The following is a 47,099-nucleotide window of genomic DNA, read 5'->3' as shown; positions in this document are numbered from 1 at the left end:
AGAACCCCTGTCTGCTAACGCAGACAGGGGTTTTGTCGTTTCAGGGCTCCCAAAACTCAGGCCGCTTTGCGAGCCTTGCTGATGCGCCGGGCCTGCCACTTGCGCCACCAGATGTAGACGCCAGTCCCTGACAGCCCCGCAATCACAACCCCCAATACCGCGATGATCACTTGCCCGGTGAAGCCGATGATCCGTCCGCCATGTATCGGTAGTTGCAAGCGGTAAAACCGTTCCCCCAGTGTCCCTTGTCCGGCAATTTCCTGACCTAATAATCGCCCGTCAGTACCGTGAAAAAACAACCAGGACTTGCCATGCGCTTCAGTGTCGTGATGCCCGAGTCCTGCGCCGTAGAAGTTGTACTCAAAGCTGTAATACAACTCCCCGATCGCCGCTGTCAGTCCTAGCCTCTTCCCCTCGACCAATGCCCTTTCGTACGCCTGTTGATAACTCAACTGTGTCACCCCCAACTCAGATGGAGGCATTCGCCCTCGAGCCTCATAAACGCTCGGCTCGATCGGTGAAAGCAGCGACACCGCCGGTTTGAAGACCTGACTGGGCAAGTTCATCGCGACACTGCTGACCGCAATCGGTAGCAACAACAACCACAGCCACAATCCACCGGCCCGATGCAGATCGAAGTTGAGTCGATAAACGTGGCCGCCCTTGATCTTCCAGGCCGCCGACCACTTTTTCCAGAACGGCTTGCCACGAGGAAACGTCAGCCACAGCGCGATGAAACAATCGATCACCCAGGCGCTGGCAACCAGCCCCATCAACCACAAGCCCCAGTTTCCGGGCAGCGTCAAGTTGTAATGAAACTCAAGAATGAACGGAATGAAGTTCTCCCGGGAAAAGCAGCACTCGCCCCAGTAACGTTGCCCTTTCTGCTCGGCACTCACCGGGTCCAGGTAGAACACCTGATTGCGCTCATCAAACGGTTTGCCCGTCGCCGGATCCTTACGTGGAACAGCTGCCAATAGCGCGGTATGCCCCAACTCGTCCGGATACTCCATGTACCAGACCTGCAGCTTCGGATGCGTGGTCTGCACAGCGTCGACCAACGCCCCGGGAGGCAATCTTTGCCCCTCAGATGAGGCCGCGTAGAACTTCGGATTCAGCCACTCATCCAGCTCATGATTAAACGCCAGAATGCTCCCGGTGATCCCGGCCAGCAGTAAAAATACCGCTGTTGCCAGCCCGATATAGCGATGCAACAACACCAACAATGCGCGCATGAGAATTTCCCCACAGAAGCGACAAAGCCAGCCCCTGAAAACAGGGGCTGGCCTTTTTATGCACAAGGCAAAGGTTTAGAACTGGTAGCTGACCGTGGCGGCGACGTTGCGCTCTTCGCCCATGTAGCAGAAGTTCAGACTCGCGCAGGAGGCTACGTAGGATTCATTGGTCAGGTTGTTCGCGTTCAGGCGCACGTCGACGCCCTTCAAGCCGACCTTGCCCAGGTCATAACCGATAGATGCGTCGAACAAGGTGTAGGCAGGTACCTTCAGCGTGTTTTCCGCATCCGCCCAGCTGTAACCGACATAACGCACACCACCGCCCAGGCGCAGGCCGTCGAGTGCGGCACTGTCGAATTTGTAGTCAGCCCACAACGACGCCATGTGCCGCGGTGCCTGAGTCGGCGAGTTGCCTTTGTTCTCGATCACATCGGTCGGCGTGCTCAAGGTGCTGACCATCGACTTCGAGTACTCGATATCGGTGAAGGTGTAGCTGCCGAGTACTTTCAGGTTGTCGGTCAACTGCATGTGCGCTTCCAGTTCCAGCCCTTGCGAACGGACAGCGCCTACCGCGCGGTAGAAGTTTTCCTGCGGCAGTTTGGTCGCCAGGTTTTCTTGATCAATGCGGAACAGCGAGGCGGTGAACAGGTTGTCGGTGCCCGGCGGCTGGTACTTCAGGCCGACTTCCCACTGTGTGCCATCGGTCGGAGGCAGAGGATTGCCAGCGCTGTCGGCATACGAGTTCGGGTTAAACGACTCGGAGTAGCTGATGTACGGCGCCAGGCCGTTATCGAACAGATACAACGCGCCAGCACGGCCGGTCAGTTTGGTGCGACGGTCATTGATTTCAGTACCGACCGGACGGCCCGCTTCGGCGATACGGTTCTCATCCGACGTCTCGACCCAGTCCTGACGCAGGCCCACCGAGAACCGCCACTGGTTCATCTCGATCAGGTCTTGCAGGTAGACCCCGGTCTGCTCCAGGCGCCGCAGGTAACTGGTGTCGCCGTACATATCGATCGCCGAGTTGCCATAGACCGGGTTGAACGCGTTGATCGGGGCCAGGCCGCCACTGGTCCAGTCGACCACGGTTTTGCGCCGTTGATAGTCGGCGCCCATCAACACGGTGTGCTTGGTGGCACCGGTGAAGAATTCGGCCTGCAGCATGTTGTCGACGATGAACGCATGCAGACGTTCATCGCCGCCGGTGTAGTAGCGGTTCAGTTCGTTGCTGGTTGGCGTCGTCCAGCCGTAGGCGTAGACCTGATCCATGTTGACCTTGGAGTCGAGGTAACGGAAATTCTGCCGCGCCGTGAAGACATCGTTGAAGCGATGTTCGAACTGATAGCCGAACGATTGCTGATCCCGCGAGTAGCCATCAATCCTCGGCTCACCCTCGAAGAAGTGCGGCGAGATGCGATTGCCGTTGCGCTGATGAATCGTCCCGTCCGCCGGCACGCCGCCGTGGTAGCCGCCATCCGGATCGTGCTGCAGATACGCCTGCAGTGTCAGCGAGGTGTCTTCAGTGAAATCGATACTCAGGGTCGGGGCGAGGGCGAAGCGTTTTTCCTTGTTGTGGTCGAATTGTGTGTCGGACCGATCCGTCAAACCGGTCAGACGATAGGCAATGCGCTTGTCGTCATCGACCGGACCGCTGAAGTCAAAACCGACCCCGCGCTGACCTTGGGTACCGACCGTGGCCTGAACCTGATGATAGGCCTCGTACAACGGCTTTTTGCTGGTCAGCGCCACCAGGCCACCGGGCGAACTGCGGCCATACAAGACCGACGACGGCCCTTTGAGAATATCCACGCGCTCGAGGAAATACGGATCGACCTGCATGGTGCTGTAGGTCCCGCTGTCGCCCATCGACTTGAGGCCGTCGAGGTAGATATTATCCACCGAGCCATCGTTGAAGCCGCGCATCGCCACATAGTCGTAGCGATGGGTCGCCCCGTAAGGGTTGGTCAGCACGCCGGGGGTATAACGCATCGCCTGGGAGACGGTCTGCGAGCCTTGATCGTCCATTTGCTCGCGGGTGACCACGGAAACGCTTTGCGAAGTTTCCAGCAACGCGGTACTGGTCTTGGTGGCGATCTGGCTGTGGGTGGCGTTATAGCCTTCCATGCTGCCGAGTGCGTTGCCGAGGGCGAAACCTTTGATATCGGTGGTTGGCAGTGCCAGCGCATCGGTTTCACTGACAGGACGCAGGACGTAGCTGCTGCCGTCCTGGCTGACTGCTTCCAGGCCCGAACCGCTAAGCAAATGGCTCAACGCCTGATCAGTTGAATATTCGCCCTGTACGCCCGGAGACTGTTGTCCCTGCGTTTGCTGCGGAGTCATCGCCAGGGTAATGCCGGCCTGACGGGCAAACTGGTTCAGCGCTTCGCCCAGCGGGCCGGCGCCGATGCTGTAGCGATGACTGCTCGCTTCACTGGCAGGGGCGGCGACGCTCAGGCCGGGCAGCGCACCGGCACCCAGAACGGTGGACAGCAGGGCGGCGCGAACGGCGTGGCGCAGCAGGCCCGATTCGGCAGTGAAATTCAGCGGTTTCTTACAGGTGAGGCGGACAGTCATTGTCGGTTTCCGTGGCAAGTCGCAAAGGCTGAGTTGAAGTGCTTACTGACCAAGCCGGACTTGTCGCGAAAACCCGCCAAAATAATTTCAGGCCACCGCCTCGAGTGTGACCCACCATCGGGTGCGATAACGCAGTTGCACCGGCAGGGTCTGCGGCAGGATGGCCAGCAGCTTGTCGGTGTCCTCCAGGCGGAACACTCCGGAGAGGCGCAAGTCCGCCACCTGTGGCGCGCACGTCACAAAGCCCTGACGATAACGCCCGACTTCATTGAGGAAATCGCCCAGGCGCATATTGCGGGTCACAATCAAACCATCGGCCCACGCGCCCACGTCCATATCCAGTGGCGCTGCCGGGCGCACCTGATGATGATCGATCAGATAGGTCTGCCCCGCGAGTGCCTCGACGGAGGTTGCGCCGCTGCGGATGACGACGCTCCCGGAGCTGACGGTGAGCCGTGTGCAATCGCTGTCCTGACGCAGGATGAAGCGGGCTTTTATCGGCTCATAAATACCATGACGACTTTGCACGCGAAGTGGCCGGTTGAACGTCGCGCCTTCATCGTTACCGCCGCATGTGACGATGATTTCGCCGCGAGTGAGTTTGATCAGCCGCTGCTGCGCGGTGTAGTCCAGATCCACTGAGCTGGCAGTGTTCAGCTCGATCCGCGTGCCGTCGGGCAACTGGAACCCGCGACGCTCGCCGGTCGCCGTAGCGTAATCAGCGCGCCACTGCTGCCAGACGGAGGTGTCCTTGGCCAGCCACGCCGCGGAGCCCATCAGCACCGCGCCAGACAGCAGCTTCAAGGTCTGTCGCCGTCCGAGTCCTTGCGCACTGTTTTCCAGTGTGTTCAGCGCCACGTGCGCGCCGGGCACTGCGCGCAGGTTATGGCTCAATTCCGCCTGCAGCGACTGCACGCGCTGCCAGGCCAGTTCATGTTCATGATGTTCGGCGCGCCACGCGTCGCACTGATGACTCAGGCGCGCATTGCCATGGTTGTTACGCAGCCGCAGCAACCAGTGGATGGCTTGCTTGACCACCTGTTGCTGCGGCTCGGCGCGGCGCGCGACTGAGTTGTTATCCACAGGCATCAACTTGCGTACCGCAACACGTAGCAGTGATACAGCGCATCGGCGACGTAACGTTCGACTGAACGCAGTGACAAGCCCATCTGCGCGGCGATCTGCTTGTGGGTCAAACCTTCGCACTGCGCCAGCAGAAACGCCTGACGCACTTTCGGTCGCAAGCCTTCAAGCATGCGCGCGATGCTCTCTAGCAACTCGATTACCAGCGCGCGGGTTTCGGCGCTTGGGGTTTCGGCTTCGGGCAAATGGGCGATGGTTTCGAGATAGGCGCGTTCGATTTCTTCACGACGCCAATGATCGATCACCAGGCCACGGGCGATGGTGCGTAAAAATGCGCGAGGCGCCTTGAGTTCCAGGCGTTCGCTGCGCTGCAACAGGCGGACGAAGGTGTCCTGGGCCAGATCTGCGGCATCCGCGGCATTGCCCAGCCGCGCCCGCAGCCAGGCGTTGAGCCAGCCGTGATGACTCCTGTAAAGCGCCTGCACTGCAAACTCAGGTGAGGACATGAACGCGACAGCCCGAACGTCACAAATGATAATTAGTCGCATTTTTATCGGGGGCTGCGAATTTTGCAACCTCTGCTCGGAGATCCAGCAAAAAAACTTCGTGGCGAACGCTCTGGCACGCCGTTCGGCGGGAATCTGACAGAAATGCAGGCCATTTCCCACGCAGCCCTAAGATTTCCGTGAATGGTGCCGACAGACTGGTGAGACATGCGTGCACCAAAGTAGAGCGGCCGTCAGAACGCCGCCTGCGCTGTACATGGAATGTTGCATCCCGGAACGCATCCCCACTTTTGCATAAGAAGTCCCATGAAATGAATCTCAAGTTCAGCCATAAAATCCTGTTGGCCGCCTCGGGCGTCGTGGTCCTGGCTTTCGCTTTGTTCACCCTCTACAACGACTATCTGCAGCGCAACACCATTCGCCAGAACCTCCAGTCGTCTGTGCAGCAGGCCGGCGATCTGACCGCCAGCAGCGTGCAGAACTGGATGAGCGGGCGAATTCTGGTGCTGGAAAACCTCGCGCAGAACGTTGCCCATCAGGGCAAGGACGCCGACTTCCCGGGGCTGGTCGATCAACCGGCCTTCACCTCGAACTTCCAGTTCACCTACGTCGGTCAGGCCAACGGAGTGTTCACCCAGCGCCCTGACGCGAAGATGCCCGACGGCTACGACCCGCGTCAGCGCCCTTGGTACAAGCAGGCCGTGGTCGCCGACAAAACCATGTTGACCCCGCCATACATGGCGGCGGTCGGTGGTCTGGTCGTGACCATCGCCATGCCGGTGAAAAAGAATGGCGAACTGCTGGGTGTGGTCGGCGGTGACCTGAGCCTGGAAACCCTGGTGAAGATCATCAACTCGGTGGACTTCGGTGGCCTCGGCCACGCATTCCTGGTCAGCGGTGACGGCCAAGTGATCGTCAGCCCGGACAAAGACCAGGTGATGAAGAACCTCAAGGACATCTACCCGAACGCCGGCGTGCGCATCGAGAAGGGCAACCAGAACGTGGTGCTCAGCGGCCAGGAACGCATCCTGTCGTTCACCCCGGTCAGCGGTTTGCCGAATGCCGACTGGTACATCGGGCTGTCGATCGATCGTGACAAGGCCTACGCCGCCCTCAGCCAGTTCCGTACTTCGGCGCTGATCGCGATGTTCGTCGCGGTCGCGGCGATTGCGCTGCTGCTGAGCCTGCTGATCAACGTCCTGATGCGTCCGCTGACCACCATGGGCCGCGCGATGCAGGACATCGCTCAAGGCGAAGGCGACCTGACCCGGCGTCTGGTCGTGGCAGGCAAGGATGAGTTCGCCGAACTGGGCAGCGCGTTCAACCAGTTCGTCGAGCGCATTCACGCGTCGATTTCCGAAGTGTCCTCGGCTACCCGTCATGTGCACGACCTGTCGCAACGGGTAATGGCCTCGTCCAACGCCTCGATCATCGGTTCCGACGAACAAAGCGCGCGCACCAACAGTGTGGCCGCCGCGATCAACCAGTTGGGCGCCGCCACTCAGGAAATCGCCCGCAACGCCGCCGACGCTTCGCAGCACGCCAGCGGCGCGAGCGAGCAGGCCGATGACGGTCGTCAGGTGGTCGAGCAGACCATTCAGGCGATGACCGAGCTGTCGCAGAAGATCAGCCTGTCATGCACCCAGATCGAAACCCTGAATGCCAGCACCGACAACATCGGCCACATCCTCGATGTGATCAAAGGCATCTCGCAGCAGACCAACCTGCTGGCACTCAACGCGGCGATTGAAGCGGCCCGTGCCGGTGAAGCCGGGCGCGGTTTTGCGGTGGTGGCGGACGAAGTGCGTAACCTCGCCCATCGCACCCAGGAATCGGCGGAAGAGATCCACAAGATGATCACCTCCTTGCAGGTCGGTTCGCGTGAAGCGGTGACCACCATGAACGCCAGTCAGGCGTCCAGCGAAGAGAGCGTGGAAGTGGCCAATCAGGCCGGTCTGCGCCTGGTCAGCGTGACCCAGCGCATCGGTGAAATCGACGGCATGAACCAGTCGGTGGCCGCTGCAACCGAAGAGCAGACGGCGGTGGTGGAAACCCTCAACGTCGACGTCAACCAGATCAACCTGCTGAACCAGCAGAGCGTCGCCAACCTCAATGAAACGTTGAAGGATTGTGATGCGTTGTCGCAGCAGGCGAATCGGTTGAAGCAGTTGGTCGATAGCTTCAAGATCTGATTTTCAGATTCGAGACCGCGTTATCGTTGATCGCGAGCAGGCTCACTCCTACAGGGGAACGCATTCCAACTGTAGGAGTGAGCCTGCTCGCGATTGCGGCAGATCAGTCACTGCCAAACCGAAGCCTTAGACAAACAGCTTCAGCACATTCCCCATCGCATCATCGGCGAACCCCTGCACGAAATCCTTGAACCCCGGCAGCACCTCCTCCCCACCTGAAGCCGGCTCGGCAATGATCGTCCAGGTCGCCCGCGACTTGCCCGCCCCCAAAGATTCCACGTTCATCGCCGCCCACAAATTCGCCACGCCCAGCGTGTTGTAGATCGTGGTCCAGGTCATGGCGCGCGCCTGCTCATCGCGTGAGTTGAGTTGTTCGACCACCACGTTGCCGTCCTTGAAGAATTTCTTGCGCAGCGAAGACACGCCGTCGCCGGTCATGTCGATGTGCGACAGCGCCGGAATGAATCGGTCGAAGCCTGCGAAATTGCCGACCACCGCCCAGACCTGCGCCGCGTCCGCCGGCACTTCCACCGACGACACAACGTGGCAGCCGTGCGGGTTTTTGATCAGGGTGTCGGGTTGCAGATTGCTCATGGTGTTGCTCCTTTTTTGGATGAATCAGATGAAGTTGATCTGTTTCAGGTAATCGCAGCCGCGACGCAGCAGCGCCGGGGATTTTTCCGGGTAGTGCGCGCCCATCTGTTGCACGCCGGCTTCAGCGTTGGCGTGGCCGATCAGGGAGATGTCGCCGATGTCTTCCTCGAAGCCGTTGAGGTAGAAACCGAGCACGCCGAACAGCGCGTTGTCGGCATCGACCCGGCCCAGTTGCTGCTGCCAGTCGGCGACGCTGACCAGCGAAAACTCGCTGCCGGTTTCGCGGAACGAAGCGACGTAGGCATCCCAACTCAGCGGTTCGGGGTTGTGCAGGTTGAACACCGCTCTTTCGGTCGAATAACGGCTGGCGTGGAAGGCGATGAAACGCGCTAGAAAGTCCACCGGCATCAGGTCGAAATTCAGCGCAAAGGCCGGCACCTGACCGAGCTGGATCGAGCCCTTGAGCATCAGCATCAAACGGTTTTTGTGCGGCTGGCAGACGCCGCTCAGGCTGTTGAAACTGATGTTGCCGGGGCGATACAGGTTGACCCACACCCCCCGCTCGCGCGCCCGTTCAAGGATGCGTTCGCCGACCCACTTCGACAGGTTGTAGCCGTTGCGGATGTAGATCGGCGGGGTCGGCGCGGCAGGCAATTCGAGTACTCGGCCTTCGCCATCGACGGTGCTTGAAGCGGACAGCGTCGAGACAAAGTTGAAGACCTTTTTGCTGCGTCCTTCACACAGGCGCAGCAGCTCGAAAATCGGCTCGACGTTATCCGCTGCCAGCGACTCGTAATCGAGCACGTGGTTGACGTTGGCGGCGTTGTGCACCAGTGCGCCGAACTCGCGATCGAGGCGCTGATAATCGTCGTCGGTCAGGCCCAGTTGCGGGCGGGTGAGGTCTGCCGAATAGATCCGCACCCGACTCAGATCCAGGTGCTCGAGGCGGTTCTCACGCAGCGCCTGAGCAAACCGCTGCGCCGCGGTTTGCCCGCCGCCGTCACGCACCAGACACGCCACCTCGCTGGCGCCCCAACCGAGCAGCGCTTCGACGATGTGCACGCCGACAAAGCTGTTGGCGCCGGTGACAATCACCTTGTGCACATCGCCCAGGCGACTGATCGGCAGCGGCTCGATGTTCAGCGGGCGTTCGGCGTCGGCCATGGCCTGGGCGCTGAGCACCGCGCTGTCATCGGTACCGCGCACCAGCGTCGCGAGTTTGATGATGGTCGGTAATTCGATGAAGCGGTTGATCGAGATGCTGCGCCCGAACTCCTCACGCAAGCGCAGCAACATCCGCGACAGCAGAATCGAATGCCCACCGAGATTGAAGAAACTTTCGTCGGTGGAAATATCGCTGCTCGGCAACTCCAGCAGTTCCGCCCAGATCTCCAGCAGCAACGCTTCGTCAGCGTTTGCCGGCAGGCATTTCGGGCCGCTGTCCTGCACGCTCACCGGCAGCTCCAGCAACGCCTTGCGGTCGACCTTGCCGTTGCTGGCGAACGGCATCTGCGCCAGTTCAGTCCACGCCACCGGTTGCATGTAGTCCGGCAGAAACTGCTGGGCATGCGCCTTCAACAGATCGCGGGCAGCGTCCGACTGCGGCTGCGCAAGGAACGCCAGAATCCGCCGCTGATGGTCGATCACCACCGCCACCTGGCGGTACAACTGGCTCTCGCGCAGGCAGCGCTCGATCTCTTCCGGCTCGACCCGGAAACCGCGAATCTTCACCTGATTGTCGCGTCGTCCGCACAGCTCGATGCCATGTTCGCCCCACTTGGCCATGTCGCCGCTGCGGTAGGCGCGCAAGGTCTCACCGTGCGGCAGTTGCAGGGTCAGATAGCGCTCGGCGGTCTGCTGCGCATTGTTCAGATAGCCGAGGCAAACGCCGGGGCCGACGATGAACAATTCGCCGACGGTGTTATCCGGCACCGGTTGCAGATCGTCATCGAGAATCAGCACCTGACTGTTGGCAATCGGTGCGCCAAGAGTGCGGTTGCTGTCACCCGGTTTGAGCTGGCGAGCGGTAATCAGTACCGTCGCTTCGGTGGGGCCGTAGAGGTTGTGCAGCTTGCCCTGACGGGTCAGTTGCTCGATGACGAAGGGCTCGCAGACGTCGCCGCCGGTCATCACTTCGACGCCATGCAAATGCTCCAGCGGCAGGATGCTCAACAGCGCCGGCGGCAGGAACGCGTGGGTCAGTTGCCGGCGGCGGATCAACGCCACCAACTGCAGCGGATCGCGGCGTTGAGTGTCATCGGGCACCACCAGTTCGGCGCCTTCGAGCAGCGTCGGAAAGATATCGATCAGCGATGAGTCGAAGCTCAGTGAAGAGAACTGCAACACCCGGCTTTCGGCGCGCAATTGCACGTAATCGGCGTACCACGCGGTAAAGTGCGCGAGGTTCGCCTGGCTCAGCAGTACACCCTTCGGATGCCCGGTGGTGCCGGAGGTGTAGAGCGCCATGCACGGTGCTTCAAGCGTCGGCCGTTGACGCATCAACGGTTGGCTGAGATCGGCGTCGGCACTGTCGATATGACTGACATCCAACCCGGGCATCGACTCACCGAGCGGATGCTCGCCGTCGTGCAGCAACAACACCGCGCCGGCGTTTTGCAGGATGTATTGCTGGCGCTGCAACGGATGGCTCGGCTCGAGCGGCAGATACACTGCGCCACTGCCCAGCACCGCCAGAATCGAGGCGAACAGCGCCGGGCTTTTCGGCTGGCAGATACCCACGATCCACGGCTGCGGATGCTGCTCTAGCAGTGGCTGCAGACGTTGCTGGATCGCACGGCTGTGCGCGTGCAACTGGCGGTAGCTGAGCGAGTGCTCGGCCAGGTGCAGCGCCGGTCGCTCGGCGTGTTCGATCAGGCTGCGTTGCAGGCGTTCGATCAACGGCGTCTGCGCCTGTTGCAACAATGCCGGATGCGTCGTGGCGTTGAGGCGATGGACGTAAGCCAGACTGTCGAGAAACGACAGGTCCTCCACCTGTTCAAAGTCCGGCGCCGTGGCCGGCAATGCCTGCTGAAAATACTCGGCATCGCGGGAGAAACGGCTGACCAGCAGCGCGACTTCGTCTACCACCTGCGTCAGCAATCGCTGGCGCAGTGCCTGACCATTGCCGGACGGCTCATCGCCAATCGGCACACGGCTGATCAGTGACGAGCCGAGGAAGCACAGCAGGTCGAGCGTCGGTAAACCGCCAAGGCGCTGCGCAGCGATACCCAGGCGCAGATGCAGGTGCGGGATGGCGCAGAAATCGCCGGCGCCGATGAAGCCATCGTCGATGATCAGATCTACTGGCGATTGCGCCGCGCCGCTGCGCCGTAAGGAGTGACCGTGTTGTTCGAGTTCCTGCGCCAGGTCGGTCATGGCCTGGCTGGCGCCAATCAATAAAATGTCGAGACGTCTCATGTCGGCCTCCTCATCAAACCAGATAGTCACGCAGGGCGTGCTGCACGCACGGCGTGTCGAGCAGCGAGCTGTTGTGGAAAAAGCGCACGATGTTGCCCACCAGCGGATGGTGGCGATTGATCGGGAAGGCCAGCCCGGCCATTTCGTCCTTGAGCGAGCGGCGCACTGCCTCGCTGACCGGCAAGGCGTCGATCAGGCGCAGATCGAAGGACTTCTGGATGTCGTTGGTCAGGTAATGGCCGATGAACACCGGCAGGATCTGCGCGATGGTTTCCCGGTCCGCGTCATTGGCGGTGTGCCAATAGATGCGCACCATGCGCGCCCAGAAACTGGAGTGCCGGCCCTCGTCGAGCAGGTGATCGGCCATCAGCCCTTTGATCGACGGCTTGACCGTGTCGTCCCGGGCGAATGCGGCGACGTCACCAGTCACGGTGTTCTCGGCGATGGCCACGCAGATCAGTTCCACCGCGCTGCGCAGGTGTTCGGGCGCCAGTGCCACAGCGGCAGGAATTGCCCGGCTCAATTCGATTTCAGTGGGCAGTTCGATCGGCTCGATGCCGGTCATGGCTACGGTCTGCTGCATGAAGTCCATCGCCACCAGCGCGTGGTAATCCTCGTCCACCACCACGGTCATGGCGTCGTAGCGACAGGCGAACGGGAACGGCACGGCGAAGCGATTCTTGGCGATGGCGCGGGCGGTCTGGTCGACGATTTCGGTTTCGAAAATCACCACGTCGTTGATGAACTTGTACAGCGTCTGCACCAACGCAAAATCACGCTGCTGCGGGCACTCGCGCAGGAAGGTTTCGCTGAGCACCAGGGGCTGGCGGCTCAGCGGATAGATCAGGCGTTCATCGTCTTCCAGAACACGCCGTGGCCGGGTGCGGATGGTGGCGCGGGTTTCCCAGGCGTCGGCGAAGGATTGATAGTCGGCGGCGTTCATTGGGCCACCTCCGCCAAAGGTTCACGCATGCTCAGACGCAGGCCGTCCCACAGGGCGATGCGGCTTTCCACGGCCGCGATGGCGCTGGCGTAGACCTCGGCTTCACGCTGCGGATCGCCATCGACCAGGCGCTCGAGCAGTTGCTCTGCCGCCGGGCCGTGATCTTCGGAGTCGACCTCGATGTGGCGCTCCAGGTAATAGCGAAAGGTGGGTGCCTGTTCGATGCCGATCCCCCAGTCATCGAGGATGCGCTGGAACATCGTCGGGATTACGCTTTCGCGGCCATGCAGGAACGCGGCGGCGACACTGTGGCCCGGTGCGTGCAGCGCGGTGTGCAGCGTCTCGCGCACAAATTTCGCCGCTGCCGGATCAACCTCAACGCTTTGCAGGGCGACGTCGTAACTCACGCCTTCCTGTTGCAGCGCGACAAACCGTTCGACCGCCGTGGTGCTCGCACCGACTTCGCGCATCGCGTCCAGGTACAGCTCGAAATGGCTGTAATGGCCGTGGGCGGGACGATCATCCGACTCTTCGCCGAGCACGATCTCGTTGATCAGCCGCGCAGCATGCGGATCGCGTGGCGGTAACCATGGCAGCCGCGTACAGGTCAGTTCCTGCTGCAGGCGCTTGGTCAACGACATGAAATCCCACACGGCGAAGACGTGGGATTCCATGAACCGGCGCAGTACCGATAACGAATCGATCTCGGTAAAGATCGGGTGAACGCTCAATTGCGCTTTTTTCAGGGCGAGTTGTTCTTTAGTTGGCATCATGGCGAACCTCGGTGTTATTGGAATAGAGGGAGTTGCTCGTTCAGTGCATCAACACGGACTTGATAAGTTTGAAATGTTTTCTATTGGCGAGCGCGGGCCTCATTCGGATTAATGAAAGTTTGCAAAGTGCATGAAAGGCTCTCGGCCATGCGTTGGTGACTATTTGCCAAGGCTATTGGCTGACTGCAGAGCTGCGCCGTGTTTGCGGGGTTAACCCTGCTCGGCGAGGAAAAGCTAATACATCGTCAAATAACTTAACAAGTTTATTTTTAATTATTTTTAGTTGTGTGTTTTTCAAGTATGAGTCGGCCCGGTAAAACTTTTTGTTTAAGTTTTACTTGGGCGTAGTTGCTCCTTTCGGAAAATAATAGCCAAAATTGAAGACAAGAGTGAATGCCTCACTCAAAGCAACTTTAAGAAGCGGAAATTGAATGTGATGTATAGGAATGAAAGTGGGCCGGAAACGGCGCCGTAACTTCCTTTTATCCCGTGGCAAGGCTCCTTCCGTAGGTTCCTGGTGCGGGGACTGCGCCGGCGGTGCGGCGCGTCGCCCGTTCTTCATGGGGTGGCCGTTAAAGAGTGCGGGTAAATTGGCTGGACGGCTATGACCGATTCGTCCGCGCCGAGCCGCAATGGCGGGCTTGCGAGCGCTGGGAGGTTAGAGCGAACACGCGGATCCGCCACCAGGTTTGCGGAGGATCGGGGAGAGGATTTGTAAGCGGGTTATTCGCCGGTCAGGCGGGAAGGCCTGAGACCGGCGTGAAGGGTGTCAGCGCACGGCCTTGCGGTTTTGTCCGGCGGGACTGGCGAGGAAGCGGGTGATGACCTCGACGCCACGGTTGAGGTGATGTGTGAGCAACTTCACCGACAGCTCGACATCGCGCTCGATCACGGCCTGGAGCATGGCGCGGTGATCTTCCTGGGAGAGTTTGCCCAGGCCCATGGCTTCGAGGTTGAAACGCAGGAAGCGCTCCTCCTCGTTGAGGCCGTCTTCGACCAGCCGCAGCAGACGCTTATTCGGTGCCTTGCTGTACAGGGCCATGTGGAACAGACGGTTGAGCCGACCGATTTCGCTGTAGTCGTGCTGGGTTTCGAGTTCTTCGATATAGCCGGCGGCGTGCGCATGATCGGCGCTGGTCAGCAACGGGATCGACTGGCGCATGGCCTCGGATTCGAGGAGGATCCGCAACTCGTAGGTTTCGGTGGCGTCGCCCTGGATCAGCGGCGCTACAACGGCGCCCTTGTGGGTGGTGACGCTCAGCAGTTCCTGCGCTTCGAGCTGGCGCAGAGCCTCGCGCACCGGCATGCGGCTGACCCCGAACAGGTCGGCCAGATCCTGCTGGCGCAGGGCGGTGCCGCACGGCAAGCGACCGTCAAGGATCGCCGAGCGCAGGGTTTCTTCGATGATCGAGCGGGCAAGGTGTGCGGGAATCGGCCCATCGACTTTGATGCTGTGCAGCGGTTTGGGCTTCTGTGTCACAACTACTCACCCTGAATGACGACGGAATTTGGATCCAAAGACACTAGTGATTGCTCTACAGGTTGTCAAACCATGTAAAGGATTGCTGTCCTGAATGAAGTTTAGCGCGATGGCGATGATCTCATGGTGCCATTGTTTTTTGCCGGGCTAAGCTTCACCATCAAACGCTTTCCTTCCTGCCCCCTGGAAACCTGCTGTGGCGGTACGTTTCGCGATCCCCCGGACTCTGCGCTGGCTAGGCTGCGCACTGTTGCTGGCCGGCGTCATGCTGGGCGGCCTGCATGCCGATTGGGATTTTTCCGCGATCAGCCGCAAGGCTACGGCGCTCTACGGCCCGTTGGGTGCCGGGCAGCAGCGGATCGATGCCTGGCAAAACCTGCTGGCCACGCAGAAACAGGTCAGCGAGATGGAAAAGCTGAAAGTGGTGAACCTGTTTTTCAACAAACAGGTGCGTTATGTAGAAGATATCGATCTGTGGGGGCAGGTCGATTATTGGGAGACGCCCATCGAAGCGTTGTGGAAAGGCGCCGGCGACTGCGAAGACTACGCGATCGCCAAGTATTTCAGCCTGCGCCATCTCGGGGTCTCCAGTGACAAGCTGCGCATCACCTACGTCAAGGCACTGCGCCAGAATCGCGCACACATGGTGCTGACTTACTACGCCACCCCCGATGCCATGCCGCTGGTGCTCGACAGCCTGATCGATCCGATTCAGCCTGCGTCCCAGCGAACCGACTTGCTGCCGGTCTACTCTTTCAATGCTGAAGGTCTGTACCTGCCGGGAGCCAAGGGCAACAAAAAGGTCGGTGACACCAAACGCCTGTCGCGCTGGCAGGATGTGCTGAAGAAAATGCAGGCCGAAGGTTTCCCGGTCGAAACGACTAACTAGGAGCACGCGCTCAGATGTCTTTGTTCAAACAGCTGTTGATCGCTATCTGTCTGTTCCTGGTGGTCGCCTTCACCGGCAGCTTCATGGTCAGTCTGGAGAGCTCGCGCACCCAGTACGTCAACCAGCTGCGCTCACATGCCCAGGACGCCGCCACGGCGCTGGCGTTGTCGCTGACGCCGAATATCGACGACCCGGCGATGGTCGAGCTGCTGGTCAGCTCGATTTTCGACAGCGGCTATTACGCGAGCATCCGCGTGGTCGATCTCAAGACCGACCAGACCATTGTCGAGCGCAGCGGGATTCCGGCGGTGAGCAATGTGCCTGACTGGTTCGTCAAACTGATCGGCCTGGAACCGGCCGGTGGCGACGCGCTGGTCAGCCGTGGCTGGGAGCAGGCGGCGCGGGTCGAGGTGGTCAGTCACCCGATGTTTGCCGTGGCCAAGCTGTGGCAGAGCGCGTTGGGCAGCCTCGGCTGGCTGCTGCTGTGCGGCGCGGTCAGTGCAGTGCTCGGCGCGTTGCTGCTGCGCCGGCAATTGCGCCCGCTGGATTACATGGTCAAGCAGTCCCACGCCATCGCCCGCCGCGAATTCCTCAGCCTGCCGGAGTTGCCGCGTACCCCGGAACTGCGGCGCGTGGTGCAGGCGATGAACCAGATGGTCGAGAAGCTCAAGGCGTTGTTCCAGGAGCAGGCCGAGCGCAGCGAAAAACTGCGTGCCGAGTCTTATCAGGACAACCTCACGGGGCTGGCCAACCGGCGCTATTTCGAGATGCAGCTGCATAACCGCGTGAGCAACCCGGAGCAGGCCAGTTCCGGTTATCTGCTGCTGTTGCGGGTCAAGGATCTGGCCGGGCTCAATCAGCGTCTGGGCGGTCAGCGCACCGATGAATTGTTGAAAGCTGTCGGCGAGCAACTGTCCCGCGAGTGCGCCAAATATCCGGAAACCCAGAACCTCGTCACCCGTATTCGCGGTGGTGAATTCGCCGTGCTGGCGCCGGGACTGGTGCGCGAAGAAGCGCTGCAACTGGCGCAGAACCTCGACAGCGCGCTGAGCAGCCTGCACGCCACTGGCGCAACCGATGTGCCGGCCGTGGCTTCCATTGGCCTCGCCCCGTTTGCCCACGGCGATTCACCGCAAGCAGTACTGACCCTGGGCGATCAGGCGCTGGCGCAGGCCGAGGGGCAGGGCGAGCAGAACTGGGCGTGCATCGATCAGAGCCTGGTGGCGGACGTCGGTGACGATCACCACGCCTGGCATCGCTTGCTCGATCAGGCGCTGAATCAGCAGCGTTTCGAACTGTATTTCCAACCGGTGGTGGCCGCTCAGGACACGCAATTGGTGCTGCATTACAAAGTGCTTTCGCGCTTGCTGGATGAACAGGGCCAGACCATCCCGGCCGGGCGTTTCCTGCCGTGGCTCGAGCGTTTTGGCTGGACCGCGCGACTGGACCGTCTGATGCTCGAGCGCGTGCTGGAGCAGATGAAAGGGCATGAGGATTCGTTGGCGCTGAACCTCTCTTCGGCAACCCTGGCCGATCCACAAGCGCTGAACAAAGTGTTCGAGATTCTGCGCGCACACTCCGACCTCGGCGAGCGCCTGACGCTGGAGATCGGCGAGGAGCAATTGCCGGAGCAAGCGGTGCTGGAGCAGTTGACCCGGCGCCTGCGTGAACTCGGTTTCTCCCTGAGCCTGCAGCGCTTTGGTGGACGCTTCAGCATGATCGGCAACCTGGCGCGGCTGGGGCTGGCGTACCTGAAGATCGATGGCAGTTACATCCGCGCCATCGATCAGGAGAGCGACAAGCGCCTGTTCATCGAAGCGATCCAGCGTGCGGCGCACAGCATCGATCTACCGTTGATTGCCGAGCGGGTGGAGACCGAGGGCGAGTTGTCGGTGATTCGCGAGATGGGCTTGTATGGGGTGCAGGGGCAGTTGTTTGGTGAGCCCACGCCCTGGAAGTAACCTGTTCGTTATTCGTTGTCGGTAAATCAGCCTGCGCGAGCAAGCCCGCTCCCACATTGGAATGCATTTCAAATGTGGGAGCGGGCTTGCTCGCGAAGGGGTCAGTCCGGTCACTGAAGATCGCGGATCAGATCAGCCCGGTCTCTTCGTCGTCGATCAAGTGGCTCAACCCGCCCAGCGCTTCCCGCGCCTGGGTGCGGTCCATCAGCTTGGCCTGCGCCGCCGGCGGCAGATCGGTAACGCGGATCACGCCTTTCTGGGTCAGCACCTGAATCAGGTCGTCGAGTACCCGAATCATTTCCAGGTCGCTCTGCTTGAGCTGTTTCAGGCTGGTTTCCACCACTTCATTGGCGAACCAGGCCTGGATTTCATGGCTGTCGGCCGGCAGCGTTTCCGTGGCCTCGGCGTAGGCCGCGGCTTCCACGCGAATCAACAGACCTTGCGCATCGCGTTGCACGTAAAACATTGAGCATCCCTCAGAAAGATCCAGCGTCATGCTGTCAGCAGCATAGGCCAACTGCGCGCGAGTATGCGGGGTGGCGACGAAATCGTCACCGCCGAGTTAGCCGCAAACGTGACGGCCGCCCCAAGGGGCGGCCGTTTTGTTCACGCATCAGCTGTTGTTGTGGTCGACCTTGATGGTCGGATCGCTGCCGGCAATCAGGTTGTGAATGTTGGCGCTCGACCAGTTGTTGCCTTCCAGTTTGATCGTCACGTCCGGCGTGGCGGCTGCCGCGTCGCCGGAGTTGAACTTGCCCGCCGAGCTGACTTGCAGCGACGACGTGCCATCAACCGTGGTGATCTTCAGAAAGTTGTCGATGGTGCTGCCGGTTTCACCCTGCAACAGATCGCGCAGGTCGATGCGGTCACCTTCGTTGGCGTTGAAGTCCTTGATCACGTCATTGCCGGTGTCGCCTGCTTTCCAGACGAAGGTGTCGGCACCGGAACCACCGATCAGGATGTCGTTGCCCTGGCCGCCGATCAGCGTGTCATTGCCGGTGCCGCCGAGCAGGATGTCATTGCCCTTGCCGCCGTCGAGCAGGTCGTTGCCGCCCGAGCCGAACAGGATGTCATTGCCTGCGCCACCCAGCAGCGTGTCGTTGCCGTCATGCGCACCGGACACATCGAACGCCTGATAGTGCTCGGTGATGTACTGGTGCACGTTGCTGGTGGTGACTTTGCTGACATCCACACCGGTTTGCTGTGCGACGTACGCCTGCATCGCCTGATAACCCTCGCCGGCAATGCCGTTGAAGCTCACCAGGTCGCCGAACAGGATGTCGTTGCCGTCGCCACCGCTGACGGTGTCGTTGCCCGGCATCGTCGCTTCGGTGTGGCCGATGATCGAGTTGGCCAGATCCTTCGGATCGATGTTGGTCTGCGGCGAGTGATCCGAGTCGTACGGTTTCAGATCGTTGAGGCTGACACCGCTGTTGATACCGATGGCTTCGACGTTCGACAGGCCGCTGAGCAAGGCGAAGCTGCTGTTGGCGTTATCGGTGGTGGCCGAGCTGGTGCTGCTGCCGCTGCCCGCCAGGTTCGACAACTCATAGGTGCCATCACCCTGAGCGTGAACGGTACCCAGGCTGCTCCAGTTCCAGCTGCCGTTTTTATACGTTTGCAGAACAGCAGCACCGGCGGCACTGATGCTCAGGTAATGCGTGCTGTCGATGTAAGTGCTGAAGGTATCGCCCAGCTTGTAGTTGCTGGTCGTCACAACACTGTCGAACTTCACGCTGCCGTACAGCGTCGGGTTGGTCTGCTCGCCGCTCTGGTAGTAGGTCGGCTGGCCGTCGGTGATGAAGTACGTGAGGTTCTTCGCCCCGGTGTTGGCCACAGCTTCCGCGCTCTGGAAGAAGTTGGCCGTGGTCTTGAACACGTCCTCGTAGTTGGTGCCGCCGCCGGACGCCATCGAGTCGAGCACGGCTTTGAGCTTGGTCAGCGCGTTCGGGTCGTTGAGGTTCACCGACACCGACTTGTTGACCTGGGTATCGAAGTCCGCCAGGAAGATGTTCACCGTGCCCGAGTTGCTGCCGCCCAGGCTCTGCTTGAGGGTGTTGAACACCGAGGTCAGCGAGTCCTTGGCCGCGTTGATCGACGAGGTGCTCATGCTGCCCGAGCTGTCGACCATGAACGCGATGTTGTAGTTGGTGCCCGGCACCACGGTCAGACCACCGATGTCGGCGACCATGATGTCGTTGCCATCGGTACCGTTGAAGGTGTCGTCGCCAGAGGTACCAACCACCGCGTTGTAAACCGCCGGCACCACGGTGACCGGAATCGTCGCGGTGCTGCTGGCCGAACCGCCGACCATTTCAGTGGAGGTCGAGGTCACGGTCAGGTTGAACTGGCCGTTGTAGTAGGTCGGCGGGGTTACGGTCAGGCTGCCCAGGTTCCAGCCGGTGACGTTGGCTTCGCCGTTGCTCGCGGTGACTGTGAAGGTGTGACCGTTGCCGTCGGAGAGAACCGAGCCGACCGGCGCGCCACTGATCTTCACGCTCAGGGTTTCCGAGCCGTCGGTGTCGGTCAGCGCGGTGTTGATCGCCGACAGTTTCACCGTGGTGCCTTCGGCGCCAGTGTTGAGCTTGTAGCCGTCGTAATAGCCTTCGCCGTTGGTGCCGTGCAGGTCGGAGACGGTCACACCGGAATTCACCAGATCCTGCACCCCGGTGTAGATCGGCACGCCGGCGCTGCTCAGGTCGATTGGCGTGCTGCCGTTGACCGACAGGTTCACGTCATAGCTGCCCGGGCCGCTCTGGTTGTGGTGGTAGATGTCCAGGGTGTAGTAGCCGCTGGTGGTCGGGGTGAACGAACCGCTGATCGCACCGCCCGCGCCCCAGGTACCCGACGCCACGCTCTTGCCGCCAATGGTGATCAGCAGGCTGTCGTCAGCCACACCGCTGAAACTGTAGGTCTTGCCGGCTTCCAGATAGATCAGGCCCGAGGTCTTCGACGCGGTACCGGCGGTCACGCTGCCGTCGGACTGCACGTTATTCACGTTGGTGCTGGAGTTCGGGGTGCCGGCGCCGTCGATCACGTTTTTCAACGTGGTCGAGTCAGCGCCGTTGCCGCTGGTGCCCAGGCCCGACAGGCCGGTCCAGACTTCCTTGACCAGCCCGGTGGACTTCACGCTGTTGTCGGCCACGCTCACGGTCGGCGCATCCGCCACCGGCGTGATGTCGATCTTCACGGTGCCGGTGTTGCCCAGCAGTTGCCCGTCGGTTGGCTGGAACTTGATCTGTGCGTAGTCGGCCTGGTTGTTGCCCATACCGGTGCCGCCGTAACCGTTGACGCCCGACTCGTTGGCATCCGGCATGAAGCGCAGCTTGCCGGCGTCAATGTCGGCCTTGCTGAAGGTCTGGTTGTTGGCGACGTCTTTCCAGGTCGAACCGTCCAGGTACTGCAGTTTGCCTTCGCCCGGCAGCTGGGTGATTTTGATGCCCAGGCTGCTGGCCGGGCTGTCGACGTCAGTCACACCGAAGGTCGACCAGCCGAGGATCAGCGGGGTGTCTTCGGTGCCGGTGACGTTGACCGGAGCCGCAACTGGCGCATCGTTGACCGCCACCACGTTGACCGTGGTGGTCGCGGTGTTGGAGTAGTTGCCGCCATCGGTCACGGTCACGGTGATGATCCGCGGCACGGTGCTCGGGTCTTCACTGCTGTTGGTGAAGGTGATGTTTTTGATCGCCTGCATGTAGTCGGCCAGCGTCGCGTTGCCCGACAGGGTCAGGGTCACGGTGCCGTTGGTGCTGTTGGCATTGATGGTGATGCCGTTGACGCTGTTGCCCAGGTTCAGCGCATCGCCGTCCTGACGGTTGGTCAGGACGATGGTCGCGCCGGTCAGCATCGTGCTGTCCGGGTCGGTGATCGTCAGGTCGGTATCGGCAATCGACACGCCGGCGCCCGGGGTGTTTTCGGTGAACGTCACCTTGTAGTCGGCACCGGTGGCGCCGCTGGAGTTGTTGGCATCCAGGTCGATGACCGGTGGCGCATCGTTATCGATGATCGAGGTGCTGACGCTGCCGTTGGTGCTACTGACGGCGAGGTTCTCGAAGTTGCCGCCAGTGGCCGAGTCGATCTTGACCACGAAGTTCTCGGTGCCTTCGGTGATCTTGTCATCGATGGTCGCGACGTTGAACTGCGCGCTGCTGGCGCCCGCCGGAATCTTCACGGTGTACACGCCAGTGAAGTCCGAACCGTCGGCAGCGGTGCCGCTGTAGACGATCTTCAGGGTCACGTCGGTTTGCGCCGGGTGCGTCAGGCTGACGGTGTAGCTGGCGGTCTGGCCTTCGGTCACCGAGGTGCTGCCGGTGATGCTGACGGTGGTGGTGTCGATGGTATCGGCGACGTTGGTCACGGCCGGTGTCGTGCTCGGTACCAGGTTCTCGAAGTTGCCACCGCTGGCGTTGGTGATGGTCGCCTGCACGCTGCCGGCGTCTTTGTAGACGTCGTCAGCCGGAGCCGGAACGGTCACGGTGCCAGTGGTTTTGCCGGCGTCGATGGTGATCACCGAGCCGTTGCTCAGGGTCACGGTTACCGGGGAACCGGCAGCGTTGCTCAGGGTTGCGGTGTAGGTGATCTGGCCGCCCTCGTTCACCGCCGGGGTCGCGCTCAGCGACAGGCTGGTGGTGTCGACGGTGTCGGTCACGGTGGTGCTGACCGGGGTTTTGTCGGCTACGAGGTTTTCGTAGTTGCCGCCGCTGACGTTGGTGATCGCATTGGTCAACGGTGCGTGGCCGGTCAACACGTCGTTCGGCGCAGTGGTGGTCACGGTGCCGGTGGTTTTGCCGATGTCGATGGTGATCGTCTGGCCGTTGGACAGGCTTACGGTCACTGGCGAACCGGTTACCGGAGCGCCGACAGTGGCGGTGTAGGTGACAGTGCCACCCTCGGCCACGGTGCCAGTGGCGGTGAGTTTCACGCCAGTGGTGTCGATGGTGTCGGTGACGCTGGTTACGGCTGGCGTGGTGCTTGGCACCAGGTTTTCGAAGCTGCCACCTGTCGCCGACTTGATGGTCGCCTGCACGGTGCCGGCGTCTTTGTAGACGTCGTCCGCTGGAGCCGGAACGGTCACGGTGCCGGTGGTTTTACCGGCGTCGATGGTGATCACGGCGCCGTTGCTCAACGTTACGGTCACTGGCGAACCCGCGGCGTTGGTCAGGGTTGCGGTGTAAACGATCGAGCCACCTTCGGCCACGGTGCCGGTCGCGGTCAGCGACAGGTTGGTGGTGTCGACGGTGTCGGTCACGGTGGTGCTGACCGGAGTCTTGTCGGCAACCAGATTCTCGTAGTTGCCGCCGCTCACGTTGGTGATTGCGTTGGTCAACGGCGCGTGACCGGTCAGCGCATCGTTCGGTGCGGTGGTGGTTACGGTGCCGGTGGTTTTTCCGATGTCGATGGTGATGGTCTGGCCGTTGGACAGAGTCACCACGACTGGCGAACCAGTGACTGGCGCACCGACGGTGGCGGTGTAGACGACGTTGCCGCCTTCAGCCGCTGTACCGGTGGCAGACAACTTCACGGTAGTGGTGTCGATGGTATCGGTGACGCTGGTCACGGCCGGTACGGTGCTTGGTACCAGGTTTTCGAAGTTGCCGCCGCTGGCATTGGTGATGGTTGCCTGCACGGTGCCGGCGTCTTTGTAGACGTCATCAGCCGGGGCAGGAACGGTCACGGTGCCAGTGGTTTTACCGGCGTCGATGGTGATCACTGCGCCGTTGCTCAGGGTCACGGTCACTGGCGAACCAGCGGCGTTGGTCAGGGTGGCGGTGTAAATGATCGAACCGCCCTCGGCGACCGTATTAGTGGCGCTCAGGGACAGGTTGGTGGTGTCGACAGTGTCGGTCACGGTGGTGCTGACCGGAGTCTTGTCGGCAACCAGATTCTCGTAGTTGCCGCCGCTCACGTTGCTGATCGAGTTGGTCAACGGCGCGTGACCGGTCAGCGCATCGTTCGGTGCGATGCTGGTCACGGTGCCGGTGGTTTTGCCGATGTCGATGGTGATGGTCTGACCGTTGGCCAGGGTCACGACGACAGGCGAGCCGGTAACTGGCGCACCAACGGTAGCGGTGTAAGTGACGGTGCCACCTTCGGCCACGGTGCCCGTGGCGGTGAGTTTCACGCCCGTGGTGTCGATGGTGTCGGTGACGCTGGTCACTGCTGGCGTGGTGCTTGGTACCAGGTTCTCGAAGCTGCCACCGGTCGCGGTTTTGATCGTTGCCTGAACAGTGCCGGCGTCTTTGTAGACGTCGTCGGCCGGGGCAGGGACGGTGACGGTACCGGTGGTTTTACCGGCGTCGATGGTGATGACTGCACCGTTGCTCAGCGTCACGGTCACTGGCGAACCAGCGGCGTTGGTCAGCGTTGCGGTGTAAACAATCGAGCCACCCTCGGCCACGGTGCCGGTCGCGCTCAGCGACAGGTTGGTGGTGTCGACAGTGTCGGTAACGGTTGTGCTGACCGGCGTTTTGTCGGCGACCAGGTTTTCGTAGTTACCGCCGCTCACATTGGTGATCGCGTTGGTCAACGGCGCATGACCGGTCAGCGCATCGTTCGGTGCGGTGGTGGTTACGGTGCCGGTGGTTTTACCCACTTCGATAGTGATGTTCTGACCGTTGGCCAGTGTCACAACGACAGGCGAACCGGTCACAGGCGCACCGACAGTGGCGGTGTAAGTGACGGTGCCACCTTCCGCAGCAGAATCGGTCGCGGTCAGCTTGACCGTGGTGGTATCAATGGTGTCGGTGACGTTGGTGACTGCAGGAGCAGTGCTCGGTACCAGGTTCTCGAAGTTGCCACCGGTAGCAGTCGAAATGGTCGCTTCGACTTTGCCAGCGTCCTTGTACACGTCATCGGCTGGGGCCGGAACGGTAACGGTGCCAGTGGTTTTGCCTGCTTCGATGGTGATCACGGCGCCGTTGCTCAACGTCACGGTAACTGGCGAGCCAGCGGCGTTGGTCAGGGTCGCGGTGTAAACGATCGAGCCACCTTCGGCCACGGTACCGGTTGCGGACAGCGACAGGTTGGTGGTGTCGACGGTGTCGGTGACGTTAGTGCTGACCGGGGTTTTGTCAGCCACAAGGTTTTCGTAATTGCCGCCAGTCACACCTGTGATCGAGTTGGTCAGAGGCGCATGACCGGTCAGCGCGTCGTTAGGCGCGGTGCTGGTGACGGTGCCAGTGGTCTTGCCGACTTCGATGGTGATGTTCTGACCGTTGGCCAGGGTCACCACGACCGGCGAACCGGTGACTGGTGCGCCAACAGTGGCGGTATAGGTGACGGTGCCGCCTTCGGCTACCGAGGTATCGGCAGTCAGTTTGACGGTCGAGGTGTCGATCGTGTCGGTGACTTCGGTGACAGCCGGCACGGTACTTGGCACCAGGTTTTCGAAGTTGCCACCGGTGGCGGTGGAAATGGTTGCTTCGACTTTACCGGCATCTTTGTAAACGTCGTCCGCCGGAGCTGGAACAGTCACGGTGCCGGTGGTTTTGCCGGCCTCGATGGTGATGACAGCGCCGTTGCTCAGCGTCACGGTAACTGGCGAGCCCGCGGCGTTGGTCAGGGTTGCTGTGTAAACGATCGAGCCGCCTTCAGCGACGGTGCCAGTGGCACTGAGCGACAGGTTGGTGGTGTCGATGGTATCGGTGACATTGGTCGAAACCGGCGTTTTATCCGCCACGAGGTTTTCGTAGTTACCGCCGCTCACGTCGGTGATGGCGTTGGTCAGTGGCGCATGACCGGTCAACGCATCGTTCGGCGCGGTGGTGGTCACGGTGCCTGTGGTCTTGCCGACTTCGATGGTGATGTTCTGACCATTGGCCAAGGTCACGACTACAGGCGAGCCGGTTACCGGAGCACCGACGGTGGCGGTGTAGGTGACGGTTCCACCTTCAGCAGCGGACTCGGTCGCGGTCAGTTTGACCGTGGTGGTGTCGATGGTGTCGGTAACGTTGGTGACGGCCGGAACGGTGCTTGGCACCAGGTTCTCGAAGTTGCCACCGGTAGCGCTGGAAATGGTCGCTTCGACTTTACCGGCGTCCTTGTACACGTCATCGGCTGGCGCCGGAACGGTCACGGTGCCAGAGGTTTTACCGGCCTCGATGGTGATCACCGCGCCGTTGGACAGGGTCACGGTGACTGGCGAACCAGCGGCGTTGGTCAGGGTTGCGGTGTAGACGATCGAGCCACCCTCGGCCACGGTGCCGGTCGCACTGAGCGACAGATTGGTGGTGTCGACGGTGTCGGTGACATTGGTCGAAACCGGCGTTTTATCCGCCACGAGGTTCTCGTAGTTACCGCCGCTCACGTCGGTGATGGCGTTGGTCAGCGGCGCGTGGCCGGTCAACGCATCGTTCGGCGCAGTGGTAGTCACGGTGCCAGTGGTTTTACCCACTTCGATGGTGATGTTCTGACCGTTGGCCAAGGTCACCACGACCGGCGAGCCAGTCACTGGCGCACCAACAGTCGCGGTGTAGGTGACGGTGCCACCTTCCGCAGCCGATTCGGTCGCGGTCAGTTTGACCGTGGTGGTATCGATGGTGTCGGTCACGTTGGTGACGGCCGGAACGGTGCTAGGCACCAGGTTCTCGAAGTTGCCACCGGTAGCGGTGGAAATGGTTGCTTCGACTTTACCCGCGTCTTTGTACACGTCGTCAGCCGGAGCTGGAACGGTCACGGTGCCCGACGTTTTACCGGCTTCGATGGTGATCACCGCGCCGTTGGACAGGGTCACGGTCACCGGCGTCCCGGCCGGATTGGTCAGGGTCGCGGTGTAAACAATCGAACCACCTTCCGCCACCGAGTCGCTGGCGGTCAGGTTCAGGTTGGTGGTGTCGACAGTGTCCGACACTGAGGTGTTCGCCGGTGTCTTGTCGGCCACCAGGTTTTCATAGTTGCCGCCGGCAACCTTGTCGATGGCCACACTCAGCGAGCTGCCGCCCGCCAATGGGCTGTTCGGCGCGACGAAGTTCACGCTGCCGGTGGTCTCACCGACGGCGATGGTGATGGTCTGGCCGTTGGACAGAGTGACCACAACAGGCGAGCCTGTTACTGGTGCAGTCACGCTTGCGGTGTAAACCACGGTTTCGCCTTCGGCGACGTTGGCGGTGGCGGTCAGCGACACGGTGGAGGTGTCGATGGTGTCGTTGACGGTGGTCACCGCCGGGGTGTTGCTGGTCACCAGGTTTTCGAAGTCGCCACCGGTCGCGCCCTTGATGGTCGCCTCAACGGTGCCGGCGTCCTTGTAGACGTCATCCTTCGGCGCATCGACGGTCACGGTGCCGGAAGTTTTGCCGGCGTCGATGGTGATCACCGCGCCATTGCTCAAGGTCACGGTCACCGGGGTGCCGGCGGCGTTGCTCAGGGTGGCGGTGTAGGTGATCTGCCCGCCTTCGTTCACCGCCGGCGTCGCGCTCAGCGACAGGTTGGTGGTGTCGACGGTGTCGGTCACGGTGGTGCTGACTGGCGTCTTGTCGGCGACGAGGTTTTCGTAGTTGCCGCCGCTGACATTGGTGATCGAGTTGTTCAGCGGCTCGTGACCGTTCAACGCATCGTTCGGTGCGGTGGTCGTCACGGTGCCGGTGGTCTTGCCGATGTCGATGGTGATGGTCTGACCGTTGGCCAGGGTCACAACAACAGGCGCGCCAGTCACTGGAGCGCCGACAGTAGCGGTGTAAGTGACAGTGCCGCCTTCAGCCACCGAAGTATCGGCGCTCAGCTTCACGGTCGAGGTATCGATGGTGTCGGTGACTTCGGTAACGGCTGGAACGGTGCTTGGCACCAGGTTCTCGAAGTTGCCGCCCGCAGCATCCTTGATCGTGACTTCGACCTTGCCGGCGTCTTTGTAGACGTCATCGGCAGGTGCTGGAACGGTCACGGTGCCGGTGGTTTTGCCCGCGTCGATGGTGATCACGGCGCCGTTGGACAAAGTCACGGTTACCGGCGTACCGGCCGGGTTGGTCAAGGTTGCGGTGTAGACGATCGAACCGCCTTCAGCGACGGTGCCGGTCGCGGCCAGCGACAGGTTGGTGGTGTCGACGGTATCGGTCACGGTGGTGCTGACCGGGGTTTTGTCGGCAACCAGATTCTCGTAATTGCCGCCGCTCACGTCGGTGATGGCGTTAGTCAGCGGCGCATGACCGTTCAACGCATCGTTCGGTGCGGTGGTGGTCACGGTGCCGGTGGTCTTGCCGACTTCGATGGTGATGTTCTGACCGTTGGCCAGGGTCACGACCACAGGCGAGCCGGTTACCGGAGCACCGACAGTGGCGGTGTAGGTGACGGTGCCACCTTCAGCAGCAGACTCGGTTGCGGTCAGTTTCACCGACGTGGTGTCGATGGTGTCAGTGACTTCAGTCACTGCCGGAACAGTGCTCGGAACGAGGTTCTCGAAGTTGCCGCCGGTTGCACCGTTGATGGTGACTTCAACCTTGCCGGCATCTTTGTAGACGTCATCGGCAGGCGCTGGAACGGTCACGGTGCCGGTGGTCTTGCCCGCTTCGATGGTAATCACCGAACCGTTGGACAGGGTCACGGTGACTGGCGAGCCAGCAGCGTTGGTCAGGGTCGCGGTGTAGGTGATTGAACCACCCTCGGCGACCGAGTTGGTGGCGCTGAGCGACAGATTCGTCGTGTCCACGGTGTCAGTGACTGTGGTGCTGACCGGGGTTTTGTCAGCGACCAGATTTTCATAGTTGCCGCCGGTGACGCCGGTAATCGAGTTGGTCAGCGGTTCGTGACCCGTCAGCGCATCGTTTGGCGCAGTGGTGGTGACGGTGCCGGTGGTTTTGCCGACTTCGATGGTGATGGTCTGGCCGTTTGCCAACGTGACGGTCACTGGCGAACCGGTTACCGGGGCCCCGACAGTCGCGGTGTAGGTGACAGTGCCGCCTTCAGCGACCGAAGTGTCGGCGGTCAGTTTGACGGTCGAAGTATCGATGGTGTCAGTGACTTCGGTGACAGCCGGAACCGTGCTCGGCACCAGGTTCTCGAAATTGCCGCCTGCGGCGTCTTTGATCGTAACTTCAACCTTGCCAGCGTCCTTGTAGACGTCATCGGCTGGCGCTGGAACGGTCACGGTGCCGGTAGTTTTACCCGCTTCAATGGTGATCACCGAGCCGTTCGACAGGGTCACGGTCACCGGCGTACCGGCCGGATTGGTCAGGGTCGCGGTGTAAACGATCGAACCACCTTCGGCAACGGAGCCAGTGGCGCTCAACGTCAGGTCGGTGGTGTCGACGGTGTCGGTAACGGTGGTCGAAACCGGGGTTTTGTCAGCGACCAGATTTTCGTAGTTGCCACCGGTGACGCCGGTAATCGAGTTGGTCAGCGGTTCGTGACCGTTCAGCGCATCGTTTGGCGCGGTGGTGGTCACGGTGCCGGTGGTTTTGCCCACTTCGATGGTGATGTTCTGACCATTGGCTAAGGTGACAACAACCGGCGAGCCGGTTACCGGTGCGCCGACGGTGGCGGTGTAAGTGACAGTCCCGCCTTCAGCGACCGAAGTGTCGGCGGTGAGTTTGACCGTCGACGTATCGATGGTATCGGTCACTTCGGTAACAGCCGGAACGGTGCTCGGCACCAGGTTCTCGAAATTGCCGCCTGCGGCGTCTTTGATCGTGACTTCAACCTTGCCAGCGTCTTTGTAAACGTCATCGGCTGGTGCTGGAACGGTCACGGTGCCGGTAGTTTTACCGGCTTCGATAGTGATCACCGAGCCGTTGGACAAGGTCACGGTCACCGGAGTACCGGCCGGATTGGTCAGGGTTGCGGTGTAGACTATCGAACCGCCTTCCGCCACGGTGCCGGTCGCAGTCAGCGACAGGTTGGTGGTGTCGACGGTGTCGGTGACGTTGGTCGAAATCGGGGTTTTGTCAGCGACCAGGTTTTCGTAGTTGCCACCGCTCACGTCAGTGATCGCGTTGGTCAGTGGCTCGTGACCGTTCAACGCATCGTTCGGTGCGGTGGTGGTCACGGTGCCAGTGGTTTTGCCCACTTCGATGGTAATGGTCTGGCCGTTGGCCAACGTGACGATCACTGGCGAGCCGGTGACAGGCGCGCCAACGGTCGCGGTATAGGTGACGGTGCCACCTTCAGCCACCGAGGTATCGGCGGTCAGCTTTACGGTCGAGGTGTCGATGGTGTCAGTCACTTCAGTGACCGCAGGGACGGTGCTCGGCACCAGGTTCTCGAAATTGCCGCCGGTTGTTCCGGTAATGCTGACCTCAACCTTGCCGGCGTCTTTGTAGACGTCATCGGCTGGCGCCGGAACGGTCACGGTGCCGGTGGTTTTACCCGCTTCGATGGTGATTACCGAGCCGTTCGAAAGGGTCACGGTTACCGGCGTGCCGGCCGGATTGGTCAGGGTCGCGGTGTAGACGATCGAGCCACCTTCAGCCACGGTGCCGGTCGCAGTCAGCGACAGGTTGGTGGTGTCGACGGTATCGGTGACGGTGGTGCTGACAGGGGTTTTGTCGGCCACGAGATTTTCGTAGTTGCCACCGCTCACGTCAGTGATCGCGTTGCTCAGTGGCTCATGACCATTCAACGCATCGTTCGGCGCGGTGGTGGTCACGGTGCCAGTGGTTTTGCCCACTTCGATGGTGATGGTCTGACCGTTGGCCAAGGTCACAACCACCGGCGAGCCAGTCACCGGCGCACCAACCGTAGCGGTGTAAGTGACAGTGCCGCCTTCAGCGACCGAAGTATCAGCGGTCAGTTTGACGGTCGAAGTATCGATGGTGTCAGTGACTTCGGTGACAGCTGGAACGGTGCTCGGCACCAGGTTCTCGAAATTGCCACCGCTGGTTCCGGTAATGCTGACTTCGACCTTGCCGGCATCTTTGTAGACGTCATCGGCTGGCGCCGGAACGGTCACGGTTCCGGTGGTTTTGCCGGCCTCGATGGTGATGACGGAGCCATTGCTCAGGGTCACGGTCACCGGGGTGCCGGCCGGGTTGGTCAGGGTCGCGGTGTAGACAATCGAACCGCCTTCAGCGACGGAGCCAGTGGCGCTCAGCGAGAGGTTGGTAGTGTCGACGGTATCAGTCACGGTGGTGCTGACCGGCGTCTTGTCGGCGACCAGATTTTCGTAGTTGCCACCGCTCACGCCAGTGATCGAGTTGCTCAGCGGCGCCTGGCCGTTGAGCACGTCGTTCGGTGCGGTGGTGGTCACGGTGCCAGTGGTTTTACCCACTTCGATGGTGATGGACTGACCGTTGGCCAGAGTCACGACAACCGGCGAGCCAGTCACAGGCGCACCAACGGTCGCGGTGTAAGTGACGGTGCCACCCTCGGCGACCGAGGTGTCAGCGGACAGTTTGACCGTCGAAGTGTCGATGGTATCAGTCACTTCGGTGACCGCAGGGACAGTGCTTGGCACCAGATTTTCGAAGTTGCCGCCGGTTGCACCGTTGATGGTGACTTCGACTTTGCCGGCGTCTTTGTATACGTCATCCGCAGGCGCCGGAACCGTCACGGTGCCGGTGGTTTTACCGGCTTCGATGGTGATCACGGCGCCGTTGCTCAGGGTCACGGTGACCGGCGAGCCGGCAGCATTGGTCAACGTCGCGGTGTAAACGATCGAACCGCCCTCAGCCACGGTACCGGTCGCGTTCAACGACAGGTTGGTGGTGTCGACGGTGTCGGTAACGGTGGTCGAAACCGGGGTTTTGTCGGCGACGAGGTTCTCGTAGTTACCGCCACTGACATTGGTGATGGCGTTGGTCAGCGGTGGGTTGCCGGTCAGCGCGTCGTTCGGCGCGGTGGTGGTCACGGTGCCGGTGGTTTTGCCCACTTCGATGGTGATGGTCTGACCGTTGGTCAGGGTCACGGTCACTGGCGAACCGGTCACAGGTGCACCGACGGTGGCGGTGTAAGTGACGATGCCGCCCTCAGCGACTGAGGTATCGGCAGTCAGTTTGACGGTCGAGGTATCGATGGTATCGGTGACTTCGGTGACCGCCGGAACGGTGCTCGGCACCAGGTTCTCGAAATTGCCACCGGTAGTGCCGGTGATGCTGACTTCGACTTTGCCGGCATCTTTGTAGACGTCATCCGCAGGCGCCGGAACGGTCACGGTACCGGTGGTTTTGCCAGCTTCGATGGTAATGACGGAGCCGTTGCTCAACGTCACGGTCACCGGGGTGCCGGCCGGGTTGGTCAGGGTCGCGGTGTAAACGATCGAGCCGCCTTCAGCGACGGTGCCGGTGGCACTCAGCGACAGGTTGGTGGTGTCGATGGAGTCGGTGACGGTAGTGGTCGCCGGCGTGGTGTTCGGCACCAGATTCTCGAAGTTGCCGCCGGTCGCACCGGTAATCGTGGTGCTGACGGTGCCGCCGTTGTTGTAGACGTCGTTCGGCGCGGTCGGCACGTTGACGGTGCCAGTGGTCTGGCCGGCTTCGATGGTGATGGTCGAACCGTTGGACAGGGTGACGGTAACCGGCGTCTGTGCCGGATTGGTCAGGGTCGCGGTGTAGGTGATCTGGCCACCTTCGACCACGGTACCGGTGGCGGTGAGGGTCAGGCCGGTGGTGTCGCGCGAATCGACGATGTTCGTCACGGCTGGCGTCGTGTTCGGCACCAGGTTCTCGAAGTTGCCGCCGGTGGCACCGGTGATGGTGGTGCTGACGGTGCTGCCGTTGTTGTAGACGTCATTCGGCGCGGTTGGCACGTTGACGGTGCCAGTGGTCTGGCCGGCTTCGATGGTGATGGTCGAACCGTTGGACAGGGTGACGGTGACCGGTGTCTGCGCCGGGTTGGTCAGTGTCGCGGTATAGGTGATCTGACCGCCTTCGGTGACGCTGTTGCCAGCGGTCAGGGTGACGGTGGTGGTGTCGATGGTGTCGGTGACCTGAGTCGTCGCCGGGGTGGTCGGCGGGGTCACGGTAATGCCGTTGCCGCCGGTGGTGCCGGTGACGGTCACGTTGATCTGGGTCGGGTCGTTATAAACGGTGTCGTTCGGTGCCAGCGGCACGTTGACGGTGCCGGTGGTGGAGCCGGCCGGAATCACGATCACCGAGCCGTTGGACAGGGTGATGGTCAGGTCGGTCAGCGGCGCCTGGGTCAGGGTCGCGGTGTACACCAGCACGCCGCCGGCTTCGGTGATGGTCGGCGTGGCGCTGAGGCTCAGGGTCGACTCACGCAGGGCGTTGGTGGTGGTGTCGGTGGTCTGGCCACCGGTGATGTTCTGTGCCGCTTGTGCACCGGCGTTGATGCCCGCGGTCGGGAAGCCGATGGTCGGATCGACGCGGCCAGCGGTGGCGTCGAGCATCACGAAGCTGTGGCCGCCGCCTGCCGCGCCGCCAGTCCCTGCGGCGGTAGCGCCGGCAGCGGTGGCTTCAAGGGCGGTGGTCGGGTCGGCACCGGCGGCGATGGCCTGCTGCAGCTCGGCTACGGACGGTGCGGCCTGCGCGGTGGCTTCGGCCAGGTCAGTGCTGGAGTCGGGCGCGTTGGCGCTCCACTGGGTTTCACGGCCCAGGTCCAGGGTGCGGCCATCCGCCAGTTCCAGCGACACGGCGCCGGAGAGGCCGGTATCGATCTGGTCGCCGACGAACAGGCGATCGCCTTCAACGAGCACGCGGCGTACACCCTCGGGGGAGACCACGAATACCTGACCGACAATGCTTTTGACGATGGCAACAACACTGCTCATTGAAGACTCTCCGGGTGTCACGTTCAGTTGACTTCCATAGCCTGATGGCTTCGGCGCCGATTCAGTCTGGACGTACTTTAAAAATTTGCGAATCAAGATTGACGCTGTTCTTCGTCAATAATTTGGCTAGATTCTTTCGCTATTAACTTTATGCCAAACTATTGACCTTCTGGGTGCCATCCTAAACAATCGCCCCACTAATGTCACATTGATATTTCCGCGGCGACCTGTCCCTCAGCGTGTGATCCAGTTCCTATTTTGAACTTTCCGACATACGGTCATTCCGGTTGCCAATCATCCGACGCAGCAGCACGTTTTGCTGTGATTCAAGACAAGAAGTCCTGGGAAATCTTTACCATGCGTTTGCACTTGTTCAAGGCTCTACCGTTCGCCCTCGCCGCCTCTTTCGTCCAAGCACAATCCTTACCAGAAGCCATGCAACAGGCACTGGATGTCCATCCGGAAATCCAGGCGGGGGTCAACAGTCGTTTGGCCGCGGATTATCAGTTAAAGGCAGCCAAAGGTGGATACCTGCCCAAGGTAGATCTGCTGGGCGGTTATGGCCGTGAGGGCACTGACAGCGTGACCACGCGCGCCAACGGTGGCGGCAACCACTGGGAAACTTTGAACCGCAGCGAGTCAAGTTTACGTCTCTCGCAAATGGTTTTTGACGGTTTTGCCACGTCCAGCGAAGTCGGGCGTCAACAAGCCACCGTCAACTCCCGCGCCTACTCGCTGCTCGGCACTTCCGAGCGCACCGCGCTGACCGTCGCCCAGGTGTACCTGGACGTGCTGACCCGCCGCGAATTCGTGCGTCTGGCCGAAGAAAACCTCAAAAGCCACCAGCGCATCTATGATCAGATCCAGCTACGCACCCAGCGCGGCGTTGGTAGCGGCGCTGACCTTGATCAGGCTGAAGCGCGGATGGCTCAGGCCCGCAACAACCTGATCACCGAACAGACCAACCTCGCCGACTCCGAGACCAACTTCCTCAGTGCCGTCGGCCAGATGCCTGACCAGTTGGAGCGCCCGGCGCCGTTCATGGCGATGATGCCGGCCAACCTCAATGAAGCCCGTACGCAGATGCTGGAAAACAGCCCGATCCTGCGCTCGGCCGAGTCCGATATCGCCGCTGCCGAGAAGCAGTACGAAACCGCCAAGTCGACGTTCTACCCACGTTTCGACGCCGAGCTGGGACGCACCGCCGACAACGATCTCGATGGTCAGAACGGCCACAACAACGAGTGGCAGGCGATGCTGCGCATGCGCTTCAACCTGTATTCGGGCGGCAGCAACAAGGCCGATCTGGAATCCAAGTCGTACCTGTCGAACCAGGCGCTGGACATCCGCAACAACGCCCTGCGTCAGTTGAACGAAGAACTGGGCCTGGCCTGGAACGCCCTGAACAACGCCAATGCGCAGGTGCCGATCGCGCAGCAGTACGTTGATCACAGCACCGCCGTGCGTACCGCCTACCAGCGTCAGTTCAGCCTCGGCGAGCGCACCCTGCTCGATTTGCTCGACAGCGAAAACGAGTTGTTCACCGCTTCGCGCCGTCTGGCCGAGATCAAGAACATTCAGTTATTTACTCAGTATCGAATCAAGGCGACCATGGGCGAGTTGCTCAAGAGCCAGGGAGTGGTCGCACCATTGGCATCCGTCGTGCAGAACGATGTGAAGCCGAAGGTCCAACTGCCGGGTATGAATTGAGCAGAACCTTCATTGTTCAATTGTTAGCCAAGAGTGCCGAGCGTGGAATCAGAAGTCAGTCGAGTTCAACTCATTCATGATCCGCGCGCGATGCACGACGATCCGTTACTGGATGGCTTGCTCGCTCTATGCATGTTGCACCAGAAGCCGGCCAGTGCCGCGATGCTCACCACTGGCCTGCCGTTGCCCAAGCAGCGCCTGAGTGTCGAGTTGCTGCCCCGCGCAGCGGCTCGCGCCGGGCTGCAGGGTCGGGTGCTGCAACGCAAGCTGGAAGAGATTCCGGCGATTGCCATGCCGGCGCTGTTGCTGCTCAAGGATGGCCGCAGCGCCGTCCTGCTCGGCTGGCAAGGTGACAACGAAGCCCGGGTGCTGCTCAGCGAAAGCGACGGCGGCGAATCGGTGGTCAGCCGCGAACTGCTGGCTGACGACTACACCGGCAAAGTGTTCTTCGCCCAGCCGCAGCACAAATTCGACGTCAACCACGGCACGCTGATCCCGCGTGCGCGCTCGTGGTTTCGCGACACCCTCAAGCGTTCACGCTGGCTGTATGCCGATGCGATCGCCGCGAGTTTCCTGATCAACATCATCGCCATGGCCGCGCCGCTGTTCGTGATGAACGTCTACGACCGCGTGGTGCCGAACCAGGCCGAAGCGACCCTGTGGGTGCTGGCGCTGGGCATCACCGGTGCCTACATCTTCGACCTGATCCTCAAAAGCCTGCGCAGCCTGTGCCTGGATCTGGCCGGCAAGAAAACCGACCTGATCATCTCCGCGACGCTGTTCGAGCGCATCGTCGGCATGGCCATGAAGTACCGCCCGGCGCGGGTCGGCAGCTTCGCGCAGAACATCCATGAGTTTCAGAGCCTGCGCGACTTCCTCGCCTCGCTGACTCTGACCAGCCTGATCGACCTGCCGTTCACCATTCTGATCTTCATCGTCATCGCGATTCTCGGCGGGCATCTGGTGTGGATTCCGGTGCTGGCGTTCCCGATTGCGCTGTTGATCGGCTATGCGTTGCAGAAGCCGCTGGTAGCGACCATGGAACGCACCATGGCCCTCGGCGCCGAGCGTCAGTCGAGCCTGATCGAAACCCTCGCCGGCCTCGATGCGGTCAAGGTCAACAACGCCGAAAGCGAACGTCAGTACCAGTGGGAACAGACCATCGGCACTCTCAGCCGCCTCGAGCTGCGGGTGAAAATGCTCTCCGGTCTGGCGATGAACATCACCCTGCTGATCCAGCAACTGGCCGGGGTGATCATGATCGTCTTCGGCGTGTATCAGATCATCGCCGGCAACCTGAGCATGGGCGGTCTGATTGCCTGCTACATGCTCAGCGGCCGCGCGCTCAGCCCGCTGGCGTCGCTGTCCGGTCTGTTGACCCGCTACCAGCAGGCACGGGTAACCATGACTTCCGTCGACCAGATGATGGAGCTGCCGCAGGAGCGCAATTTCGAAGAACGTCCGCTGAGCCGCAAGGTGTTGCAGGGCGCGATCGAGTGCCGTCAGTTGAACTTCACCTACCCGGAACAGCAGAACCCGGCGCTGAAGAACATCAACCTGGTGATTCGTCCCGGCGAGAAGATCGGCATCATCGGCCGCAGCGGCTCGGGCAAGAGTTCGTTGGCGAAACTGCTGGTGGGCCTGTATCAGCCGGACGACGGCGCGTTGCTGGTGGACGGCGTCGACATCCGCCAGATCGACGTCAGCGAGCTGCGCTACAACATCGGCTACGTGCCGCAGGATATCCAGCTGCTGGCCGGTACCCTGCGCGACAATCTGGTCTCTGGCGCGCGCTATGTAGAAGACGAGCTGGTACTGCAAGCCGCCGAACTGGCCGGCGTGCACGAATTCGCCCGCCTGCATCCGCAGGGTTATGAGCTGCAAGTCGGCGAGCGCGGGCAGAACCTGTCCGGTGGCCAACGGCAGAACGTTGCTCTGGCGCGGGCGCTGCTGCTCAACCCGCCGATCCTGCTGCTCGACGAACCGACCAGCGCCATGGACAACACCGGCGAAGAACGCCTCAAGCAGCGTCTGGCCGCCGTCGTTGAAAACAAGACCGTGGTGCTGGTGACGCACCGGGCCTCGCTGCTGTCGCTGGTCGACCGCCTGCTGGTGGTCGACCGTGGACAGATTCTCGCCGATGGCCCGAAAGCCGCCGTGATGGAAGCGTTGAAGAAGGGGCAGATCAGTGTTGCTTAAGTCGGGTGTCAAAGAGTCGATCCGTCGCTACTTCAAGGGTTCTGCCTCGCTGCAGGGCCAGCCGCTGCCGGAGGTCAACAAGGCGCTGATCGAGGACGCCCCGCGCGTCGTGCGCCTGACCATCTGGGCAATCATCGGCTTCTTCCTGTTCCTGCTGTTGTGGGCCAACTTCGCGGTCATCGACGAAGTGACCAAGGGCGACGGCAAGGCGATTCCGTCGTCGAAGATCCAGAAAATCCAGAACCTTGAGGGCGGGATCGTCTCGGAAATGTTCGTCAAGGAAGGTCAGATCGTCGAGGCCGGCGCACCGCTGATTCGCCTGGACGACACGCGGTTTGCTTCCAACGTCGGCGAAACCGAGGCTGATCGGCTGTCGATGCTGCTGCGCGTCGAGCGTCTGAGCGCCGAGGTCGATGACCGTCCGCTGAATTTCCCTGAAGACGTGCTCAAAGCCGTGCCGGGCCAGGCGAAAAGCGAAGAATCGTTGTACATCAGTCGTCGTCAGCAACTGCACGACGAGATCGGCGGTTTGCAGGAGCAGTTGATCCAGCGTCAGCAAGAGCTGCGCGAGTTCAGCTCCAAGCAGGCGCAGTATCGCCAGCAACTGGGCCTGCAACGTCAGGAAATCAACATGTCCGAGCCGCTGGTGGCGCAGGGCGCCGTATCGCCGGTAGAAGTGCTGCGGCTCAAGCGTGCCGAAGTCGAAACCCGTGGTCAGCTCGACGCCACCACGCTGGCGATCCCGCGCGCCGAATCGGCCATCAAGGAAGTCCAGCGCAAGATCGACGAGACTCGCGGCAAATTTCGCAGCGATGCGCTGACCCAGCTCAACGAAGCCCGCACCGACCTGAACAAGGCCCAGGCCACCGGCAAGGCCCTGGAAGACCGGGTCAGCCGGACGCTGGTCACCTCGCCGGTACGCGGGATCGTCAACAAGTTGCTGGTCAACACCATCGGCGGTGTTATTCAGCCGGGCAGCGACATGGTGGAAATCGTGCCGCTGGATGACACCTTGCTGGTCGAAGCCAAGATCCGTCCGCAGGACATTGCCTTCCTGCACCCGGGGCAGGAAGCGATCGTCAAATTCACCGCGTACGACTACACCATTTATGGCGGGCTGAAAGCCAAACTGGAGCAGATCGGTGCCGACACCATCACCGACGAAGACAAGAAAACCACCTACTACATCATCAAGGTGCGCACCGAGCGCAGCCACCTGGGCACTGATGAAAAGCCGTTGCTGATCATCCCGGGGATGGTGGCGTCGGTGGATATCATCACCGGCAAGAAATCGGTGTTGAGCTATCTGCTCAAGCCGATCATCCGGGCGCGGGCCGAGGCGTTGCACGAGCGGTAGGTCTTCAGCGCGGCACATGGCCCCTTCGCGAGCAAGCCCGCTCCCACAGTGGATCCCGGTCGAACACAGAACTTGTGTCCACTGAAGATCAAATGTGGGAGCGGGCTTGCTCGCGAAGGGGCCAGCAAAATCACCACACCCCTGTCAGTAAGTGACACAAATCGTCACTCACCATCCAGTCCATTCCTCACCCTCCGCCATATCGTTATTCATTAACGGTATTTAATTTCCCGTTCTTATAGCTTTAAAGTCATCCACCTGCGTACCTGCCGACCAATCGGCGCGCCGCACGACCTGAACCAACACGCAATCCAGCGTGAGTGTCTGATCGACGTGCGCGCCTGTGAGCGCGCCGTGCGTGGGAGATTGAAAGATGTCCGCAGCTACTGCCACCCCAAGCGCCGCGACTGCCGCGCCGCAAAGCTTTGAAATTCGTCCGTTCAGCGGTGCCGTCGGTACCGAGATCATCGGCCTGGACCTGACCCGGCCGGTCAACGATCAGGACTTCGCGCGCATTCATCGTGCGCATCTGGATCACCACGTCGTGGTGTTCCGCGACCAGCGCATCACCCCGCAACAGCAGATCGATTTCAGCCGCCGCTTCGGCGTGTTGCAGATCCACGTGCTCAAGCAGTTCCTGCTGGCCAATCACCCGGAAATCCTCATCGTTTCCAACATCGTCGAGAACGGCCAGAACATCGGCCTCGGCGATGCCGGCAAGTTCTGGCACTCCGACCTTTCCTATAAAGAGCTGCCGAGCCTTGGCTCGATGCTGCATGCCCAGGAATTACCGTCCGAGGGCGGCGACACCTTGTTTGCCGACATGCACAAAGCCTGGGACAACCTGCCCGAAGCGCTGCGTAAAGCCGTAGAAGGGCGCTCCGCCGCACACTCCTACACCGCGCGTTACAGCGAAACCAAATTCGAAGGCAACTGGCGTCCGACCCTGACCCCGGAACAACTGGCGCAGGTCGCCGAAGTGGTGCACCCGATCGTTCGCACCCATCCGGAAAGCGGCCGCAAGGCGTTGTTCGTCAGCGAAGGCTTCACCACCCGCATCGTCGGTTTGCCCGAGGACGAGAGCAAACAACTGCTCGCCGAGCTCTACGCCCACAGCGTGCTGCCGCAAAACATTTACCGCCACCAGTGGCAGCCCCACGACATGGTGTTCTGGGACAACCGTTCGCTGATCCACCTCGCCGCCGGCTGCCCCGCACACCTGCGCCGCAAGCTGTATCGCACGACCATTCAGGGCGACGCGCCTTTCTGATTTGCCGGAGATTCGATCATGTCCAAACGTCTTCCATTTGCATCGCTGGCGGCGGCCATCGGCCTGGGTTTCAGCCTGCTTGCCGGCAGCCTGGTGGCGCCGACCGTGGCCCACGCCGAAGGTGAAATCCGCATCGCCGAACAGTTCGGGATTGTCTATTTATTGCTCAATGTGGTGCGCGATCAGGGCCTGATCGAGAAGTACGGCAAGCAGGAAGGCCTCGACATCAAGGTCGACTGGACGCAGCTCTCGGGCGGCGCGGCGGTCAACGATGCGCTCTTGTCCGGCTCTATCGACATTGCCGGCGCCGGCGTCGGCCCGCTGTTGACCATCTGGGATCGCACCCACGGCAAGCAGAACGTCAAGGCAGTCGCCTCGCTCGGCAACTTCCCGTACTACCTGGTCAGCAACAATCCCAAGGTCAAAACCATTGCCGATTTCACCGAGAAAGACCGCATTGCGGTGCCGGCGGTGGGCGTGTCGGTGCAGTCGCGCTTCCTCCAATACGCGGCGGCCAAACAGTGGGGTGACAAGGAATTCAATCGCCTCGACAAGTACACCATCGCCGTGCCGCACCCGGATGCGACCGCTGCGCTGATTGCCGGCGGCACCGAGCTGACCGGGCATTTCTCCAACCCACCGTTCCAGGATCAGGCGCTGCAGAACCCGAACGTGCACGTGGTGCTCAACTCCTACGACATCCTCGGCCCGAACTCGCCAACCGTGCTGTTCGCCACCGAGAAATTCCGCAACGACAACCCGAAAACCTACAAGGCCTTCGTCGAAGCGCTGACCGAAGCCGCGCAATTTGCGCAGAACGATAAGGGCGCGGCGGCGGACACCTACATCCGCGTGACCAAGGCCAAGATCGACCGCGCCGAGCTGCTGAAAATCATCGACAACCCGCAATTCGAATTCAGCGTCACGCCGAAAAATACCTATCCACTGGCCGAATTCCTCTACCGCGTCGGTGCGATCAAGAACAAACCGGAATCGTGGAAGGACTACTTCTTCCAGGACGCCAAACCGCTGCAAGGGAGCTGATCGAGATGAATGCCCCCTTGCAAGGCCACGCGGCCAGCAACCCGATCGCCAGCAGCCAGGCGCTGCTGGCGGTTGACCAAGTCAGCCTTGAATACCGCACCCCGCAACGGGTGGTACGGGCCACCCATCAAGTCAGTTTCGAGGTCGATCCGGCGGACCGCTTCGTCCTGCTCGGCCCGTCCGGCTGCGGCAAATCCACCTTGCTCAAAGCGGTCGCCGGATTCATTGCGCCGTGCGAAGGCGAGATTCGGCTGCAAGGGCAGCGGGTCGATGAACCGGGTCCGGATCGGATCGTGGTGTTCCAGGAATTCGATCAACTGCCGCCGTGGAAAACCGTCAAACAGAACGTGATGTTTCCGCTGCTGGCCTCGCGCACGCTGAAGAAAAAGGAGACCGAAGAGCGCGCGCTGCACTATCTGGAAAAAGTCGGTCTGGCAGCATTCGCCGACGCCTATCCCCACACTTTGTCCGGCGGCATGAAGGCGCGGGTGGCGATTGCCCGGGCGTTGGCGATGCAGCCGAAAATCCTTCTGATGGACGAGCCATTCGCCGCACTGGATGCGCTGACCCGGCGCAAGATGCAGGAAGAATTGCTGCTGCTCTGGGAAGAAGTGCGCTTCACCTTGCTGTTCGTCACCCACTCGATCGAAGAGGCGCTGGTGGTCGGCAATCGCATCCTGCTGCTGTCGCCACATCCGGGGCGGGTGCGCGCTGAAGTGCACAGCCATCAATACGATCTGCAAAGCCTCGGCGGCGTGGCGTTTCAGGAATCGGCGCGGCGCATTCACCGTTTGCTGTTCGATGAGGGCCAGTCGCCGGAAACCGAGCGTGACCATGACTTCAACGACATTCGTATCGCTTATTGAGCGTTCTGGAGGATTGCCCGATGAGCCAGCCATCGTCTCTACGACAAGAGTTTGAAACCGTCCTTGAACCACTGACCAGCGTGCCGCTCGAGCGCGAACTGCCGCTGGGCCAACGCCTGTGGCAACAGGGCTGGTTGCGTAAGAGTGTGATCCTGATTCTGCTGGCGATCCTCTGGGAAGTGATCGCCCGGGTGCAGAACAACGACCTGCTGCTGCCGAGCTTTCTGCAGACCAGTCATGCGCTGTACGACGGCCTGCTCAGCGGTGAGTTGCTGGGCAAGGTGTGGATATCGCTGGTGGTGCTGATCAAGGGTTACCTGATCGGCATCGTGCTGGCGTTCGCCCTGACCACGCTGGCGGTGTCGACCCAGTTCGGTCGCGATTTGCTGAGCACCCTGACCTCAATGTTCAATCCGCTGCCGGCAATTGCCTTGCTGCCGCTGGCCTTGCTCTGGTTCGGGCTGGGGCAGAACAGCCTGATTTTCGTGCTGGTGCATTCAGTGCTGTGGGCGCTGGCGTTGAACACCTACGCCGGTTTTCTCGGCGTTTCGGAAACCCTGCGCATGGCCGGGCGTAATTACGGGCTGAAGGGCATGCGTTTTGTGCTGTTCATTCTGATCCCGGCAGCGCTGCCGTCGATTCTCGCCGGGCTGAAAATCGGCTGGGCGTTTGCCTGGCGCACGCTGATCGCCGCCGAACTGGTGTTCGGCGCCACCAGCGGCAAGGGCGGGTTGGGCTGGTACATCTTCCAGAACCGCAACGAGCTGTACACCGACAAGGTGTTCGCCGGGTTGGCGGTGGTGATTCTGATCGGGTTGTTGGTGGAGAATCTGGTGTTCGATACGCTGGAGCGGGTGACGGTGAAGCGTTGGGGCATGCAGCGCTGAGATTTGTGTTGGCAGGACCGGCGCCTTCGCGAGCAAGCCCGCTCCCACATTTTGGAATGCGTTCCCCTGTGGGAGCGGGCTTGCTCGCGAAGGCGTCCTTTCAGCCGCCGTCAAATTTGAAGGATGTTTGCTAGCATTGCACCCAGATCAATCCAGATCAGCCACGAGTGCTCAGCATGCAACTCCCGGACATGAACCTTCTGGTCGCCCTCGACGCCTTGCTCGACGAGGGCAGTGTGGTCGGCGCCGCGCGGCGGATGAACCTCAGCCCCGCCGCCATGAGCCGCACTCTGACGCGGATCCGCGAGGCGATCGGCGATCCGATCCTGGTACGCGCCGGTCGCGGCCTGGTGCCAACCCCCAAAGCCCTCGAATTGCGCGAGCAGGTGCGCGATGTCGTCGAGCAAGCGGCGCTGCTGTTTCGCTCCGCCGACAGCGTGGATCTGGGCACCCTGCGCCGGCGCTTCAGCATTCGCGCCAACGACTTTTTCATTGGCGTATATGGCGGCAAGCTGTTCGATACCCTCGACCAGCAGGCGCCACACTGCGAGTTGCGCTTCGTCCCCGAGGGCGATGGCGACGACGAAGCGCTGCGCGAAGGTCGGATTGATCTGAGTGTCAGCAACACCCGTCCGGTAACCCCGGAAGTCAAAGTGCAGAACCTGTTCTCCACGCATTTCGTCGGTCTGGTGCGTGAGGATCATCCGTTGCTCGACGGCGAAGTCACCGCCGAGCGCTATGCCGGCTACTCGCATATCAGCATGTCGCGCCGTGGCATTGCTCGCGGCCCCATCGACACCGCGTTGAACGCCCTGGGTCTGGAGCGGCGGGTGGCGGTGATTGCGCCAAGTTTCCACGCGGCGATGTTTGCCTTGCCCGATTCCGACCTGATCCTGCCGGTGCCCAAGGAAGCGTTGCTCAGCGTGCGCCGATTGGGCCTGAAGCTGCGCTCGTTCAATCTGCCGATACCGTTGCCGACGCTGATGCTGACCCAGGCCTGGCACCCGCGCTTCGACAAGGACCCGGCGCACCGCTGGCTGCGCGAAACGCTCAAGGCGTGTTGCGACGAAACCTGGCTGGCCGCGCAACCCTGATACCGAATCAATGTGGGAGGGGGCTTGCTCCCGAAGGCGTCGTGTCAGGCAATGCATAGGTTGAATGACCCACTGCTTTCGCGAGCAAGCCCGCTCCCACATTGGATATTCATTGCTGCACTGAGCGCACTTATAACCTGCCAATAAGTCAATTTTCGTCAGCAGTAAGCCTTACTAAAATGCTCCGGTATTTTTCCTTCCGGAGTGTGTATCCATGACATCCCTGACGGTCCCGGCGCCCATCGCTGCGGCCAGTCCGGCGACGGCGGCCGCGCCACCGGTGTTCGGCGCGCGGATCATCACCGGCCTGGTTGGCGTGCTGCTGGCGGTGCTGGTCTCGGGCCTCAACGAGATGGTGACCAAAGTCGCGCTGGCCGACATCCGTGGCGCGCTGAACATCGGTTACGACGAAGGCACCTGGCTGGTGTCCTGCTACGCCGCCACCTCGGTGGCGGCGATGGCGTTTGCGCCGTGGTGCTCGGTGACCTTTTCGCTGCGCCGTTTCACCCTCTGCGCGATCAGCCTGTTCACGCTGCTCGGCGTGCTGTGCCCGTTCGCCCCCAACTACGAAAGCCTGCTGCTGATGCGCACCCTGCAAGGGCTGGCGGGCGGAGCGTTGCCGCCGATGCTGATGACGGTCGCCCTGCGTTTTCTACCGGCCGATTTCAAACTCTACGGCCTGGCCGGTTATGCGCTGACCGCGACTTTCGGCCCCGGCCTCGGTACGCCGCTGGCCGGACTGTGGAGCGAGTACGTCGGCTGGCAATGGACGTTCTGGCAAATCATCGTGCCGTGCCTGATTGCTATGGCAATGGTCGCTTGGGGGATTCCGCAGGATCCGCTGCGCCTGGAGCGCCTCAAGACCTTCAACTGGAAGGGCCTGCTGCTGGGCTTCCCGGCGATCTGCATGCTGGTGATCGGCTTGCTCCAGGGCAATCGGCTGGACTGGTTCGAGTCGAGCCTGATCTGCGGTTTGCTCGGCGCCGGTTCGCTGTTGCTGGTGGCGTTTCTGATCAATGAATGGTCGCAGCCGATTCCGTTTTTCAAGTTGCAGATGCTCGGCATCCGCAACTTGTCGTTCGCGCTGATGACCCTGGCCGGGGTGCTGGTGGTGTTGCAGGCGGTGGTGCTGATTCCATCGAGCTATCTGGCGCAGGTCCAGGGTTATCGCCCGGTGCAGACCGCGCCGATCATGCTGATCGCCGCGTTGCCGCAGTTGATCGCGCTGCCGCTGGTGGCGGCGCTGTGCAACCTGCGCTGGGTCGATTGCCGCTGGGTGCTCGGCATCGGTTTGAGCATGTTGACCCTGTCTTGCCTGGGCGGCTCGCTACTGACCTCGGAGTGGATCCGCGACAACTTCTACGTCCTGCAATGGCTGCAGATTTTCGGTCAGCCGATGTCGGTGCTGCCGTTGTTGATGTTGTCGACCGGCAGCATCCAGCCGCAGGACGGGCCGTTTGCCTCCGCGTGGTTCAACACGGTGAAAGGCCTGGCGGCGGTGATCGCCACCGGAGTCATTGAGGCGCTGACCACCGCGCGCCTGCATTTCCACTCGACCATGTTGATCGACAACCTCGGCAATTCACCGTTGGCCGATCGCAGCGATCCGGGCCTCGCCCATCGTCTGCACGAACAGGCGGTGGTGCTGACTTCCTCTGATCTCTATGTGTGCATGGCCGGCGTCGCGGTGGCGCTGATCCTGCTGATTTTCTGGCTGCCGACGCGGATCTTTCCGCCACGTGCGCCGACCTGATTGCTTCACTGATACCGAAGGTTTTTATGACGACTCAAGCAAAGCAAAAACTCGCGGTGGCCGTGGCGGCCGCACTGGCGGTCGGCGTGTTGCTGTACCTGGCGGTGCCGGGACTGTTCGGCAAGCGCACCCAGCAAAACACCAACGATGCGTTTGTTTCCGCCGACTTCACCCTGGTGGTGCCGCGCGTGGCCGGGTTCATCAAGGAAGTGCTGGTGGAAGACAACCAGCAGGTCAAGGCCGGGCAACTGCTGGCGTTGATCGATGATCGCGATTTGCGCGCCGCCGCTGAAGCGGCCGATGCGCAAACCCTGGTCGCCCGCGCTCAGTTGCAAAACGCCAAGGCCACGCTGGAGCGGCAGACCTCGGTGATTGCTCAGGCGCAGGCCTCGGTGGTCTCGGCCAAGGCAGAAATGGCCTTCGCCCAGCAGGAACTCAATCGCTACAACCACCTCGCCGGTGTAGGTGCCGGCACGGTGCAGAACGCGCAACAGGCCCGCACGCGTATTGATCAGGCAACCGCTCGGCTCGATACCGCCAGCGCGAAGCTCGCGGCTGAGCGCAAGCAGGTGGAGATTCTCACGGCGCAGCGCGATGCCGCCGAGGGCAATCTGAAGCACGCGCAAGCGGCGCTGGAAATCGCCAGTTTCGAGTTGTCCTACACCCGGATCACCGCGCCGCAGGACGGCATGATCGGCGAGCGCGCAGTGCGTGTCGGTGCCTACGTGACGCCGGGCAGCAAACTGTTGGCGGTGGTGCCGTTGCGGCAGGCGTATGTGGTTGCCAACTTCCAGGAAACCCAACTTACCGACGTGCAGCCGGGGCAGCACGTGCAGGTACGCGTCGACAGCCTCGGCGGTGAGGCCTTGAGCGGTCGCGTCGAAAGCATCGCCCCGGCCACCGGCGTGACATTCGCCGCGGTGAAACCGGACAACGCCACGGGTAACTTCACCAAGGTCGTGCAGCGGATTCCGGTGAAGATCGTGCTTGAACCGGGTCAGCCGTTGGCCGAGCGTTTGCGTGTGGGCATGTCGGTGGAGGCGAGTATCGATACTCGCCGTTCGGCGTCGGCGGAACGTGAGGTGACTCAGCGATGAACAGTTTTGATAGAACTGACGCCTTCGCGAGCAAGCCCGCTCCCACCGGGGGAACGCATTACCCAATGTGGGAGCGGGCTTGCTCGCGAAGAGGCCAGTGGCAGCAACTCACCCTCGGTGCCTTGCTCGCTATTGGCCTCAGCGCCTGCACCGTCGGCCCGGACTTCCGCAAGCCCGAAGCCACAAAGATCGCCGACTGGGCCAAACCCGCCAAATCCGCCCCCAGCCAAGCCGTCAGCGAACCGCTGAACGAACGCTGGTGGGAGGTTTTCCACGACCCGCAACTCTCAGCCCTGACCCAGCGGGCGATGAACAGCAACCTCGATCTGCAACTGGCCAGCAGCCGCTTGCAACAAAGCCGTGCCGCGCGCCAGGTGATCACCGCGGATCGCTACCCGAACACCGCCGCTACCGGCAGCTACGCGCGTAAACGCAACAGTGGCGAAGGCCTGAATGACCCGTCCGGGCACAACGGCGATTCCGCCTTCAACTTGTGGGACGCCGGTTTCTCCGCGTCCTGGGA

General features: G+C 61.4%; 25 protein-coding genes (1 of these 25 cut by a window edge). 14 read left to right on the top strand and 11 right to left on the bottom strand.

Annotated features, from left to right (window positions below; all coding sequences use genetic code 11):
• Window positions 1-56: 56 nt before the first annotated feature.
• The 4 genes from KCG87_RS06510 to KCG87_RS06495 all read right to left on the bottom strand — a co-directional run bounded on the left by KCG87_RS06510 (window position 57) and on the right by KCG87_RS06495 (window position 5,401).
• On the bottom strand, window positions 57-1,235 hold the full coding sequence (locus KCG87_RS06510; RefSeq protein ID WP_135294682.1) for a PepSY domain-containing protein: 1,179 nt from the start codon (window positions 1,233-1,235) through the stop codon (window positions 57-59).
• Window positions 1,236-1,310: 75 nt separating this feature from the next.
• Window positions 1,311-3,812: a TonB-dependent siderophore receptor gene (locus tag KCG87_RS06505; RefSeq protein WP_210556941.1), complete on the bottom strand. Its 2,502-nt coding sequence runs from the start codon at window positions 3,810-3,812 to the stop codon at window positions 1,311-1,313.
• A gap of 87 nt (window positions 3,813-3,899) precedes the next feature.
• Window positions 3,900-4,901 carry a FecR family protein gene (locus KCG87_RS06500; protein ID WP_210556940.1) on the bottom strand — a complete coding sequence of 334 codons (1,002 nt, stop codon included), beginning with the start codon at window positions 4,899-4,901 and terminating at the stop codon, window positions 3,900-3,902.
• Window positions 4,901-5,401 (bottom strand): sigma-70 family RNA polymerase sigma factor, encoded by a 501-nt coding sequence (locus KCG87_RS06495; protein WP_098966527.1) that lies wholly within the window; start codon window positions 5,399-5,401, stop codon window positions 4,901-4,903. Before KCG87_RS06495 ends, KCG87_RS06500 begins: the two co-directional genes overlap by 1 nt.
• 311 nt (window positions 5,402-5,712) lie before the next feature.
• Here KCG87_RS06495 and KCG87_RS06490 point away from each other — a divergent pair, with 311 nt between their 5' ends.
• Complete coding sequence (locus KCG87_RS06490) at window positions 5,713-7,593, top strand: methyl-accepting chemotaxis protein (RefSeq protein ID WP_135294684.1); 1,881 nt, start codon at window positions 5,713-5,715, stop codon at window positions 7,591-7,593.
• 126 nt (window positions 7,594-7,719) lie between these two features.
• Here KCG87_RS06490 and KCG87_RS06485 read toward each other — a convergent pair whose 3' ends face one another.
• The 5 genes from KCG87_RS06485 to KCG87_RS06465 all read right to left on the bottom strand — a co-directional run bounded on the left by KCG87_RS06485 (window position 7,720) and on the right by KCG87_RS06465 (window position 14,800).
• A complete protein-coding gene (locus KCG87_RS06485) occupies window positions 7,720-8,187 on the bottom strand; it encodes an SRPBCC family protein (RefSeq protein WP_134785117.1) in 468 nt (155 codons plus the stop codon).
• Window positions 8,188-8,211: 24 nt separating this feature from the next.
• Entirely contained in the window at window positions 8,212-11,604 is a 3,393-nt protein-coding gene (locus KCG87_RS06480; protein ID WP_210556939.1) for an amino acid adenylation domain-containing protein, read from the bottom strand.
• A 13-nt stretch (window positions 11,605-11,617) separates the two neighbouring features.
• A complete protein-coding gene (locus tag KCG87_RS06475; protein ID WP_135294687.1) occupies window positions 11,618-12,547 on the bottom strand; it encodes a diiron oxygenase in 930 nt (309 codons plus the stop codon).
• Window positions 12,544-13,320, bottom strand: a complete 777-nt coding sequence (locus tag KCG87_RS06470) for a DUF3050 domain-containing protein (RefSeq protein ID WP_135294688.1) — start codon at window positions 13,318-13,320, stop codon at window positions 12,544-12,546. The genes KCG87_RS06475 and KCG87_RS06470 overlap by 4 nt, the downstream gene beginning before the upstream one ends.
• A gap of 769 nt (window positions 13,321-14,089) precedes the next feature.
• Window positions 14,090-14,800, bottom strand: coding sequence for a GntR family transcriptional regulator (locus KCG87_RS06465; protein WP_135294689.1), 711 nt, complete (start codon window positions 14,798-14,800; stop codon window positions 14,090-14,092).
• Between the two features lie 196 nt (window positions 14,801-14,996).
• On the opposite strand from KCG87_RS06465, the gene lapG reads away from it, so the two are divergent.
• A complete protein-coding gene (lapG, locus tag KCG87_RS06460) occupies window positions 14,997-15,689 on the top strand; it encodes a cysteine protease LapG (RefSeq protein ID WP_007962016.1) in 693 nt (230 codons plus the stop codon).
• A 14-nt stretch (window positions 15,690-15,703) separates the two neighbouring features.
• Window positions 15,704-17,650: a cyclic di-GMP receptor LapD gene (gene lapD, locus KCG87_RS06455; RefSeq protein ID WP_139053425.1), complete on the top strand. Its 1,947-nt coding sequence runs from the start codon at window positions 15,704-15,706 to the stop codon at window positions 17,648-17,650.
• Window positions 17,651-17,777: 127 nt separating this feature from the next.
• Here lapD and KCG87_RS06450 read toward each other — a convergent pair whose 3' ends face one another.
• Both KCG87_RS06450 and KCG87_RS06445 read right to left on the bottom strand, forming a co-directional pair.
• Window positions 17,778-18,116, bottom strand: coding sequence for a tryptophan synthase subunit beta (locus tag KCG87_RS06450; protein WP_098966540.1), 339 nt, complete (start codon window positions 18,114-18,116; stop codon window positions 17,778-17,780).
• Between the two features lie 147 nt (window positions 18,117-18,263).
• On the bottom strand, window positions 18,264-33,299 hold the full coding sequence (locus KCG87_RS06445; protein ID WP_210556938.1) for a retention module-containing protein: 15,036 nt from the start codon (window positions 33,297-33,299) through the stop codon (window positions 18,264-18,266).
• 357 nt (window positions 33,300-33,656) lie between these two features.
• Between KCG87_RS06445 and KCG87_RS06440 the strand changes: the two genes are divergently transcribed.
• The 11 genes from KCG87_RS06440 to KCG87_RS06390 form a co-directional block, all read left to right on the top strand.
• A complete protein-coding gene (locus KCG87_RS06440; RefSeq protein WP_007961502.1) occupies window positions 33,657-35,009 on the top strand; it encodes a TolC family outer membrane protein in 1,353 nt (450 codons plus the stop codon).
• A 42-nt stretch (window positions 35,010-35,051) separates the two neighbouring features.
• Window positions 35,052-37,208, top strand: a complete 2,157-nt coding sequence (locus KCG87_RS06435) for a type I secretion system permease/ATPase (protein WP_027611114.1) — start codon at window positions 35,052-35,054, stop codon at window positions 37,206-37,208.
• A complete protein-coding gene (locus tag KCG87_RS06430) occupies window positions 37,198-38,565 on the top strand; it encodes an HlyD family type I secretion periplasmic adaptor subunit (RefSeq protein WP_096796933.1) in 1,368 nt (455 codons plus the stop codon). Before KCG87_RS06435 ends, KCG87_RS06430 begins: the two co-directional genes overlap by 11 nt.
• A 373-nt stretch (window positions 38,566-38,938) precedes the next feature.
• On the top strand, window positions 38,939-39,835 hold the full coding sequence (locus KCG87_RS06425) for a TauD/TfdA family dioxygenase (protein WP_210556930.1): 897 nt from the start codon (window positions 38,939-38,941) through the stop codon (window positions 39,833-39,835).
• 18 nt (window positions 39,836-39,853) lie between these two features.
• Window positions 39,854-40,879 (top strand): ABC transporter substrate-binding protein, encoded by a 1,026-nt coding sequence (locus KCG87_RS06420; RefSeq protein ID WP_134785123.1) that lies wholly within the window; start codon window positions 39,854-39,856, stop codon window positions 40,877-40,879.
• Window positions 40,880-40,884: 5 nt separating this feature from the next.
• On the top strand, window positions 40,885-41,745 hold the full coding sequence (locus tag KCG87_RS06415) for an ABC transporter ATP-binding protein (protein ID WP_210556928.1): 861 nt from the start codon (window positions 40,885-40,887) through the stop codon (window positions 41,743-41,745).
• A 20-nt stretch (window positions 41,746-41,765) separates the two neighbouring features.
• Window positions 41,766-42,632, top strand: coding sequence for an ABC transporter permease (locus tag KCG87_RS06410; protein ID WP_210556926.1), 867 nt, complete (start codon window positions 41,766-41,768; stop codon window positions 42,630-42,632).
• A 176-nt stretch (window positions 42,633-42,808) separates the two neighbouring features.
• Window positions 42,809-43,726: a LysR family transcriptional regulator gene (locus KCG87_RS06405; RefSeq protein WP_098966549.1), complete on the top strand. Its 918-nt coding sequence runs from the start codon at window positions 42,809-42,811 to the stop codon at window positions 43,724-43,726.
• Window positions 43,727-43,940: 214 nt separating this feature from the next.
• On the top strand, window positions 43,941-45,479 hold the full coding sequence (locus KCG87_RS06400; protein ID WP_210556925.1) for an MFS transporter: 1,539 nt from the start codon (window positions 43,941-43,943) through the stop codon (window positions 45,477-45,479).
• A 26-nt stretch (window positions 45,480-45,505) separates the two neighbouring features.
• A complete protein-coding gene (locus tag KCG87_RS06395; RefSeq protein ID WP_210556923.1) occupies window positions 45,506-46,576 on the top strand; it encodes an HlyD family secretion protein in 1,071 nt (356 codons plus the stop codon).
• Window positions 46,573-47,099: the 5' portion of an efflux transporter outer membrane subunit gene (locus KCG87_RS06390; protein ID WP_210556921.1), read on the top strand. The gene runs 1,021 nt beyond the window's last position; only the first 527 of its 1,548 coding nucleotides appear in the window; its start codon is at window positions 46,573-46,575; its stop codon lies off the right edge, out of view. Before KCG87_RS06395 ends, KCG87_RS06390 begins: the two co-directional genes overlap by 4 nt.

Origin of the sequence: Pseudomonas sp. MWU347 (assembly GCF_017947305.1) — a bacterium.
Taxonomy (GTDB): domain Bacteria; phylum Pseudomonadota; class Gammaproteobacteria; order Pseudomonadales; family Pseudomonadaceae; genus Aquipseudomonas; species Aquipseudomonas putida_A.
This window is presented reverse-complemented; position numbering and strand designations above follow the sequence as displayed.

What these genes read in the sequence shown, in the direction of transcription:
- KCG87_RS06510 (WP_135294682.1), bottom strand. Translation starts at nt 1,235, where the DNA reads ATGCGCGCATTGTTGGTGTTGTTGCATCGCTATATCGGGCTGGCAACA.
- KCG87_RS06505 (WP_210556941.1), bottom strand. Translation starts at nt 3,812, where the DNA reads ATGACTGTCCGCCTCACCTGTAAGAAACCGCTGAATTTCACTGCCGAA.
- KCG87_RS06500 (WP_210556940.1), bottom strand. Translation starts at nt 4,901, where the DNA reads ATGCCTGTGGATAACAACTCAGTCGCGCGCCGCGCCGAGCCGCAGCAA.
- KCG87_RS06495 (WP_098966527.1), bottom strand. Translation starts at nt 5,401, where the DNA reads ATGTCCTCACCTGAGTTTGCAGTGCAGGCGCTTTACAGGAGTCATCAC.
- KCG87_RS06490 (WP_135294684.1), top strand. Translation starts at nt 5,713, where the DNA reads ATGAATCTCAAGTTCAGCCATAAAATCCTGTTGGCCGCCTCGGGCGTC.
- KCG87_RS06485 (WP_134785117.1), bottom strand. Translation starts at nt 8,187, where the DNA reads ATGAGCAATCTGCAACCCGACACCCTGATCAAAAACCCGCACGGCTGC.
- KCG87_RS06480 (WP_210556939.1), bottom strand. Translation starts at nt 11,604, where the DNA reads ATGAGACGTCTCGACATTTTATTGATTGGCGCCAGCCAGGCCATGACC.
- KCG87_RS06475 (WP_135294687.1), bottom strand. Translation starts at nt 12,547, where the DNA reads ATGAACGCCGCCGACTATCAATCCTTCGCCGACGCCTGGGAAACCCGC.
- KCG87_RS06470 (WP_135294688.1), bottom strand. Translation starts at nt 13,320, where the DNA reads ATGATGCCAACTAAAGAACAACTCGCCCTGAAAAAAGCGCAATTGAGC.
- lapD (WP_139053425.1), top strand. Translation starts at nt 15,704, where the DNA reads ATGTCTTTGTTCAAACAGCTGTTGATCGCTATCTGTCTGTTCCTGGTG.
- KCG87_RS06450 (WP_098966540.1), bottom strand. Translation starts at nt 18,116, where the DNA reads ATGTTTTACGTGCAACGCGATGCGCAAGGTCTGTTGATTCGCGTGGAA.
- KCG87_RS06445 (WP_210556938.1), bottom strand. Translation starts at nt 33,299, where the DNA reads ATGAGCAGTGTTGTTGCCATCGTCAAAAGCATTGTCGGTCAGGTATTC.
- KCG87_RS06440 (WP_007961502.1), top strand. Translation starts at nt 33,657, where the DNA reads ATGCGTTTGCACTTGTTCAAGGCTCTACCGTTCGCCCTCGCCGCCTCT.
- KCG87_RS06425 (WP_210556930.1), top strand. Translation starts at nt 38,939, where the DNA reads ATGTCCGCAGCTACTGCCACCCCAAGCGCCGCGACTGCCGCGCCGCAA.
- KCG87_RS06420 (WP_134785123.1), top strand. Translation starts at nt 39,854, where the DNA reads ATGTCCAAACGTCTTCCATTTGCATCGCTGGCGGCGGCCATCGGCCTG.
- KCG87_RS06415 (WP_210556928.1), top strand. Translation starts at nt 40,885, where the DNA reads ATGAATGCCCCCTTGCAAGGCCACGCGGCCAGCAACCCGATCGCCAGC.
- KCG87_RS06410 (WP_210556926.1), top strand. Translation starts at nt 41,766, where the DNA reads ATGAGCCAGCCATCGTCTCTACGACAAGAGTTTGAAACCGTCCTTGAA.
- KCG87_RS06405 (WP_098966549.1), top strand. Translation starts at nt 42,809, where the DNA reads ATGCAACTCCCGGACATGAACCTTCTGGTCGCCCTCGACGCCTTGCTC.
- KCG87_RS06400 (WP_210556925.1), top strand. Translation starts at nt 43,941, where the DNA reads ATGACATCCCTGACGGTCCCGGCGCCCATCGCTGCGGCCAGTCCGGCG.
- KCG87_RS06395 (WP_210556923.1), top strand. Translation starts at nt 45,506, where the DNA reads ATGACGACTCAAGCAAAGCAAAAACTCGCGGTGGCCGTGGCGGCCGCA.